Origin of the sequence: Leclercia sp. GLN_9 (assembly GCF_043105735.1) — a bacterium.
In the GTDB taxonomy this organism is placed as follows: domain Bacteria; phylum Pseudomonadota; class Gammaproteobacteria; order Enterobacterales; family Enterobacteriaceae; genus Enterobacter; species Enterobacter adecarboxylatus.
The window spans coordinates 114,306-171,698 of record NZ_JBICLV010000005.1 but is presented as its reverse complement, the minus strand read 5'-3'; the positions used below and the strand labels follow the sequence as shown (position 1 = coordinate 171,698).

The following is a 57,393-nucleotide window of genomic DNA, read 5'->3' as shown; positions in this document are numbered from 1 at the left end:
CTGCTGATCCAGCCGTTGGTGGAAAATGCCATTGTCCACGGCATTCAGCCGCGTAAAGGCAAGGGCGTGGTGACGATAAGCGTGGCGGAGTGCGGCAACCGGGTGCGGGTGGCGGTACGGGATACCGGCCACGGTATTGATCCAAAAGTGATTGAGCGGGTGGAGTCGAACGAGATGCCTGGCAATAAAATTGGCCTGCTGAATGTTCACCACCGCGTTAAGCTGCTCTATGGTGAAGGGCTGCATATTCGCCGCCTTGAGCCGGGCACCGAAATCGCCTTTTATGTGCCCAATGAACGGTCCGCCGTTCATGCGCAGACGTTGTTATCGCCCTGGAGAGAGTAACCCATGAAAGTCATCATTGTGGAAGATGAAATACTCGCGCAACAGGAGCTGAGCTGGCTTATCAAAGAACATAGCCAGATGGAGATCGTCGGCACTTTTGAGGACGGTCTGGACGTGCTGAAATATCTTCAGCACAACAGGGTTGACGCCATTTTTCTGGATATCAATATTCCGTCGCTGGACGGCGTGCTGCTGGCGCAAAACATCAGCCAGTTTGCCACTAAACCTTTTATCGTTTTTGTCACCGCGTGGAAAGAGCATGCGGTGGAGGCTTTTGAACTGGAGGCCTTCGATTATATTCTGAAGCCCTATCAGGAGTCGCGGATCGTCAGCATGCTGCAAAAGCTTGAGCAAGCCTGGCAGCAGCAGTCCAGCGCAGGCCAGATCGCAGCTTCACCAGCCACGCGCGAAAATGACACCATCAATTTGATCAAGGATGAGCGCATCATCGTGACGCCGATGGACGATATCTATTATGCCGAAGCCCATGAAAAGATGACGTTTGTTTATACCCGCCGCGAGTCGTTCGTCATGCCGATGAACATCACGGAATTTTGCAGCAAGCTATCAACCAGCCATTTTTTCCGCTGCCACCGTTCGTTCTGCGTCAACCTGCATAAGATCCGCGAGATCGAGCCATGGTTTAACAACACCTATATTTTGCGGCTGAAGGATCTGGATTTTCAGGTGCCGGTGAGTCGCAGCAAGGTGAAAGAGTTTCGCCAGCTGATGCACCTGTAAAAGGAAGCCCCGGTGAACGGCATTTCACCGGGGTGGAAGGGTTACAGCACCTGGCCCAGAGTCTGACGCAGATGCGCTCCGGCGCCGAGCAGACCCGGGTTGTCATGCACAATCAGGTACACCGGGATATCCTGAACGTAGTCGCGGAAGCGGCCCTTATCTTCAAACCCACCGCGGAAACCGGAGGATTTAAAGAACTCGAGGAAACGCGGCACAATCCCGCCCGCAATATAAACTCCACCAAAGGTGTTCAGATTCAGCGCCAGGTTGCCGCCAAAACGGCCCATGATGACGCAGAAAAGCGACAGCGCACGACGGCAGTCGGTGCAACTGTCTTCCAGCGCGCGTTCGGTCACGTCTTTCGGCTGCAGGTTTTCTGGCAGACGCCCGTCAGACTTCACGATTGCCCGATAGAGATTGACCAGCCCAGGGCCGGAAAGCACGCGCTCTGCCGACACATGGCCCAGCTCCGCGCGCAGCTCTTCGAGGATAATGCCCTCTTCTTCGCTGTTAGGCGCGAAATCCACGTGCCCGCCTTCGCCTGGCAGGCTGATCCAGCGCTTGTCGACGTGTACCAGATGCGACACGCCAAGCCCGGTACCGGCGCCATAGACCGCGATAGGCTTACCTTCAACCGGCTGGGTGCCGCCAAACTGGATCAGATGCTCCGGCTTTAACATGGGGATCGCCATCGACACTGCGGTAAAGTCGTTAATAATTTCCAGATGCGCAAACCCGAGGTTCGCTTTCATCTCCGCCGTGGAAAACGCCCAGGTGTGGTTGGTCATCGCCACCCAGTCACCGGTAATCGGGCAGGCAATGGCAATGCTGCCATCTTCCACGCTGACATCATGCTCGGTCAGATAGACACGAACCACCGCTTCGAGGCTAGGATAATCCAGCCCGGAATAGGTTTTGGCGCGGGAGATTTCCCCCGAGTTGACGTCACATAACGCCAGACGCGCGTTAGTGCCTCCTACATCACCTACCAAAGCATACTTTGTCATTCTTCTACTGCTCCGCTAAAGTCAAAATAACTCTTTGGCACACTCTAAATTCAAGGCCCGATAACAACAACGACCTGAATAAAAGCACCCCAGGATTATAGATCTTCATCACAGAATAACTTTACCGTTTCAGCACCATTTGCACTATTAGCATCAGTCTGAGCGTGCAAAGTAAAGATCGCCATTTTTTACAAGGAAATCATCATGCTCCATCCGCGAGCCAGAACGATGCTGCTGTTGGCCCCTCCCGCGCTGATTATTGGCGTCGCCTCCAGCCTGATTCTGATTGTGATCATGAAAGTTGCCGCCGTATTACAGTCGGTACTGTGGACGTCATTACCTTCCACAGTTGGCCTCAACGCGAGTTCTCCGACCTGGGTGATTTTAATCCTGACCTTAACCGGCATTGCCGTGGGGCTGGTGATCCGCTACAGCCCTGGCCATGCCGGGCCGGATCCGGCGACAGAGCCGCTGATTGGCGCGCCGGTGGATACGGCCGCCCTGCCCGGGCTGATCATCGCCCTGATTATCGGCCTGGCGGGGGGCGTCAGCCTCGGGCCAGAGCATCCGGTGATGGCGGTGAATATCGCCCTCGCCGTTGCCGTGGGGTCGCGTATCTTGCCCCGGGTTAACACTTTGGACTGGACCATTCTCGCCTCGGCGGGCACCATCGGCGCGCTGTTCGGCACACCCGTTGCGGCGGCGCTGATATTTTCCCAGACCCTGAGCGGCAATGCCGACATCCCCCTCTGGGATCGCCTGTTCGCCCCGCTGTTGTCTGCCGCCGCGGGTGCCCTGACCACCAGCCTGTTTTTCCATCCCCACTTTTCATTGCACATCGCCCATTACAGCCAGATGCAGCTGGCCGATATCTTTAGCGGGGCGATTGTTGCCGCCATCGCCATCGCGCTGGGGATGGTGGCGGTCTGGTGTCTGCCGCGCCTGCACCGGCTGATGCATCGCCTGAAGCATCCGGTGCTGATCCTGGGGATGGGTGGACTGATTATGGGGATCCTCGGCGCTGTCGGGGGGAACATTACGCTGTTTAAAGGGCTGGATGAGATGCAGCAGATGGCCTTCAGCCAGGTGTTCACCGTCTCCGATTACCTGCTTTTTGCGCTGATCAAACTGGCGGCGCTGGTGGTGGCAGCGGCCTGCGGTTTTCGCGGAGGACGCATTTTCCCGGCGGTGTTTGTCGGCGTTGCCTTGGGGCTGATGCTGCATGAGCACGTTGAGGCGGTTCCGGCGGCGATCACCATCTCCTGTTCGATTCTGGGACTGGTGCTGGTTGTTACCCGGGATGCGTGGCTGAGCCTGTTTATGGCGGCAGTGGTGGTGCCAGACACCACCCTGCTGCCGCTCCTTTGTATTGTGATGCTGCCCGCCTGGCTGTTGCTGGCGGGCAGACCGATGCTGGCTGCCTCTGGCGAGGACAAATAATCAGGCGCTTTTACGCGCCTCCAGCGCCTGGATGATGCCACTCAGCAGCGGCGGAACATCGGCTTTCGGCAGCATGACCTCAATCAGCGAAAGCCGTTCCGGGTGCGCCACTTTTTCCAGCACCTCTTCCAGCTGCACCGCCTCACTCACCCGCCAGCACTCAGCCTGACAATCCAGGCTGAGTGCCTGCGGGATCTGCGTCCAGTTCCACAGGGCAATGTCGTTGTAACGCTGATTGGGACCATGAATCGCGCGCTCAACCGTGTAGCCTTCGTTGTTCAGCACCATGATCACCGGGCGCTGTTTATCCCGCAGCATGGAACCCAGCTCCTGAATGGTGAGCTGCGCTGCGCCGTCGCCGGTAATCGCAATCACGCGCCTATCCGGGCAGGCCGTCTGCGCGCCATAGGCGGCAGCAAGCGTATACCCAATCGACCCCCAGATCGGCTGAACAATAAAATTCACGTCTTCGGGTAGGCGCAGTGCGCCCGCACCAAAAGCGGAGGTTCCCTGATCGGCCAGAATGATATCCCCCGGACGAATAAAGGTTTGTAGCGTTTGCCAGAAACTGTCCTGGCTTAACGTACCGGGGTGGACTGCATGCAGCTGACGCGCCGGACGGGTCGCCGTAGTGGCGCTGGCATACTGATGACAGAGGCTGGACAGCACCTCAATCGCCTGGGTCATCGGGATCCCGGTATACCAGACATCCCCGATCCGCGAGGCGTGCGGCTGAACGTCGATAGTCTGCTGCTGCGTGAGTTTGTGGGTGAACCCGGCGGTGAGGGTATCGGTAAAGCGTGTCCCCACGCAGATCACCGTATCGGCTCCTTCAATGGCTTCGTTGACTCCGGCGGCACTGGCAGAGCCGCTGTAGGTGCCTGCGAAGCCCGGTTTGCGCTCGTCAAAAATGCCTTTCCCCATCAGCAAGGTGGCATGCGCCATGGGCGTTTGCTCCACCCAGCGCTGGAGCTGGCTCTGCAGGCCGTAACGCAGGACGAGGAAATCCGCCAGCAGCGCGGTGCGCTCGCTCGCTGCCAGCCTTTTCTCTGCCGCCTGGCGGAAGGCATCGAGGCGGAAACTGTCACTTTCATAAAGACGATCAATGAGAGCGCTTACAGGCGGCGTGGCAGGTTTTTTTGCCACATCGGCAGGCAGCATGATGTAGCCCGGGCGGCGCTCCCGGAGCATCTCCGTCAATACGCGGTCGATTTCATAGCAGGCATTTTGCTCAGTGAGATGGGCCTGCGCGACGGTAACGGGCTCACTCATTTTATAAAAGTGACGAAATTCGCCGTCACCGAGCGTGTGGTGCAGCAGCTCCCCTTTTTTCTGCGAAGCGCTGCCCGGCGCGCCCACGATATGCAGAACCGGAACATGCTCGGCGAAACTGCCCGCGATACCGTTCATGGCGCTAAGCTCGCCCACCCCAAAGGTGGTCAAGAGCGCGGCAAAACCTTTGCAGCGCGCGTAGCCATCGGCCGCGTAGGCGGCGTTCAATTCATTGGCACAACCAACCCAGCCAATATCCGGGCTGGCGATAACGTGATCGAGAAACTGCAAATTGTAGTCGCCTGGCACACCAAACAGATGATCGGCACCACAATCTGTAAGGCGGTCCAGCAGGTAATCGGCGACGGTGTAGGGGGTTTGCATGACTATTATCCTTATAATGTTGACTTCACTTTGAGTATTGAAGAAGCGTGATAGCTGTCCAGAATTGGGAATAATCAGGTCGTGGAAACCATGCTTTACGTATTTTTGCGCGCTAATCTGTTTGCTTTCGTCTTTGTGTAAACGTATACACTGGATGACTTTCTGATGCAGAGGGACAAAACTCATGGTTTACCAGGCAGATCAAAATCGTTATCAATCAATGCAATATCAACGATGTGGGCAAAGCGGCCTTAAGCTGCCCGCCATCTCCCTCGGGCTGTGGCACAACTTCGGCGACGCCACGCTGATCGAAAACAGCCGTCAACTTTTACATCGTGCTTTTGATCTGGGCATTACCCACTTTGACCTTGCCAACAACTATGGTCCACCGCCGGGATCGGCAGAGCGTAACTTCGGGCGGATTTTGCAGGAGGATTTCAGCAGCTTGCGTGATGAACTGATCATCTCCAGCAAAGCGGGTTATACCATGTGGGAGGGGCCGTACGGCGACTGGGGCTCGCGTAAATACCTGATCGCCAGCCTCGATCAAAGCCTGAAACGCATGGGGCTGGAGTATGTGGATATCTTCTATCACCACCGCCCGGATCCCGAAACGCCGTTGCAGGAGACCATGAAAGCGCTCGACCATATCGTGCGTCAGGGCAAAGCGCTGTACGTTGGGCTGTCCAACTACCCGGCCGAGTTGGCGCGACAGGCCATCGAAATCCTCGACGATCTGGGCACCCCCTGCCTTATCCACCAGCCAAAATTCTCGATGCTGGAACGCGCGCCTGAAGAGGGATTGCTGGATGTGCTTAAGCAGAAAGGGGTGGGATGCATTGCGTTTTCGCCGCTTGCGGGCGGCCAGCTGACCGATCGTTATCTGAACGGGATCCCGGCAGATTCCCGCGCCGCCAGCGGTAGCCGCTTCCTGAACCCGGATCAGATTACTGAAGAAAAACTGGTGAAGGTACGCAAACTCAATGCGCTGGCCGAACGCCGTAACCAGAAATTGTCGCAGATGGCGCTGGCCTGGGTATTACATCATGAAGCCATTACCTCGGTGCTGATAGGTGCCAGTAAAACGGCGCAAATCGACGATGCGGTGGGTATGCTGGCGAATCGTCACTTCACGCCTGAAGAGCTGAAGGAAATTGAAACAATTTTAAGCAGTGAAGAATAAGGGCACTTTTAGCAAAAAGTGCTATGCCCTTCCGAATTAGGAGTTAAAGCGATTATCCGGGGCTTTACCGCCCCTTAATATTGCGTTAACAAGCCGATTACGGCTCCGATCGTGAAGGAGAATAACAATGTTCAGGTCCCTGATTCTGGCAGCAGTATTAATGGCTTCAGCCCCGCTGGTCGCTAATGCTGGCGAAATCACCCTGTTGCCATCCGTAAAATTACAAATTGGCGATCGCGATAATTACGGTAACTACTGGGACGGTGGCGGCTGGCGTGACCGCGGCTACTGGCATCGTAACTATGAATGGCGTAACAAACGCTGGCACAAACATGACAACGGCTACCATCGTGGCTGGGATAAACGTAACGCCTATGAACGCGGTTATCGCGAAGGCTGGAGAGATCGTGATGACCATCGCGGCCGCAAAGGCCATGGTCGTGGTCACGGTCATCATCACTGATACGAAAAAGGCGCCTCGCGGCGCCTTTTTTATAATCCCATTGCTGTGCCAATCAGTAGCCACAGATTCAGCGCCACCACCAGCACCACTATCGCCCACCCTGCCCGTTTGACCATCACGCTGTTGACCAGATCGCCCATCAACTTTTTGTCACTGGTGAACACCAGCAGCGGCACCAGCGCCAGCGCAATACCAAAGCTCAGCAGCACCTGGCTCATCACCAGGATGCGGGTCGGATCCAGCCCCATCAGGATCACAATAAAGGAGGGCAGCATGGTGATGGACCGACGCACCCACAAAGGAATATGGAAGCGCACAAATCCCTGCATAACGACCTGCCCCGCAAGGGTACCGACCACTGTCGATGAGAGTCCTGCCGCGACCAGGCTAAGGCCGAAAATAGTGGCCGCCGCGTGGCTGAGTAACGGCTCCAGGGTCAGATAGGCCTGATCCAGATCGGCAACACCAGTATGGCCGTTGAAGTGGAATGCCGCCGCGGCGGTGGCCATCATCGCCAGATTCACAAACCCGGCAATGGTCATGGCAATCGCCACATCCCATTTGGTCGCAGAATAACGCTCGTGGCGCGATCCTCCGTGCAGGTTCTGCGTTAGCGAAGAGTGCAGATAGATCACGTGCGGCATAATGGTGGCGCCCAGTACCCCGGCCGCAAGGAACACCGCTTCAGTCGTCGGCAGGCTCGGGATTGCCATCCCCTTGCCGAGTTGGATAACGTCCGGCTGGGAGAAGATCAGCTCCACAATATAGGCCGCCGCCACAAACAGCAGCAGGCCACCAATCACTTTTTCGAGCGGTTTTTGCCCGCGCCGTTGCAGCATCAGGATCAAGAAGGTGGCGATACCGGTCAATACCGCCCCTTGCAGCAGCGATACCCCCAAGATCAGCTTGAAGCCGATCGCGGCGCCGATAAATTCCGCAAGGTCGGTCGCCATGGCAATGATCTCTGCCTGCACCCAGTAAAACCAGACCAGCGGACGCGGATAGTGGTCGCGGATCTGTTCCGCAAGGTTTTTGCCGGTGGCGATGCCAAGTTTTGCCGACAGCACCTGAATCATCATCGCCATCAGGTTGGCCCAAACCACCACCCACAGCAGCTTATAGCCGAAGCTGGCCCCGGCCTGAATATTGGTCGCAAAATTACCGGGGTCGATATAGCCAATGGCGGCAATAAACGCAGGTCCCATTAATGCGAACCGCATTTTGCGTGCTGCTTTGCCACTGCTACTCTCATCAACGCGACTATTGCTCATTTTTGCCTCAGGAATATAGCCTTTGCTATGTTTAATGCTATCAAAATGCGAATGATTATCAAGTTCATTTAAGTTGGTTATAGTGATTACAGTGATAGCGAAGAACGATACACAGACTGGATTAGTCGATAAACGGACGGGTAAAAAGCATGCAACCTTTGTGAAGCCTAGCACAGAAACTTAACTTTTAAGTCATTTACATAACATAACAAAAATGTATCGTATGTCACTATTTTTGAGTCTCGTCACAGGACGTGACTATAGTGTGGCTTTGATCTCGTTTTCTTTACGCTTGTTTCATAGAATGTGCAGCGAAATTAAACCTGCCTCATATTTGGAGCAAATATGGACCGCGTCCTACATTTTGTCCTCGCACTTGTTGTCGTTGCCGTGCTTGCGTTGCTGGTCAGCAGCGATCGTAAAAAAATCCGTATTCGTTATGTTATTCAGTTGCTCGTCATTGAAGTGCTGCTTGCCTGGTTCTTCCTGAACTCAGATGTAGGTCTGGGCTTTGTGAAGGGCTTCTCTGAGATGTTCGAAAAACTGCTCGGATTTGCTAATGAAGGGACTAACTTCGTGTTCGGTAAAATGAACGACGAAGGTCTGGCGTTCTTCTTCCTGAAAGTTCTGTGCCCTATCGTCTTCATCTCTGCCCTGATCGGTATTCTGCAGCACATTCGCATTCTGCCAATTGTGATCCGCGCCATTGGTACTGTGCTGTCTAAAGTTAACGGCATGGGCAAACTGGAATCTTTCAACGCCGTAAGCTCCCTGATCCTTGGTCAGTCTGAGAACTTTATCGCGTATAAAGATATTCTTGGCAAAATGTCCCGCAACCGCATGTACACCATGGCGGCCACGGCTATGTCTACCGTTTCCATGTCTATCGTGGGCGCGTATATGACCATGCTGGAGCCAAAATATGTTGTGGCTGCGCTGGTTCTGAACATGTTCAGCACCTTTATCGTGCTGTCCCTGATCAACCCGTACCGCGTGGATGAGAGTGAAGAGAACCTGCAGATGGCTAATCTGCACGAAGGTCAGAGCTTCTTCGAAATGCTGGGCGAGTATATTCTGGCAGGTTTCAAAGTGGCGGTTATCGTTGCGGCAATGCTGATCGGCTTTATCGCCCTGATCTCCGCGCTGAACGCCCTGTTTGCTGCCGTACTGGGTATCTCCTTCCAGGGCATTCTGGGTTACATCTTCTACCCGGTAGCCTGGGTGATGGGTGTGCCGGCAAGCGAAGCACTGCAGGTGGGCAGTATTATGGCAACCAAACTGGTTTCTAACGAATTCGTCGCAATGATGGATCTGCAGAAAATCGCCGGTTCCCTCTCCCCGCGCGCCGAAGGCATTCTCTCCGTGTTCCTGGTCTCCTTCGCCAACTTCTCTTCCATCGGTATCATCGCGGGTGCGATTAAAGGCCTGAACGAAGAGCAAGGTAACGTGGTTTCCCGCTTCGGTCTGAAGCTGGTATACGGTTCCACGCTGGTCAGCGTCCTGTCTGCGTCTATCGCTGCACTGGTCCTGTAATCAGCATAAAAAAACCGGGGACTTATCCTCCCCGGTTTTTTTACGCCTGTAGTTCACTAAGCGGGCGCGGTTTACCCACTAAATATCCCTGTAGATAATCCACCCCCGAGGCGAGCAGCATCTCGCGCTGCTCCTCCGTTTCGACAAACTCCGCCACTACACAGAGCGACCGTGTTTTCGCCAGATTGCAGATCGACTTCACAATCATCGCATCCATACTGTCGCTACAAATATCCTTCACAAAGCAGCCATCAATTTTGATGACATCGGCCTGCAGGCGCTTGAGACGTTCGTAATTGGCATAGCCGGTTCCAAAGTCGTCAATGGCCAGCTTGAAGCCGTAATGACGCAGCTGCTGAATATTGGCGATACTGACTTCGGAATTAGAGAATGCCTGCTCTTCGGTCACTTCAATGATCACCGCCTGCGGCCTTACCTTGTAGCGTTCAAACAGGGCAATAATCTCCGCTGCGACCTCTTTTTGCATCAGCGTTAAGGGCATCAGGTTTACGGAGAAACGCGCGCAGCAACCATCCGAGGGGTGCTCCTGCAACCATGCCAGCAGCGCCTCCACGACGCTCATATCGAAGCGTCGGCTCAGGTTAAACTGCGCCACCAGCGGCAGAAACTTATCAGGCGTCAGCAACTCTCCTTCGCTCTCCAGACGCGACAGGATTTCGTGATAGCCCACGCCATCCCACCTCTGGATGGGCTGCGCATACAGGCGTAAGCCGCCCTCATCCAGCGCCCGCTTAACCCGACCGAGCATCAGGACGCGATCCGTCGTCTGCCCGGAGACTGTCTCAAGGCTGTTATTCAGCGACAGCACCTGATGCGCCGAACAGGACTTTTCTGCCAGCCAGCTGAGCTGCCCGAGCGTGTGATAGAGACTTTCACCGCATTTGAATTCCACCCCACCCCAGGCAGCGCCAAACTCAATATCCAGCCCGGTGTTATTCCAGTAGATTTTGCGGCTGTTCAGGTGATCCACGATGTGCTGCAACCGGGCGCCAGTTTCCGGGCCGCTAAGCACGACTACCAGTTCGTTACCGGGGATCTGGAAAACTTGTTCATTGGGCATCAGCAGCGGCTGCAGCTGGCGGATAATGGCGCGTTTACACTGCACGCGCATCATCAGGCCGTAATGACGGCTCAGGAACTCCAGATTATCCATCCGCAAACAGCACAGGGTGGTGTCCTTGTTGTCTGTCAAAAAGGATTCCAGAGCGCGCAGGTTACGTAAGCCGGTCAGCGGGTCGATCAACGCCCTCTCCTGCCAGCCGCGCTTAAGCCATTCGCTGCGCTGATAAATGCGCGACATATATGACAGACAGATGGCGAAAGAGATAAGTACCGACAGCACAAACGCCAGCGAGTAGCCGTTCTGCACGCCCTGCAAAAAGTTACTGTTGTAGGTCAGCAACATCAGCGCACTTAACGCCCAACCAAGGGCAATCATGGGATAGCGAAAACGACTGATGCCAATTGTAAATAAAATGAAAATAACTGGAACCAGATAGCCAGCAATAATATCGGAGGTAAAAGGCAAGCAGAGCAGAAGCAGCCCGGCAATTAAGCAAACAAGTAATACAGATGTAAATAATCGGTTTCGAGATGAGAAAGAATCACGCATATTTCTTTGCCAGAAGGCGCGCGCATAATTCGGATTAATTATCATCCTTAACGGATAATAGAACAGCATGGTAAAGATGATAACGGCGCAAACCAGGCTCTGAATATCGACAATATGATAAATTATCGAGCCTCTGTCCGTGAAATTGGCGAGGGTAACGGGAAAATCACACAAATAGCTGGCCAGGAACATCGACATTTTTATTCCCAGCGGTAAGGCAAATCCTAGCCACGTAATGCGCGCCGCCATGAACCGGCTGGGCACATGGTAGCGCCAGCGCGATCCCACCTGCCAACGAAGGATGGCGCATACTGCTAAAGTACTAAATACCTGGCAAAAAAGGAGGACAACATCCTGCCTGGCAGACAGCTGTAAATTCCATTCGTTAAGTATGGCAAAGCTGATAATAATTGGCAGGATGGCCTGACGGCCAAATAATAATATGATCGCTAGCATGACGCTCAGCGGCATCCATGCAAGATAAACCTCAAAGCCATCGACAACAGATTTCGGTGAAATAAGCCGGGAAAAAGGCACGACAATCATGCATAACGCCAGAGCAAGCAGAAAGCTCTTTCCGTTAATATTAACTATGCTTTTCATTAATTTTATTTAACTGTTTACCTGGCGATATTAAATTCGTATTAATGATAGACACTTCAATACCGTCATACAACGTTCCAGGTCAGGAAAAGTCATTACATAAAGTAAAGTTTTTACCAGGCAAAGCTATTTATTTGTCAATGCGGTGATAGTAAAGGGTTTCTTGCAGGCATAAAAAAACCCCCGCCATTCGGCGAGGGTTCAAATTTTGGTGGAGCTAAGCGGGATCGAACCGCTGACCTCTTGCATGCCATGCAAGCGCTCTCCCAGCTGAGCTATAGCCCCACAGTTTTGTTTACGCACCAGACTCTATTGGGATAAGAGTTTGGTGGAGCTAAGCGGGATCGAACCGCTGACCTCTTGCATGCCATGCAAGCGCTCTCCCAGCTGAGCTATAGCCCCATCGCGTAAAGCGTGTCGTGTTGACGGGCGGCATAATATGAATTCCACTGCGGAGTGTCAACGGCAAATTTTCACTCCGGCGTTCAACCGCTGAAAATTCATGCAAATGAATCACATTGCGAGAATGCTCGCAGCCAGGAGTTAATCTTGTCACGTTTTCCAGTAAAACGGTGTTATAAAATGAACCCCTAATTAACCACACTCTTACTCAGGAAATTGTATGATCAAGGAACGAATGACGCCGGAAGAGTTGGCCCGGCTCACTGGCTATAGCCGACAGACCATCAATAAATGGGTACGTAAAGAGGGATGGTCCACATCGCCAAAACCTGGCGTTCAGGGCGGTAAGGCGCGCCTGGTCCATGTTAATGAGCAAGTTCGGGAATTTATTCGCAATGCGCGTCGCGCACCGAAGATGACGACCTTAGCGGAAGCGGCTGCAGATAAATCACTGCAGGCCTTGCTGATGACGCTGGCTAATGAAATGACGCCGACAGAACAGAAACAGCTGACCACTTTATTACTCCGGGAAGGGATCACCGGATTGTTGCAACGTTTAGGGATTCGCGATCAAAACTGATATGAAAAAATTACGTAGCAAAATGACCACCGAGGAACTGGCGGAGACGCTGGGCGTCGCCAGGCAGACCGTCAATCGCTGGGTGCGAAAAAATGGCTGGAAGACAGAAGGCATTAATGGCGTTAAAGGTGGGCGGGCGCGACTCATCTCTATTGATGCACAGGTCCGTGCGCACATCTCGAATATTCCGGCTATTCGTAAACGGCAGGTGCTCTACCAACTGGCAGAGAGCGCAGCCAGCTACGGTGAGACTAAGCCCGCTGCCGTACTAGCCGGGATCACCAACGCGCTGGAGAGTATGACGTTAGCGGAACAGGAGCGGCTCGACGCGCTGCTTAAACGAGAAGGTGTACAGGGTTTTCTCATGCGGCTGAGCATTCATCAGCCAGAAGAATAAAAAAACGGCAGGGTAACCTGCCGTTTTGTTTTTTTGCTTCCTGATTACTGCTGGCTTTCGCGCTCAGCAATAAAGTCCAGGGCTCTGTTGATACGCGCCACGCTGCGGGTTTTACCAATTGCGTGTACGGTAACATCCAGCGCCGGAGACTGACCTGCGCCGGTAACGGCTACGCGCAGCGGCATGCCGACTTTACCCATCCCGACTTCCAGCTCATCCGCTGTCGCCTGAATGGCATGATGGACATTCTCAGCGCTCCAGTCGGTAATGGCGGCCAGTTTATCACGAACTACTTCAAGCGGCTGACGCGCTACCGGACGCAGATGCTTTTTAGCAGCGTCAGCGTCAAACTCATCATACTCTTCATAGAAGTAGCGGCAGTTTTCCGCGATCTCTTTCAGCGTTTTACAACGCTCGCCCAGAAGCTTAATCAGATCGGCCAGTTGAGGACCGTTGCGGGTATCGATGTTCGCCTGCTCGATATGCCATTGCAGCTGGGTCGCAACATACTCTGGCGGCAGGGTATTGATATAGTGATGGTTCAGCCACAGCAGTTTATCGGTATTAAACGCACTGGCAGACTTACCTACCGCACTCAGAGTAAAGAGCTGAATCATCTCTTCACGGCTGAAGATCTCCTGATCGCCGTGGGACCAGCCCAGACGCACCAGATAGTTGAGCAGGGCTTCCGGCAGATAGCCGTCGTCACGGTACTGCATCACGCTGACTGCGCCATGACGTTTGGAAAGTTTTTTACCGTCGTCGCCGTTGATCATCGACACGTGCGCATAAACCGGGACCGGTGCATTCAGCGCTTTAAGAATGTTGATCTGGCGTGGCGTGTTATTGATATGGTCTTCGCCACGCACGACGTGGGTGATCGCCATATCCCAGTCATCTACCACAACACAGAAGTTATAGGTAGGGGAACCATCGGTACGGCGGATGATCAGATCGTCCAGCTCCTGGTTGCTGAATTCGATCGGGCCGCGGATCTGATCGTCAAAGATGACTGAGCCTTCCTGCGGGTTCGCGAAACGCACCACGCATGGCTCGTCTGCCTCATGGTGTTGATGATCGTGGCGGCAGCGACCGTCATAACGAGGCTTTTCATTATTTGCCATCTGCTCTTCGCGCAGGGCTTCCAGACGTTCTTTAGAGCAGTAGCACTTATAAGCTGTACCCGCTTCAAGCATGTCATCAATAACCGCGTTATAGCGATCAAAACGTTTGGTCTGGAAATACGGGCCTTCATCCCACTCCAGATTAAGCCAGTTCATACCATCCATAATGGCTTCGATTGCTTCCGGCGTGGAACGTTCGAGATCGGTATCTTCGATACGCAGCACAAACTCACCGCCCTGGTTACGAGCAAACAGCCAGGAATAGAGAGCAGTACGCGCGCCGCCGACGTGCAGATAGCCAGTAGGGCTTGGCGCGAAGCGAGTTTTGATTTTCATGAAGTGGCCTTACAGTGATAAAGATGCCGACAACCGGCATATCCTGGAAACGAAAGTGGGCAATATTCTATCACTCCAGCCTGATTCCTCAATCTTGTTGCTGTCAGATCCTTGTTCATAGTCGTTTTTGTTTAGAAATCATGCATCACTGGTGGTTTCGCGATCGTTTTGTTTAATTTTACGACGAACGAACAAAATCTTTAGAAAAGCCGTTGACTCATTTTCAACTCTCCCTATAATGCGACTCCACACAGCGGGGGTGATTAGCTCAGTTGGTAGAGCATCTCCTTTACACGGAGGGGGTCGGCGGTTCGAGCCCGTCATCACCCACCATCTACTTCGATAGATGCCGCAGTGTAGATAAGAATTGAGAATGGGCGATTAGCTCAGTTGGTAGAGCATCTCCTTTACACGGAGGGGGTCGGCGGTTCGAGCCCGTCATCGCCCACCATTCTCACCTTATCAAAGCAGTTCCGAAATGGGCGATTAGCTCAGTTGGTAGAGCATCTCCTTTACACGGAGGGGGTCGGCGGTTCGAGCCCGTCATCGCCCACCATTTCGGGTCGTTAGCTCAGTTGGTAGAGCAGTTGACTTTTAATCAATTGGTCGCAGGTTCGAATCCTGCACGACCCACCAATGTAAAAAAGCGCCCTAAAGGCGCTTTTTTGCTATCTGCAATCTGGACGATTCGAACCTGCAGCAGGTTCGGGCCGAACGCAGTGAGGCACCGGAGCCTTAAGGCGACGGCCCGAAGGGCGAGCGAAGCGAGTCATCCTGCACGACCCACCAATGTAAAAAGGCACCCTAAAGGCGCTTTTTTGCTATCTGCGATTTAACCACTGCCTGCACTCGCCGCCGCACACGGTGACTCCTCTTCCTCTTTCGTCTTTAACAATCGCTCAACCGCAGGTACTGCATACCAATAACGTTTCGCCTTGTTACCTGTCATTTCTGGCAGGTCTCCTCAAGTAGAGGCGGGCTTATGCCGATAAAAGGGATTTCCGGCAAGAGATCTTAATATGACTACGATTCAGGCATCTACCCAGCCAATCCAGGCCAGCGGTAACGGTAAAAGCGGCTCAAGCGATAACAGCATTGCCGCGCAAATCAGCAGTATCACGGCCAAAATTTCCAAATTGAGCCAGAAATTTAAAGATATCGCTCTGGGAAGCGGCACGCCCGAAGAAAAAAAGGAGCAACAAGAGATACTCAAAGCGCAGATTGATGGCCTGCAGGCGCAACTGCAGATGCTACTACGACGCCAGGCTGAAGAATCAAAACAAAAACAGGAGCAGGCGCAGGCTAAAGTGGAAGGCGTGAACAAACCTTCCGCTGAGCATGAGATTGATATTTACGTTTAACGCGCCTCAGCGTTAAACAGTGGATCGCGTATACGGGCCTGCGTGAGTTGTTCTGCCTGCATACGCACCACCTCCCAGATCGCCTGTGCGGCACCCGACAGCGAGCGATTCTTACGGCGAACCAGCATCAGCTTACGTTCAATAGTCGGCGTGAACCGTTTGACGGTTAACCTGCTTCCCTGGGGTAACGGCAGCGCCAGCGCCGGGAGCACGCTGATACCAATCCCGGCTTCTACCATCGGAAAGAGCGTGGCGGGATGGCCAATCTCCTGCACAATCGTCGCCCTCACCTGCTGCTCACGAAGTGCGGCATCGATAAGTGGTCGGCTGCCGGAGGCATAATCCTGTAACACCAGCCTGGCCCCTTGTAGCGCCTGCCATGCCACTTCATCCAGTGCCGCAAGCGGGTCGTCATCGCGGCAGAGAAGTAAAAAGGGTTCTGAAAGCACCTCTTCGCACTCCAGATCGCTCACCGGCCCGGGATCGATAACAATCCCAAAGTCCACCTCGCCCTGGCGGATACTCTCCAGCACCCACTGCTGCGGTCGGTCATGCAGCACAAAATCAATATCCGGGTACTGCTGATTACTGAATGCAATGCAGCGCGGAATGAGGTGCGCCGAAATGGTCTGACTTGCGGCGACGCGTACCGTCCCGGAGAGTTGCTGCCCTACCCGACCCACGTCCCGTAACGTACTGGACAGCTCATCGAGGATCCTCTCCAGCCGGGCCGCTAATTGCTGGCCTGCCTCGGTCAGTATCACTTCCCGGGTGGTTCTGTCGAGCAGCCGCACGCCAGTTTGCTGCTCCAGCTCCTTCACGCTGTGACTGACCGCCGACTGGCTCAGGCCGATAATCTCACCTGCACGGCTAAAGCTTTTCGCCTGCGCGACGTTAACAAAAACACGCAACTGCCGTAACGAGTAATTCATCTGTTTTACTCATGAATTGATGCAATAAATCAATTTTATTTCTCAAAAGGAAGAAAGCACAATAGCGCTATCTGTTTTCAGGAGTGTTTATGAAACTTTTTCGCATACTCGACACGTTCACCATCACCCTTATCGTGGTTGTCCTGCTGTCCTCCTTCTTCCCGGCCCGTGGCGGTTTTGTTCCTTTTTTTGAAGGTCTCACCACCGCCGCCATCGCGCTGCTGTTCTTTATGCACGGGGCAAAACTTTCCCGGGAAGCCATTATCTCTGGCGGTAGCCACTGGCGACTGCACCTGTGGGTAATGTGCAGCACCTTTGTCGTCTTCCCGGTGTTGGGCGTGCTGTTTGCCTGGTGGGCACCGATCAATGTCGATCCGTCGCTGTATACCGGCTTCCTCTACCTCTGTATTTTGCCAGCCACGGTGCAGTCGGCGATCGCCTTTACCTCAATGGCAGGCGGCAACGTGGCGGCAGCCGTCTGCTCGGCGTCTGCCTCCAGCCTGCTGGGGATTTTCCTTTCGCCACTGCTGGTGGGGCTGGTAATGGACATGCACGGAGCGGAAGGCAGTCTGGAGCAGGTAGGCAAAATTATGCTGCAACTGCTGCTACCGTTTGTGCTGGGGCATCTTTCCCGTCCGTGGACCGGTGCCTTTGTGGCGAAGCATAAGAAGTGGATTGCCAAAACCGATCAGTCATCGATTCTGCTGGTCGTTTACTCAGCATTCAGCGAAGCCGTGGTCAATGGCATCTGGCATAAAGTCGGGGTCGGGTCGCTGCTGTTTATCGTGGTGGTTAGCCTGGTACTGCTGGCGATTGTCATTGCCATCAACGTATTTGCTGCGCGCCGCTTTGGCTTTAACAAAGCAGATGAGATTACGATTGTGTTCTGTGGTTCGAAAAAGAGCCTGGCAAACGGGATCCCGATGGCCAACATTCTGTTTCCGACCTCGGTGGTTGGGATGATGGTGCTGCCGCTGATGATCTTCCACCAGCTGCAGCTCATGATTTGCGCGGTCATGGCGCGTCGCTACAAACGCCAGACCGATGAGTTACAGGCCCGGGAGCAGGCCAGCACGGCGAAAGTTTAGGGACGACGCAGGGGCTGAACCAGCTGGGTCAGCCCTTCGGTTTTAATCAGTAACGTGAGCGCCATTAGCTCACCCAGATGCCCGGCAGGAAACTCATCCTTGCGGGCAAACCACAGTAAATACTCTTCGGGCACATCAATCAGCCGACGGCCTTTATACTTCCCGAACGGCATCTCGGTATTGGCTATTTCGATAAGCTGCGCTTTATCCACGTTACTCTCCCAACAGACGCAGCATCTCTGCCTCATCAATTACGTCAATTCCCAGCTCCTGCGCCTTCGCCAGCTTGGAGCCTGCCGCTTCCCCGGCAATCACCAGGTCGGTTTTCTTCGACACGCTGCCAGCCACTTTGGCCCCCAGTGCCGTAAGACGCGCTTTGGCATCATCGCGTGAAAGCTGGCTCAGGCTACCGGTCAGTACCACCGTTTTGCCGGCGAACGGACTGTCGATCTCTTCGGCGTTGATCACCTGCGGCGCAGGCCAGCGAATGCCTTCGTTAAGCAACTGGCCGATCACCTCGCGGTTGCTCTCTTCTGAGAAGAAGTTAAAGACGTGGGTGGCGACCACAATGCCGACGTCCGGCACCTTTTGCAGCTCGTCGATTGTCGCCTTCTCGAGCGCCTCCAGCGTACCAAAATAGGCTGCCAGACCCGCCGCGGTCGCTTCCCCTACTTCGCGGATACCCAGCGCATAAAGGAAGCGGGCAAAAGTGGTGTCTTTGGATTTTTCCAGTGCGTCGGCCACGTTCTGCGCGGATTTCGGCCCCATACGATCCAGCCCGGTCAGCTTACCCGGCGTCAGGCGGAACAGATCAGCGGGCGTATGGACATACTCTTTCTCGACCAGCTGATCGATGATTTTGTCGCCCATGCCATCGACGTCCATCGCCCGGCGGGAGACGAAGTGTTTCAGCGACTCTTTACGCTGGGCGCCGCAAACTAAACCGCCAGTACAGCGGGCCACGGCCTCACCTTCGACGCGTTCAACGTCTGAGCCGCATACCGGGCAGTGGGTGGGGAATTCTACCGCTCGCGTGTCCTCAGGATGTTCTGATTCCACAACATTCACTACCTGGGGGATCACATCCCCGGCACGGCGGATAACCACTTTATCGCCAATACGCAGCCCCAGACGGTCGATCTCATCGGCGTTATGCAGGGTCGCGTTGCTGACCAGGACCCCGGCCACCTGAACCGGCTCCAGACGCGCAACCGGCGTTATCGCGCCGGTACGCCCCACCTGAAACTCCACATCGCGCACGAAGGTCATCTGCTCCTGGGCCGGGAACTTAAAGGCTACCGCCCAGCGCGGCGCTCGGGCGACGAAGCCCAGCTGTTCCTGAAGCGCGAGGGAGTTTACTTTGATCACCACCCCGTCGATATCAAAGCCGAGCGTCGGACGGTCTGCTTCAACCTGACGATAAAACGCCAGCACAGCTTCCGGTGAGTCGCACAGCTGCACACGGTTACTCACCGGCAGTCCCCAGGCCTTAAATTGCATCAGGCGGCCCAGATGGGTATCGGGCAGCTCGCCTCCCTCCAGAATGCCAACGCCGTAACAGAAGAAAGTTAACGGGCGTTTTGCGGTAATGCGTGGATCCAGCTGGCGTAGTGAACCCGCTGCGGCATTGCGCGGGTTAGCGAAGATTTTGCCGCCAGTGCGGCGCGCTTCTTCATTAATTTTTTCAAATCCGGCCTGCGGGAGGAACACTTCACCGCGCACTTCCAGACGTGCCGGAATGTTATCGCCATGCAGCTTAAGCGGGATGGCGCGGATGGTACGCACATTGGTGGTAATGTCTTCGCCAGTCGTACCGTCGCCGCGGGTGGCGGCGCGGGTCATCACCCCGTTTTCGTACAGAATGCTGACGGCCAGGCCATCCAGTTTCAGCTCGCAACACCAGCTCAGGGCATCGGTCTGCTTCAGACGGTCCTGGACGCGTTTGTTGAAGGCGAGGAAGCTCCCCTCATCAAAGACGTTATCCAGCGACAGCATGGGCACTTCATGGCGCACCTGGCTGAAAAAGGCCAGTGGCGCGGCGCCGACACGCTGGGTCGGTGAGTCGGGGGTAATTAAATCGGGACGCTGCGCTTCAAGCTCACGCAGTTCACGCATCAAACGGTCGTATTCTGCGTCCGGCACTTCGGGCGCATCCATCACATGATAAAGATATTCATGGTGGCGAAGCGTGGTTCGCAGTTCGGTAAGTTGTTGTTCGATTGTGTCCATGTCGCACCATTAATGAGAAAAACCCCCGACATGCGGGGGTTGAGGAGATGTGAAACAAACGCGGAGACTTACGCGTTAGCTTCTTTTACTTCGCGGATACGGTCCTGATACTCGCGCAGTTTCTGCGGCGTCATCATTCGACGCTGATCGTCGAGCACCATGCCGCCGACTTCGTCCGCGATATGCTGGGCAGACTGCAGCATCAGCTTAAAGTTTTGCAGTTCATCGCCATAAGACGGCACCTGCATAAAGATGGTCACGCCCGGCGTGGTGAAATCACCGGTCATTTCCGGGTCAAAGGTGCCCGGGTTAACCATGTTCGCCAGGCTGAACAGCGAAGGACCACTTCCGTCCGGGCTAAGGTGACGATGGAAGATATTCATATCGCCAAACTTGAAGCCGGCCTGCTGAATGCTGTTGAGCAGCACTTCGCCGTTGATAGTGGTGCCATGATGGGCCGCCACGCTCATGACAATGACCGTCTCTTTGCGCTGCGGTTTTTCCGCCACTGGTGGTGCCGCTTCGACTACCGGCTCTGGCTCCACAACAGGCGCAGGGGCCGGTTGCGGCGCTGGCGCGACAGGCTGAGGTGCCTGCTGGACGACCGGCTGTGGTGCAGGCTGAGTGACGTGCTGAGGTTGTGGCACTGGTTGCTGGCGCACAGGCTCATGCTGCTGCGGTTGCGGTTGGGGCTGCGGCTGGTGTACCGGCTCGACCACAGGCTGCGGCGGCGCAGCAGGGCGCGGCTGAGCAGATGCATAAGGCGGCTGGTACTGATGCTGCGGAGGCTGACGAGGCGCTTCATGCTCCCCATGGCCTGCGCCGGGCGCAGTATTGGCCCGATGAACGCGTACTTCACCCACACCCTCGTCTTCCATTTCTTCGATATCGTCATCGCTATCGTCGTCACGGGTAGACTTCATGCGCTTCAGTGGGCGATCGCGAAACATAGAAGAGCGCTCTTTACGGCTGGTCCAGAAACCATGTACCAGTAAAGTGATTATGGCGATCGCGCCAACAATGATTAATATCAGACGCAAATCCTGCATCATTATATTCTCTGTTGTTCTAACACCTTGCCACCACGGCAAACATTTACTCACTAAGAGTATTTGCCGATTACGTCAAGTGCAAGTGTATGCAGAGCATTCGCAGCATAAAGATGAACTAAATCGTGCTTTTTGCTGTTTTTTCGAACATTTCCGAACTGGTCAACGTGCCGCAACTGGCTAATATAGGCAGGCAACTTCACTGGTTGTGATAAAAGGAGCTCAACCTGGTTATGGTTTCATCAACGTCTTCCCCTCCCCGTAGCGGCGTGTGGTACTTCTCACAGGGCTGGAAACTGGTTTCGCTGCCAGGCATCCGCCGTTTTGTGATCCTTCCGCTGCTGATTAATATTCTGCTGATGGGGGGTGCCTTCTGGTGGCTGTTTACCCGCCTGGATACCTGGATCCCGGCACTCATGAGCCACGTCCCCGACTGGCTGCAGTGGCTGAGCTATCTGCTATGGCCCGTGGCTATCGTCTCGGTGCTGTTGGTGTTTGGCTACTTTTTCTCAACCCTGGCCAACTGGATAGCGGCCCCCTTTAATGGGCTGCTGGCCGAACAGCTGGAAGCGCGACTGACGGGCGCTACGCCGCCGGACACCGGTGTGCTGGGCATCATGAAAGATCTGCCGCGCATTATGAAACGTGAATGGCAGAAGTTCGCCTGGTACTTGCCGCGTGCCATTGTGTTACTGATCCTCTACTTTATTCCGGGTATCGGGCAGACGGTTGCGCCGGTGTTATGGTTCCTGTTCAGCGCGTGGATGCTGGCGATCCAGTATTGCGACTACCCGTTCGATAATCACAAAGTCCCGTTTAAAGAGATGCGGACTGCCCTGCGCGCGCGCAAGATGACCAATATGCAGTTTGGCGCGCTCACCAGCCTGTTCACGATGATCCCGTTCCTGAATCTGTTCATCATGCCGGTTGCGGTTTGCGGCGCGACGGCGATGTGGGTCGATTGTTACCGTGATAAACACGCATTGTGGAAATAAGGTAAATAAAGGGATGGCTTATGCCATCCCTTATTCCATACTGGATAGCATTATTTCTCATCAGCATATAGATATGCGAATTCCTTACTTCCCCATACTTATTCAACAGGTATGCTGGGTCGGTATCCCAATTTCAAACAGTTAAGGACAGGCCATGAGTAAGATTTATGAAGACAACTCGCTGACTATCGGTCACACGCCCCTGGTTCGACTGAACCGTATCGGTAATGGACGCATTCTGGCGAAGGTAGAATCTCGTAACCCAAGCTTCAGCGTGAAATGCCGTATCGGTGCCAATATGATTTGGGATGCGGAAAAGCGTGGCGTGTTGAAGCCTGGCGTTGAACTGGTGGAGCCAACCAGCGGTAACACCGGTATTGCCCTGGCTTACGTGGCTGCCGCTCGGGGTTACAAGCTGACGCTGACCATGCCGGAAACCATGAGCATTGAACGTCGCAAGCTGCTGAAGGCGCTGGGTGCGAACCTGGTCTTAACGGAAGGCGCAAAAGGGATGAAGGGCGCCATCCAGAAAGCCGAAGAGATTGTGGCCAGCGATCCGGCCAAATATCTGCTGCTGCAGCAGTTCAGCAACCCGGCTAACCCGGAAATTCACGAGAAGACCACCGGCCCGGAAATCTGGGAAGATACCGACGGTCAGGTTGATGTGTTTATCTCAGGTGTCGGTACCGGCGGGACGCTTACGGGTGTTAGCCGCTATATTAAAGGTACAAAAGGTAAAAAAGATCTGATTACCGTTGCCGTGGAGCCAACCGATTCTCCGGTTATTGCTCAGGCGCTGGCAGGTGAAGAGCTGAAACCTGGCCCGCATAAGATTCAGGGTATCGGTGCAGGCTTCATTCCAGGCAACCTGGATCTGAAACTGATCGACAAAGTTGTCGCTATCACCAACGAGGAAGCCATCTCTACCGCCCGTCGTCTGATGGAAGAAGAAGGTATTCTGGCGGGGATCTCTTCGGGTGCTGCGGTTGCCGCAGCGCTGCAATTACTTGAAGATGAAACCTTTACCAATAAGAATATCGTGGTTATTCTTCCATCCTCGGGTGAGCGTTATTTGAGTACTGCACTGTTTGCCGATCTCTTTACAGAGAAAGAACTGCAACAGTAGTGCCAAAATGTAAATATCGCGTAAAAAAGCACCCATTCGGGTGCTTTTTTGTGGCCTGCTTCAAAGTTTTATCTCTTCTGGCATTGCTTCACCCTGTTGGCTCTGGTATTTAAGCTGACAATTATTTTGAAGCACGAAATTAATCGATACACGAATTACCGCTGCTGAATCGATTTTATGATTTGGTTCAAGTCTTGCTTTCGCGGCATAATGTTTAATGTCGAACGAAACGTCAGCAGCCTGACATGCCAGTAGCGGAAAACGTTTGACACATCTGTGCCTCGTGCCGTTAAGCCGGTGCTAACTATACAGGCTAAAGTCATGCCGCCAGGCTAGACTTTAGTTCCACAACACTAAACCAATAAGTTGGGGAAATACAATGTTCCAGCAAGAAGTTACCATTACCGCTCCGAACGGTCTGCACACCCGCCCTGCTGCTCAGTTTGTTAAAGAAGCGAAAGGCTTCACTTCTGAGATCACTGTGACTTCCAACGGCAAAAGCGCCAGCGCAAAAAGCCTGTTCAAACTGCAGACTCTGGGTCTGACTCAGGGCACCGTTGTGACCATCTCCGCGGAAGGCGAAGACGAGCAGAAAGCAGTTGAGCATCTGGTAAAACTGATGGCTGAGCTCGAGTAAGTTTCCGGGTTCTTTGTAAAAATCAGTCACAAGTAAGGTAGGGTTATGATTTCAGGCATTTTAGCATCCCCGGGTATCGCTTTCGGCAAAGCATTGCTGCTGAAAGAAGACGAGATCGTCATCGACCGGAAAAAAATTTCTGCTGATAAGGTAAATCAGGAAGTTGAGCGTTTTCTGAGTGGCCGTGCAAAAGCATCTGCGCAGCTGGAAACGATCAAAACTAAAGCTGGCGAAACTTTCGGTGAAGAAAAAGAAGCCATCTTCGAAGGGCACATCATGTTGCTCGAAGATGAGGAGCTGGAGCAGGAAATCATAGCCCTGATTAAAGATAAAGGCATGACGGCCGACGCGGCTGCGCATGAAGTTATCGAAGGTCAGGCGACTGCCCTGGAAGAGCTGGACGATGAATACCTGAAAGAGCGCGCGGCTGACGTGCGTGACATTGGTAAGCGTCTGCTGCGTAACATCCTCGGCCTGGCCATTATCGATCTGAGCGCAATTCAGGACGAAGTAATCCTGGTTGCTGCTGACCTGACCCCGTCAGAAACCGCACAGCTGAACCTGAACAAGGTGCTGGGTTTCATTACTGACGCCGGTGGCCGCACCTCCCACACCTCTATCATGGCGCGTTCTCTGGAACTGCCTGCCATCGTGGGTACCGGTAGCGTGACCGCGCAGGTGAAAAACGACGACTATCTGATTCTGGATGCCGTAAACAATCTGGTTTACGTCAACCCAACCAACGAACAAATCGAACAGCTGCGTGCCGTTCAGGAACAGGTTGCCACTGAGAAAGCCGAACTGGCAAAACTGAAAGATCTGCCTGCGATTACGCTGGACGGACATCAGGTTGAAGTGTGTGCCAACATCGGTACCGTACGTGACGTTGATGGCGCTGAGCGCAACGGCGCAGAAGGTGTAGGCCTGTACCGTACCGAATTCCTGTTCATGGACCGTGACGCCCTGCCAACCGAAGAAGAGCAGTTTGCTGCTTACAAAGCGGTAGCGGAAGCTTGTGGCTCTCAGGCTGTTATCGTCCGTACCATGGACATCGGCGGCGACAAAGAACTGCCGTACATGAACTTCCCGAAAGAAGAGAACCCGTTCCTGGGTTGGCGTGCAGTACGTATCGCGATGGATCGTAAAGAGATCCTGCGCGACCAGGTTCGCGCCATCCTGCGTGCTTCCGCTTTCGGTAAGCTGCGCATCATGTTCCCGATGATCATCTCTGTTGAAGAAGTGCGTGCGCTGAAGAAAGAGATTGAGATCTACAAACAAGAACTGCGCGACGAAGGTAAAGCCTTTGACGAATCAATTGAAATCGGCGTGATGGTAGAAACTCCAGCCGCGGCGACGATTGCCCGTCATTTAGCCAAAGAAGTCGATTTCTTTAGTATTGGTACCAACGATTTAACCCAGTACACCCTGGCAGTTGACCGTGGTAATGATATGATTTCACATCTTTACCAGCCAATGTCACCGTCCGTGCTGACGCTTATTAAGCAAGTTATTGATGCTTCTCATGCCGAAGGCAAATGGACTGGTATGTGTGGTGAGCTTGCAGGCGACGAACGTGCTACACTTCTGTTGCTGGGTATGGGTCTGGACGAGTTCTCTATGAGCGCCATTTCCATCCCGCGCATCAAGAAGATCATCCGTAACACGAACTTCGAAGATGCGAAGGTATTAGCAGAGCAGGCTCTTGCTCAACCGACAACGGACGAGTTAATGACGCTGGTTAACAAGTTCATTGAAGAAAAAACAATCTGCTAATCCACGAGATGCGGCCCAATTTACTGCTTAGGAGAGATGGCTAATGGGGTTATTTAGTAAACTGTTCGGTGACAAAGGCAACAGCGACACCGGAACTATTGAGATTGTTGCTCCGCTGTCTGGTGAAATCGTCAACATCGAAGACGTGCCGGATGTCGTGTTTGCAGAGAAAATTGTTGGTGATGGCATTGCTATCAAACCGACCGGTAACAAAATGGTTGCGCCGGTTGATGGTACCATCGGTAAGATTTTTGAAACCAACCACGCATTTTCTATCGAATCTGATAGCGGTATTGAGCTGTTCGTTCACTTCGGTATCGACACCGTCGAACTGAAAGGCGAAGGCTTCAAGCGTATCGCTGAAGAAGGCCAGCGCGTTAAAGTTGGCGACCCGGTCATTGAATTCGATCTGCCACTGCTGGAAGAGAAAGCCAAGTCTACCCTGACTCCGGTTGTTATCTCCAACATGGACGAAATCAAAGAGCTGATCAAACTGTCTGGCAGCGTGACCGTGGGTGAAACCCCGGTTATCCGCATCAAGAAGTAATTTCTTGCCACACAGAAAAATGGCGCCTTCGGGCGCCATTTTTGTTTGTCAGGCCGGCAGAACCAGCTCGTCGTAACACTTCTCCTGGGTGTACTGCATCACTTGCGTCACCCTGTCCCCTGCCCGGCTTATCGCCGCGGCCACGCTCTCGCGTTGCACCAGGGCACTGACCAGCTCAGAACAAAAAAGATCCCCTGTACCTTTCAGGTCGGCTTTGATGCGTGGGTGGGCGCTGACCGTCACATCATCATGGGAAACAAGCACCACGTGGATGTTGTCAGCATCCCCGGCCACCGGCGCGCTGGTGATTGCCACCCACTGCAGGGTATCGGAAAGTAGCCCTCTGGCAGCGGCAATGGCGCTGGCGTTATCCCGGCAAGACTTGCCGCTGAGCACTTCCAGTTCGTAGACGTTCGGCGTAATACCCTGCGCCAACGGCAGCAGATGCTGGCGGTAGGCTTCCGGGATCTCGGGTTTGACGTAGGTTCCGCTGTCAGTGTCACCAATTACCGGGTCAACCAAAATCAGCACATCGGGATGCTGCGCCTTTACCGCACGTAGCCAGTCGGCCAACAGGGCAATCTGGCTGGCGCTCCCCATATACCCAGTGGTGACTGCTTTCAGCTCGCGCAATATGTCGCGCTCGTCCAGCGCCTTCAGGTAGCCACTGAACCACTCGTCGGGGATTATCCCGCCGTAAAAGGTGTCGTAGTGCGGGGTATTACTGAACAATACCGTCGGTATCGCCGTCACGTTGAGGTGATGCTGGCGAATATTGGGCACCGCAATGCTGTTACCCACGCTGCCGTACACCACCTGCGACTGCACAGCCACAATATCGGTCTGCTGTGCCCGGGTTTTGTCCCGGAATAGAATCATTTCCATCGCGTTTAGATCCCTGCGCCCTGCGCATAACTCTCCTCACCAAACACGCCGGTAGAGAGGTAGCGATCGCCGCGATCGCAGATGATCGCCACCACCACTGCCCCCGGCGTTGCCGCGGCCACCCGCAGAGCGCCGGCTACCGCGCCACCCGAACTGACGCCGCAGAAGACCCCTTCACGCACGGCCAGTTCACGCATGGTATTTTCCGCCTCGCGCTGATGAATATCCAGCACCTGGTCCACAAGCGAGGCATTAAAAATGCCCGGCATATACTCTGCGGGCCAGCGGCGAATACCCGGAATGCTGCTGCCCTCTTCAGGCTGCAGGCCGACAATGGTCACCGCCTTGTCCTGCTCGCGCAGAAAGCGGGAGACGCCGGTGATGGTGCCGGTGGTGCCCATGCTGGAGACGAAATGGGTGATGCGGCCTGACGTCTGCCGCCAGATTTCCGGGCCGGTAGTGGTGTAGTGTGCGTACGGGTTATCAGGGTTGTTGAACTGATCCAGCAGCTTGCCTTCACCCCGGTTCGCCATCTCTAGAGCCAGATCGCGTGCCCCCTCCATCCCCTGCTCTTTGCTGACGAGGATTAACTCAGCACCATAGGCCAGCATCGCGGCACGGCGCTCCTGGCTCATGTTGTCCGGCATCAGCAGCTTCATGCGATAGCCTTTCAGGGCGGCAATCATCGCCAGCGCGATGCCGGTGTTGCCGCTGGTCGCCTCGATCAGCACATCGCCGGGTTTGATTTCACCGCGCTTTTCCGCCTCGACAATCATCGACAGCGCGGCGCGGTCTTTGACCGAACCCGCCGGGTTATTGCCTTCCAGTTTGATCCAGATTTCGCTGCCGTTGTCCGGCCCCATGCGCTGCAGTTTGATCAGAGGGGTATTACCGATGGTGTCTTCGAGTGTATTCACGATTTTTACTCAATAAAAAGCCGGGTGGCGCTTCGCTTACCCGGCCTACGTCCGTGCTCGTGTAGGCCCGGTAAGCGTAGCGCCACCGGGCGATAAACATGGTCAATAACCTATCAGGCAGATTCCGCCAGAGCAAGATCTCCCCGCGTCTCGATGCGCTCCTTATCGTGATAAATGCGCGCATGCTGCAGGCCAACAAACAGACGTTCGCCGCGGTGTGGCGGCTCTTCGTCACGCATCACTACCGTCAGCGGTTCGCTGTACCAGCCCAGCGGCTGCACCACCAGTTGGGTATAGTGACCTTTCGGGCTGGCTTCCAGCACCTGTACCGGCAGCGGGCAGTCGAGGCTGGTGCGACGGCTGACGTCCACTTCCCATGGGCGCAGGAACAGATCTACCGGCCCCTGATAGCCAGGGGTGTAACCCAGTGGCCAGCGATGGGCACCAACGTGAAACTGACCGCCGCGAATATTGCCTTGCAGGCGGTTCACTTCGCCCATAAATTCGAGCACAAAACGGGTCGCCGGTTCGCGCCAGAGCTGTTCTGGCTCATCGACCTGCTCAATATTCCCCTGGCTCATCACCACGACCCGATCGGCCACTTCCATCGCCTCTTCCTGATCGTGGGTAACGAAGACGCTGGTGAATTTCAGCTCTTCGTGCAGCTGACGCAACCAGCGTCGCAGCTCTTTACGTACCTGAGCATCCAGTGCGCCGAAGGGTTCATCCAGCAGCAGGATTTGCGGCTCCACCGCCAGCGCGCGAGCCAGCGCCACGCGCTGTTTCTGTCCGCCGGAAAGCTGGGCCGGATAACGGTCTGCCAGATGTGCCAGCTGCACCATCTCCAGCAGTTTGGTCACTTTCGCCTTGATAGTCGCCGCATCGGGACGCTCGCGGCGCGGCAGCACCGTCAGGCCAAAGGCGATGTTGTCGAACACCGTCATATGGCGGAACAGGGCGTAATGCTGGAATACAAAGCCCACCTTACGGTCGCGCGCATGCAGGCGGCTGACGTCGGTGCCGTGGAAGCGGATATGCCCGCTGGTTTGATGTTCCAGACCGGCGATAATACGCAGCAAAGTGGTTTTCCCGGAGCCAGACGGCCCCAGCAACGCCACCATTTGCCCGGAAGGGATATCCAGCGAGATATCGTTCAGCACCTGGGTGCGACCAAAGGACTTCTTAATATTGGCAATCTCAATGCTCATGATTTCCCTCCTGATGCTGGCGTTTTGCCTGATTCTCTAAACGCCACTGCACCATACTCTTTAAAAACAGGGTCAAAATAGCCATCAGCGTCAGCAGGGCTGCGGCGGTAAAGGAACCGACGGTGTTATAGTCCTGCTCCAGCAATTCAATCTGTAACGGCAGCGACAGGGTTTCGCCGCGGATAGACCCGGAGACCACTGACACCGCGCCAAATTCACCAATCGCGCGGGCGTTCGTCAGCACCACGCCATACAGTAGCGCCCAGCGGATGTTCGGTAAGGTCACGCGGCGGAACATCTGCCAGCCGGATGCGCCCAGCAGTACCGCCGCTTCGTCTTCGTGACTGCCCTGGCTGAGCATCACCGGCACCAGCTCGCGCACCACAAACGGACAGGTCACAAAGATCGTCACCAGCACCATGCCCGGCCAGGCGAACATGATCTGTAAGTTATGCTCATCCAGCCAGCCGCCCAGCGGGCCGTTGGAGCCATAGAACAGCAGATACACCAGACCGGCCACCACTGGCGACACGGCAAAAGGAATATCCAGCAGGGTCAGCAAGAGCTGGCGGCCCGGGAAGTTAAAGCGCGTCACCAGCCAGGCCAACAGGATGCCAAACACCAGGTTCACCGGCACGGTAATCAGGGCAATCATCACCGTCAGCCAGATGGCATGCAGCATGTCCGGGTCGGCGAGGTTTTGCAGCGCGGGCATCAGCCCTTTACTGAACGCCTGAACAAAGATGTAGACCATCGGCACGACGAGAATAAACACCGACACCAGCATGCCTGTGCCAATCAGAAACCATTTTCCCCAGTTGATGCGGGGTGCGTCATAGCGCTTCAATTGAGTAACTTCCGCCATCAGTGACCTACCACACGTCGACCAAAGCGACTTTGCAGAGTGTTAATCGAGAACAGCAGCAGCAGCGACGCGGCGAGGATCACCGAGGCGATCGCACTTGCCGCCGGGTAATCAAACTCCTGCAAACGCACAAAAATCATCAGCGAGGTCACTTCCGTTTTCCACGCGATATTCCCGGCGATGAAGATCACCGCGCCGAACTCGCCGAGGCTGCGGGTAAACGACAATGCCACGCCCGCCAGTAGCGCCGGAGACAGTTCAGGCAGCACCACCTTACGGAAGCTCTGCCAGCGCGTGGCACCCAGGGTTTCCGCCGCTTCTTCATATTCCGGGCCTAACTCCTCCAGCACCGGCTGGACGGTACGCACCACAAACGGGATGCTGGTAAAGGCCATCGCTACCGCAATGCCAAGCCAGGTATAAGTCACCTTGATATCAAACTTCGCCAGCCACTCACCGTAAAAGCCATTCACGGAGAACAGCGAGGCCAGGGTTAAACCGGCCACGGCGGTGGGCAGCGCGAAGGGTAAATCCATCAGTGCATCCAGCAGCGTGCGGCCCGGGAAGCGGTAGCGGGTTAAGATCCACGCCATCAGCAGGCCGAAAACGCCGTTGAAAATCGAGGCCACAAATGCCGACAGCAGCGTCACCTTATAGGCCGCCACCACCTGCGGGTTGCTGATCACCTCCCAGTACTGGGACCAGCTCATCTCCGAGAGCTGGACCACCAGCGCGCTGAGCGGTAACAACAAAATCAGACAGACGAACAGCAGGCTGGTCCCGAGGCTTAAGGTAAAGCCTGGCAGCACACGTCTGGAGGAAACTGCAAACATTACTTACGCCCCGCCGCCAACAATTTGTCTAACTCACCCCCGCTGGTGAAGTGCGTTTTCATCACTTCAGGCCAGGAGCCAAAATGCTCTTCCACGCGGAACAGCTCGGTCTGCGGGAACTTGTCTTTCAGCTTGTTCATCACGTCCGGGTTGTTGACGCGATAGTAGTAATCGGTGATCACCGTCTGCGCCTGCGGGCTGTACAGATAGTTGAGATACGCTTTCGCCGCTTTCTCAGTGCCGTTGGCCTTGACGTTTTTATCTACCCACGCCACCGGGAACTCCGCCAGCACGTTGGTTTTCGGAATAACCACTTCGAAGCCCTGCGCTTCGTACTGTTTACGGATGTTGTTAACTTCCGATTCAAAGCTGATCAGCACATCGCCCAGACCGCGTTCCGCGAAGGTGGTGGTCGCGCCGCGGCCGCCGGTATCAAACACTTCTACGTTTTTCAGGAACTGGGTCATGAACTGCTCGGTTTTGGCTTTATCGCCGCCGTCAGCTTTGTCTGCAGCGCCCCAGGCAGCCAGATAGGTATAACGGGCGTTGCCGGAGGTTTTCGGGTTCGGGAAAATGAGATTTACGTCAGAACGCACGAGGTCGTTCCAGTCGTGAATGTTTTTCGGGTTGCCCTTACGCACCAGGAAGCCCATGGTGGAGTAGAACGGCGAGCTGTTGTTCGGCAGACGGCTCTGCCAGTTAGCCGGGAGCAGCTTGCCTTTGTCATGCAGGATCTGCACGTCGGTAATCTGGTTGTACGTCACCACATCCGCTTTTAGCCCCTGCAGGATCGCCAGCGCCTGTTTGGAAGAACCGGCGTGAGACTGTTTGATGGTCAGCTTGTCGCCGTTGTTCTCTTTGGCCCACTGTTGTTCAAACGGCGGGTTCAGGGCGGCAAACAGCTCGCGGGAGACGTCGTAAGAGCTGTTCAGCAGTTCGGTTGCCTGCGCCTGAGCGACCAGCAACACTGAAGCTGCCAGCACCAGAGATCCTTTTTTCAGTACAGTAACGGCCATTGCGCACCCTAAGCGTTGTGATGATTTTCTTAGGGTCATCATATTTATAACGAGTACTAAAGGAGTAACGGTTTTATATACCGTTTGGTGATTTAGAAGCAGAAAAGGGAATAAGGCATTTATCCCCTCTCCCCTTTAGGGAGAGGGTCAGGGCGAGGGCGTTCTTACAGCGCCAGCAGACGCTCGATGGACGGGGCAAAATAGTAACCGCCAGTCACTGGCTTCGTGAAGCGCAGCATGGCGTCGCGCTTGCCGTCGGTATCGCCGAACATGCTCAGCAGCTGCTGTTCGATGTTATACAGACGGGCACAGTAGGCGCAGAAGTACAGGCCATGCGTACCGCTGGCGGTGCCGTATGGCAGGCTCTGGCGCACAATCTTCAGCCCTTTGCCGTCTTCTTTCAGATCAACACGGCTCAGGTGCGAGGTTGCCGGGCGCGCGTCGCCGTCGATCTCTTCGTTAGCCTCTTTGGTGCGGCCAATCATCATCTCCTGATCGGATACGCTCATGCGGTTAAGCTGCTTGAGGTTGTGCTCCCAGCGCTGGACGAACACGTAGCTGCCGCCTGCGTCCACGCCGTCTTTGATGACCGCTACTTCACGGCGCGTCTCTTCCCCTGCCGGGTTTTCGGTACCGTCAACGAAGCCGCTCAGGTCGCGCTCTTCCACCCAGCGGAAACCATGGATCTCTTCTGTTACTTCAATGCAGTCGCCAAAGGCGGCCATTGCGGCCTGGGCAATGGAGAAGTTCAGGTCGTGACGCAGGGAGAGAATATGGATCAGCACGTCGTACTGCGTGGCCGGCGCCAGGCCTTTGCCGTAAGGGACAAAGTCTTTCAGCTCTTCGGCCCCTTCCCCACTGCTCAGCTGACGCCAGACGTTATGACCGAACGCGACCACCGCGCCGCAGTGGGCATCCGGGAATTTGACCTGGAAGGTGGCCAGTTTATCGATAAAAATTTTGCTGGCCGCACGCAGGGCATCGATATCCCCTTTAACATTGGCTTCGATCCAAATCGCCGCGCGGCAATGTTCTGGCAAAATGCCACTCTGAACCTGAGACATCGCTCCTCCTGAAAAAAAATGCCACGTCGTCGTGGCATGGTTGGCGGCGATTATACCCGCTTTTTTAACGAGGCGGCTTGTCCAGACGCAATTTACTGCTGCCAGATAATTTTGCTGATTTTCCAGCTTTTCAGGGTGTCGTCAGAAGGCATTAACCCTTCCGGGCCGTTCCAGGTTCCGCTGAACTGGTAGCTGATATGCTGGCTGCCCTCAGCTTTACACTCTACCGTCACGTTGTCGTCGGCAGGCACGCTGATGCAGTTACCATAGGCTTTCTGATACAGGTCGCTGAACGGCGTACCAATCTTCACCCCTTTGTCGGTTTCGATTTCAGTGTCCAGCACCTCAATGCGCCCGACAGTGGATTTATCACCGTTAATCACCAGCGCCAGTTGGTCATCTTTCAATGCTTCAAAGTAGTGAATGATGGTGCCATTTTGCGTTCTCATGCCGCTGCGCAGACGGTAATCACCGCCTAACGCCGATTCGATGGCGCTCTGTTCCAGCGCCGTGTCGGCGGTGAGATTGCCTACGCCCTGCTCGGTTACCTCGGTGGAAGAGCCGAACCAGTTCCAGGGATAAGCCGCAGACCAGTTCACGGCGGAGAGCGTTGAACAGCCCGTCAGGACAACGGGGAGCGCGCATAATAGTAAACGCAGCGATTTCATCGGGAGATCCTTTCTGGTTAATTTGACGCTTGTTGGAGTGCAGCATCGCTAAAAAGTGCCGTTTAATCTTGCTCAGGCGTAAAACAGGCGCGCAGACGGGGATGGGTCAACAGCCACAGCAGCGCCACGATATCGGCCACCAGCAGGGCAATACCGATGCCACTCAGCGCTTCACCCTGTAGCCACAGCAAAGGTTGCCAGCCCAGCAGTACAACCTGGGCGAGGATCAGCAGCCAGCGCAGCGCCCGCCACAGGCGCGGCACCCGATGGCGCCGCCCGCTCAGTAAAAAGGCCAGCACCGCCGGGATCCCCGGCAGCAGCCCGAGCCAGAAGTTATCATGATCGGGATAAAACAGGTTCAGCAGGGTATTGCCCTGATCGCGGGAGGCCCCCGCCAGCACGAACAACACCCAGGTGCGCGCCTGAAGCAGCAGCACGCACCAGAACAGGAACGGCAGGCGAACCCGGCCGTGGCTGTCATAGTCGCCAGGGTGAAAATCAATACTCTTCATCTTCGATCAGACGTTTGCCCAGCGTTAGCACGTCGGCATGTTCATAGTTGAGGCGCTCGTACATTCCCAGCACCATGTCGTTATCTTCACGCACCATGATCTGAATTTTTGGGCAGCCGCGGGCGATCAGTTTCTTTTCCAGACGATTGAGCAGCGCGTTGGCTATGCCACGCCCACGAAACTCCGGGTGGACGCCCAGGTAGTACGCCGAGCCGCGATGCCCGTCGTAGCCGCCCATCACCGTACCCACCACTTCGCCATTGACCTCCGCAACCAGAAATAGACTGACGTCGTGATTGAGCTTACGCTCAATGTCCATCTCAGGATCGTTCCACGGTCGCAGTAGCTCGCAGCGCTCCCAAAGGGTGATCACCTCTTCGAAGTCTGCCTGGCGAAAAACGCGTATCTCCATGGTATTAACCGCCTTTTTGGGTTCAAAAACAGTGATTATGACGCGAACGCCCTCTTTCGCCAATATGCAGCGAAAAAGGTCAGGAAATTTGGCATAATGGCACTTTGTCACGTATTGAAATGAAAAGTAAAACAATTCACCACACGGACTGTCGTAACGGGAAAGACGATACGATATAACACCAGGACACTCATTTTTTACATTTCAGGCCGCATGAGCACATTCAAACCCTTAAAAACACTCACATCGCGTCGTCAGGTTCTTAAAGCGGGGCTGGCGGCATTGACGTTAACGGGCATTGCAAAGCAGGCTCAGGCAAAAGACGAGAGCACGCTAAAAACCAGTAACGGACACAGCAAGCCAAAGACCAAAAAACCCGGTTCAAAGCGTCTGGTGATGCTCGATCCGGGCCACGGCGGTATTGATACCGGTGCCATTGGCCGCAACGGCTCTAAAGAGAAACATGTTGTACTGGCGATTGCAAAAAACGTCCGGTCGATTTTACGCAGCAATGGCATTGACGCCCGCCTGACCCGTTCCGGCGATACCTTTATTCCGCTGTATGACCGCGTAGAGATTGCCCACAAGCACGGCGCGGATCTGTTTATGTCGATTCACGCAGACGGCTTCACTAACCCCTCGGCGGCAGGTGCATCGGTATTTGCCCTTTCCAATCGGGGTGCCAGTAGCGCCATGGCAAAATACCTTTCCGACCGTGAAAACCGGGCGGATGAAGTGGCCGGAAAGAAAACCACCGACAAAGATCATCTGCTCCAGCAGGTGCTGTTCGATCTCGTTCAGACCGACACCATAAAAAACAGCCTGACCCTCGGCTCGCATATTCTGAAGAAGATTAAGCCGGTGCACCGTCTGCACAGCAAAGGCACCGAGCAGGCGGCGTTCGTGGTACTGAAATCTCCGTCGATTCCCTCCGTACTGGTAGAAACCTCCTTCATCACGAATCCCGAAGAAGAGCGACTGCTGGGCACGAAGGCGTTTCGCCAGAAGATCGCCAACGCGATTGCCTCCGGGATCATCAGTTACTTCAACTGGTTCGATAACCAGAAAGCGCACTCCAGGAAACGTTAATGAAACCCAACGCACAGCTGGTTAAAACCTTCCTGCTCCAGTTGCAGGATGCCATTTGCCAGAAACTGAGCGCCGTCGATGGCGGTGATTTTCAACAGGATGAGTGGCAGCGCGAAGCCGGTGGCGGCGGGCGCAGCCGCGTGCTGCGCAATGGCGGCGTGTTCGAGCAGGCCGGCGTGAATTTTTCTCACGTACACGGCGACGCCATGCCCGCCTCGGCCACTGCACACCGCCCGGAGCTGGCGGGCCGCAGCTTTGAAGCGATGGGGGTTTCACTGGTGGTGCATCCGCACAACCCGTTCGTGCCCACCAGCCATGCCAACGTGCGCTTCTTTATCGCCGAAAAACCGGGTGCCGATCCGGTATGGTGGTTTGGCGGCGGCTTCGACTTAACGCCTTTCTACGGGTTTGAAGAGGACGCTATCCACTGGCACCAGACCGCGCACGACCTGTGCCAGCCCTTTGGTGAGGACGTCTACCCGAAATACAAGAACTGGTGCGATGAGTATTTCTACCTGAAGCACCGGGACGAGCAGCGTGGCATTGGCGGGCTGTTCTTTGACGATCTGAATACGCCGGATTTTGATACTGCCTTCAGTTTTATGCAGGCGGTGGGCAATGGCTTTACCGACGCTTATCTGCCGATTGTCGAGCGGCGTAAAGACCACGATTACGGCGTGCGCGAGCGCGAGTTCCAGCTCTATCGCCGTGGACGTTACGTGGAATTTAATCTGGTGTGGGACCGTGGCACGCTGTTCGGCCTGCAAACCGGTGGGCGCACGGAGTCGATTCTGATGTCGATGCCGCCACTGGTGCGCTGGGAGTATAACTTTGATCCGAAAGAAGGCAGCCGCGAGGCTGCCCTGAAAGAGTTTATTCGGGTTCGGGACTGGGTTTAAAAATCCCCTCACCCCGGCCCTCTCCCCAAAGGGGCGAGGGAGAAAAGATAGCTCCGTGCAGTCCCCTCTTTCCAAAGGGGCGAGGGAGAAAAGACGGCTCCGTGCAGTCCCCTGTCCCCAAACGGGCAAGGGCGAAAAAACGGCTCCGTGCAGTCCCCTCACCCCAAAAGAGGCGAAGGTGAAAAGACGACTCCGTACAGTCCCCTCTCCCCTATGGGGAGAGGGTTAGGGTGAGGGGTTACAGCGGCTGCGTCTGCGCCTCAACCACCGCCAGCGCCACCATGTTCACAATACGGCGCACGGAGGCAATCGGGGTCAATACGTGCACCGGTTTCGCCACGCCCATCAGCACCGGCCCGACGGTCACCCCTTCCGAACTGGAGACGCGCAGCAGGTTATAACTGATACGCGCCGCCTCGACATTCGGCATGATCAGCACGTTGGCAGAGCCTTTCAACGGGCTGTCCGGCATCCGCTCGTTACGGATGCTCTCCACCAGAGCGGCATCGCCGTGCATCTCACCGTCGATCATCAGCTCAGGCGCGCGCTCGCGGACCAACGCTAAAGTCTCACGCATTTTGCAGGCAGCTGCCGATTTGGACGAGCCAAAGTTGGAGTGCGACAGCAGCGCTACTTTCGGTTCAATACCAAAGCGACGCACCGTTTCTGCCGCCATCACCGTGATTTCAGCCAGCTCTTCCGGGGTCGGATCGTCATTGACGTAGGTATCAGCAATGAAGGTGTTACCACTCGGCAGTAACAGGGCGTTCATCGCCCCGGCGGTATGTACGCCTTCGCGATAGCCGAAGATCTCCTGCACCACGCTGAAATGCTCATGATAGTCACCAATGGTGCCGCAGATCAGCGCGTCGGCTTCGCCACGGTGAACCATGATCGCGCCGATCACCGTAGTATTGCTGATCACTGCCCGCTGGGCCTGCTCCTGGGTGATCCCCCGACGTTTCATGATGGCGTAATACTCATTCCAGTACTCCTTGAAGCGCGGATCGGATTCATTGTTGACGATCTCAAAGTCCACGCCCGCTTTAATTTGCAGGCCCAGCTTCTGGATACGCATCTCGATCACGCTCGGACGACCAATCAGGATCGGTTTGGCCAGCCCCAGGCTCACCAGCTCCTGAGTGGCGTGCAGGACACGCGCCTCCTCCCCTTCCGCCAGCACCACGCGTTTCGCATCTGCACGCGCCTGGGAGAAAATCGGCTTCATGAACAGGTTGGTTTTGTAGACGAACTCGGTCAGCTTATCGACATAGGCGTCGAAGTCGGTGATCGGGCGCGTTGCCACGCCGGAGTCCATCGCCGCCTTCGCCACCGCTGGCGCGATTTTGACAATCAGGCGTGGATCAAAGGGTTTAGGAATGATGTAGTCCGGGCCGAAGCTCAGATCCTGATCGCCATAGGCGGAGGCCACCACTTCGCTCTGCTCCGCATGGGCCAGCTCAGCAATGGCATGAACCGCCGCCAGCTTCATCTCTTCGTTGATGGCGGTGGCACCGACATCCAGCGCGCCACGGAAGATGAACGGGAAGCAGAGAACGTTATTCACCTGGTTCGGGTAATCAGAACGGCCGGTGCAGATGATGGCATCCGGGCGCACGGCTTTCGCCAGTGGCGGCAGGATCTCCGGTTCCGGGTTTGCCAGAGCGAGGATCAGCGGCGCACGCGCCATCTTCATCACCATCTCTTCATTCAGCACTTTCGGGCCTGAGCAGCCGAGGAAGATATCCGCGCCGTCCATGACATCTGCCAGGCTGCGCTTGCCGTCGTCGTCAACGGCGTAGGCGGCTTTGGTTTCGGCCATATTGGCCTCGCGGCCTTTGTAAATAACCCCTTTGGAGTCGCAGACCACGATGTTGTGCTTCTGCATCCCCAGCGCCACCAGCAGGTTCATACAGGCGATGGCTGCCGCGCCCGCGCCAGAAACCACCATGCGCACGTCAGAAAGATTCTTCTCCACCACCCGCAGGCCGTTCAGAATGGCGGCGGTACTGATGATCGCCGTCCCGTGCTGATCGTCGTGGAAGACTGGAATGTTCATGCGTTCACGCAGTTTCTGCTCGATATAGAAACATTCCGGCGCTTTGATGTCCTCGAGGTTGATGCCGCCAAACGTCGGCTCCAGCGCGGCCACCACGTTAATGAATTTGTCCGGGTCAAGCTCATCCACTTCAATATCAAACACGTCGATACCGGCAAATTTCTTGAACAGCACGCCCTTGCCTTCCATCACCGGTTTACCGGCCAGCGCCCCGATATTGCCCAGTCCCAGCACTGCGGTGCCGTTGGAGATCACCGCCACCAGGTTGCCACGGGCCGTGTATTTGTAGGCCGCCAGCGGATCTTTTTCGATCTCAAGGCACGGTGCGGCAACGCCCGGCGAGTAGGCTAACGCCAGGTCACGCTGGGTTGCGAGGGGCTTGGTAGGAGAGACCTGAATTTTGCCGGGTACGGGAAATTCATGAAAATCGAGGGCGCTCTGTCTTAACTGCTCGTCCATTGTAAGGTTCCTTTAGCGTGTCGTTCAAAATGGGTGATGTTGTTATGGTCTGAGTTCACCCTGGGTGGCGGATAGTATCGCTGCTGCCTGCGGTTCAAACTTTGAAGGCTGCCAAAGTCTCACCATCAAAAAAACAAAAATTGTTAGCAATTTATAACAATCATGTTACCTGCCCAGCGAAGCAAGACCATGTCCGTCTGCTATGCTTTTTTGTTAAGTACATCGCGAATTTCGCAGAAGTGTGATCTAACACACTCAATCAACTCTTTTATTTCCAAGGAGTAATCATTTATGAACCAACTAGACGGCATCAAACAATTCACCACGGTCGTTGCTGACAGTGGTGATATCGAATCCATCCGCCATTACCAACCACAGGATGCGACCACCAACCCGTCGCTGCTGCTGAAAGCCGCCGGGCTGTCGCACTTCTCGCATCTGATTGACGACGCGATTGCCTACGGCAAAGGGCGGGGAAAAACCAAAGAGCAACAGGTCGCTGAGGCCAGCGATAAGCTCGCGGTCAATATTGGTAGCGAAATTCTGAAAAGCATTCCGGGACGCGTCTCGACCGAAGTGGATGCCCGACTCTCCTTTGACCAGGAGAAAAGCATCGCCAAAGCGCGACATATTGTGCAGCTCTACGAGGAGCAGGATGTTGATAAATCGCGCATTCTGATCAAGCTGGCCTCCACCTGGGAGGGGATCCGCGCCGCCGAGGTGCTGGAGAAAGAGGGAATTAACTGCAACCTGACGCTGCTGTTCTCCTTTGCTCAGGCACGCGCCTGCGCCGAAGCCGGAGTGTTCCTGGTGTCTCCGTTTGTCGGGCGTATTTACGACTGGTATCAGGCCCGCCAGCCAATGGACCCGTACGTCGTCGAGGAAGATCCCGGCGTGAAATCGGTACGCAATATCTACGATTACTATAAGCAGCACCGCTACGAAACCATCGTGATGGGCGCCAGCTTCCGCCGGACCGAGCAGATCCTGGCTCTCACCGGCTGCGATCGACTGACCATCTCCCCTAACCTGTTGCAGGAGCTGCAGGATAAAGAGGAGGAGGTCATCCGCCGCCTGGTACCATCATCAACCGTGTTGCCTAAACCCAAACCTATGACCGAAGCCGAATTCCGCTGGGAGCATAATCAGGACGCCATGGCGGTCGATAAGCTGTCAGAAGGGATCCGTCTCTTCGCGGTCGACCAACGCAAACTCGAAGATCTGCTCGCCGCCAAACTGTAACCTTGCCATGGAGTGAACTATGTCCCGTAAAGAGTTAGCCAATGCCATTCGCGCCCTCAGCATGGATGCCGTGCAAAAAGCCAATTCCGGTCATCCAGGCGCACCAATGGGCATGGCCGATATCGCTGAAGTCTTGTGGAATGATTTCCTGAAGCATAACCCTAACGATCCAACGTGGTACGACCGCGACCGTTTTATTCTCTCTAACGGCCACGCGTCAATGCTGCTCTACAGCCTGCTGCACCTCTCCGGCTATAACCTGCCGCTTGAGGAGCTGAAAAACTTCCGCCAGCTGCACTCGAAAACCCCGGGTCACCCGGAGATTGGCTATACGCCCGGGGTGGAGACCACCACCGGCCCGCTGGGTCAGGGGCTGGCGAATGCGGTCGGGCTGGCGATTGCCGAGCGCACGCTGGCGGCGCAGTTTAACCAGCCGGATCATGAGATTGTCGATCACTTCACGTATGTCTTTATGGGCGATGGCTGTCTGATGGAGGGGATCTCTCACGAGGTCTGTTCTCTGGCGGGCACGCTGGGGCTGGGCAAACTGATCGGCTTCTACGATCACAACGGCATCTCCATCGACGGCGAGACCGAGGGCTGGTTCACTGACGACACGGCAAAACGCTTTGAAGCCTATCACTGGCACGTGGTGCATGAGATTGACGGCCACGATCCAGAGGCGCTGAAAGCGGCCATTCTTGAAGCGCAAAGCGTGACCGATAAACCGTCGCTGATTATCTGTCGTACGGTCATCGGATTTGGTTCGCCGAACAAAGCCGGCAAAGAAGAATCCCACGGCGCGGCGCTGGGCGAAGAGGAAGTGGCGCTCACCCGTCAGAAGCTGGGCTGGAAATACCCTGCCTTTGAGATCCCGAAAGAGATCTACAAAGCCTGGGATGCCCGTGAGGAGGGCGAAAAAGCGCAGGCGGCCTGGAACGACAAATTTGCCGCCTACCAGAAAGCGCACCCGGAGCTGGCGGCCGAGTTCAGCCGTCGCATGAGTGGTGGCCTGCCGGAGAACTGGGAAGAGACAACGCAGGCGCTGATTGAGAACTTACAGGCCAACCCGGCGAAAATCGCGACCCGTAAGGCGTCGCAGAATACCCTGAACGCCATTGGCCCCATCCTGCCCGAGCTGCTGGGCGGCTCAGCGGATCTGGCCCCGAGTAATCTGACCATCTGGTCTGGCTCCACCTCGCTGAAAGAAGATATCGCCGGGAACTATATCCACTACGGGGTGCGTGAGTTCGGCATGACCGCCATTGCCAACGGTATCGCCCATCACGGCGGGTTTGTGCCTTATACCGCCACCTTCCTGATGTTCGTGGAATATGCGCGTAATGCCGCGCGTATGGCGGCACTGATGAAGGCCCGGCAGATCATGGTCTATACCCACGACTCCATCGGGCTGGGTGAAGATGGCCCGACCCACCAGGCGGTGGAACAGCTGGCCAGCCTGCGCCTGACGCCAAACTTCAGTACCTGGCGTCCATGCGATCAGGTTGAGGCGGCGGTGGGCTGGAAGCTGGCGGTAGAACGCCATAACGGCCCGACGGCGCTGATCCTGTCGCGCCAGAATCTGGCGCAGATCGAGCGCACGCCGGAGCAGGTAAAAAATATTGCCCGCGGGGGGTACATCCTGAAAGACAGCGGCGGCAAACCGGATCTGATTCTGATTGCTACCGGGTCGGAGATGGAGATCACCGTCAAGGCGGCGGAGAAGCTGACCGCGGAAGGTCATGCGGTGCGGGTGGTGTCGCTGCCTTCAACGGATATCTTTGATGCCCAGGATGAAGCGTACCGCGAGTCGGTACTGCCGTCGGATGTCACGGCACGTGTAGCGGTCGAAGCGGGTATCGCGGATTACTGGTACAAATATGTCGGTCTGAAGGGGGCGATCGTCGGCATGACCGGTTATGGCGAATCGGCGCCTGCCGAGAAGCTGTTCCCGTTCTTCGGCTTTACCGTCGAGAACGTGGTAGAGAAGGCGCAGGCGTTGCTGTAAGTGCCTGTGCTACCCTCTCTTCCGGGAGAGGGAACCAACAAAAAACGGTAACCTTGTGGTTACCGTTTTGCTTTCATCGTGTGATCCACAACGTCGGCCACGCGTCTGGCCCATGCCAGTTATCACAAGTCGGCTCTTCCGCATACCGCACCAGACGGAAACGCTGCCCGGTGAAACGCCAGCGCGTCTGGATCCCGCAGTCGCCAATCCCGCGCCCCAGAGCCAGGGTCGTCAACTCGCGGTTTTTTTCATCGAAGCTGGCATTCATTAACTCCATCTCGCTGCTGTCGCTCGACGGCATAAAAGGCAGGCGCAGACGCACGAGATGGGAGGCAAAGGGCTTTTTACGCGACACCAGCCAGGCCAAATCGACGGTGTTATAGGCCCCTGCCTCACAGCTGATCATCAGCAGCGCTTTGTCATCGGTTAAGGCGGTGACCCGCACTTCACGTCGTGCCGGATCGAGCGAACACTGGCTGCTGTTAATGCGCCAGGAGCCATAGTCGGTAAGATCGCTGCGTTCCTCGCGGGTTAAAGGTGTGGGGGTTGGGTTAACCACGGCCACCTCTTTCAGAGCAGGGGCAGGCGGTACGCTGAGCGGCGGTTGAGCGCCTTTATTGATCCACGCGGTTTCACTCCCGCCACGCTTTTGCTGGGCGTCGATAAACTGCAGCGCCTCTTTCAGTCCATCAAGGGAAATAACCTGCTTGCCATTCGCGAGGGTGATCGCTTTTTTTTGCTGAAGCGTGGTCAGCAAGGCAGTAATGGTGGCGGCATGATCGGTGGTCAGACGCCAGGGGGTCACCTGCCAGTGCGGAGGCGCAAGTTGCAGTGGCTCGCCGTCGAGCAGTAAGCGAGACGCAATGGCGGGTGCTTTGGGATCAATGGTCGCCAGCCCGCCGAGATCGATACGCAGCACCGCATCGGTTTTCGCCCCGGCGCTGCGGCTCAGGGTCATCACCAGCCCGTTATGCTCACCGGTATTGCGCGCAATGCAAAAGTTCTGGTTGTTGCAGGTCACCTGCCAGTCAGTAAACAACTGCTGTGCAGGTGCCGCCTGAACCAGAGTTGCGGGCAGCACGCTGAGCATAAAGATAAGAAAAAGGCTGTGACGCATGAATAGCAGGATCCCGGAAGCAAAACTGACAAACAAACCGTATCTTCCTGCTCAGGCCGGGCTTACTCAATCGGATTTATCGGATAGATTTATATAAAATACATCTTATGAAAAATAATAAGATCAACCCATTAACCCGGAACTGCGCAAATACTGTAAGAGTATCACCGTTTTGCCGTCCCGGATTTCACCCGATTGTACCATCGATAGCGCCTCGCTAAAGGGCAGCTCCAGCACCTCGATCTCTTCATCTTCTATGCCGCCGCCTTTACCCGCGCGCTGTGCGTCGCTGTATTCTGCCACGAAGAAATGGACGATTTCCGTCACCCCACCGGGAGACATGTACAGCTCAAACACCTTACGCGCTTCACCGACAATAAAACCGGTCTCTTCGATCGCCTCTTTACGAATGCAGACTTCCGGCTCGTCGTTATCCAGCAGTCCGGCACAGGTTTCAATCAATCGCCCGTCGGGATTGCCATTCACCCAGGTGGCGATACGGAACTGGCGAATCAGCACCACGCTCTGCTTCTGCGGGTTATAGAGCAGGACAGTTGCGCCGTTGCCCCGATCGTAGACTTCACGTTTGTGGCGCACCACTTCGCCGTTACGCCGCGTCAAATCGTAAGTCAGGTTGCGCAGAATGAAATAGTTATCCGAGAGGCACTTGTCTTTAATCAGTTCAATTTTCAAGGTTACACAGGCTCCATAGCGCAAAACATGCTGGTCATACTACGCTGTGAAGCCCGCGTTGTCGTCCGTCAGGTTAATGCGCGGCGGGCGCATCGACGCCAAGCCAGTCGGCGATCCCCTGGGCGGCGTGTCGCCCTTCCGCCATCGCCGTCACCACCAGATCGGCCCCCCGCACCGCATCGCCACCGGCAAAGATCTGCGGATTGGTGGTTTGATAGCGGTAGCGCGTCTCAACGCTTGCCGCGATCCGCCCCCACGCATCCACCTCCACGCCCTGCGCCTGTAGCCAGGGCATCCCATGCGGGTTGAAGCCAAAGGCCATAATTACCGCATCGGCAGGCATCACAAACTCGCTACCGTCGACAGGCACCGGGCGGCGGCGTCCCTGGGCATCCGGCTCACCCAGCCGGGTGCGCAGCAGGCGAATGCCGTTAACCCGTCCGGTATCCTCCAGGGTCAGCGCCACCGGTTGCACGTTAAATTCAAAGACAGCCCCCTCTTCCCGGGCATTTTTGACCTCTTTTTTCGACCCCGGCATGTTGGCCTCATCCCGACGGTAGGCGCAGGTGACGCTGGCAGCCCCATGGCGCAGCGCGGTGCGCACGCAGTCCATCGCCGTATCGCCGCCGCCCAGCACCACCACGTTCAGCCCGGCGGTATCAATAAAGGGTTCCTCCCCCGACGGCGGCAGCCCCATGAGCTGTCGGGTGTTGCCCACCAGGAACGGCAGCGCATCGTAGACGCCGGGTGCCTCTTCATGGGGTATGCCCGCCTTCATCGAACGGTAGGTGCCCACGCCCACAAACAGGGCATCGTACTCGCTGAGCAGCTGCGCCAGCGGGATATCCTTACCCACCTCGCAGTTAAGCTCGAAGCGAATGCCCATCGCAGTGAAGATCTCCCGACGACGGGCCAGCAGCGATTTATCCAGCTTAAAGGCGGGAATGCCGAAGGTAAGCAGGCCGCCAATCTCCGGGTGGCGATCAAAGACCGTGACGCGAATGCCGCGGCGGATTAACGCATCGGCGCATGCCAGCCCGGCAGGACCGGCACCGACGATGGCGACCTGCTTATTGACGGGCGTGACGTGGCTCAGATCGGGCCGCCAGCCCTTCGCCAGCGCCTGGTCGGAGATATAGCGTTCAATGTTGCCTATGGTCACCGACCCGGCCACGTCCCGCACCGTGCAGGCTCCTTCGCACAATTTGTCCTGAGGGCAGACCCGCCCGGTAATCTCCGGTAGGCAGTTGGTCTGATGGGATAACTCCACCGCGGCGTCGATATCTCCGGCTTTCACTCGCTCGATCCACTGGGGAATATGGTTATGCAGCGGGCAGGTCCATTCGCACACCGAATGCTCCCCGCAGGTCAGGCAGCGGTCAGCCTCTCGCTGCGCCTGCACCGCACTGAAGGGCAGATAGATTTCGTCGAAATTATCCCTACGCGCTTCGGGAGAGCGTTTATCCGGCTCGCCGCGCGCGGCCAGGGCAAACATACGCTCGCGTTTGCTCATCTTCCGGGACGTGGCCGCCTCCCCGGTCTGCCACGGCTGGGCCTCGTGACGCGCCGCGCGCACCCGTCGCGTGCGGGCCAACTGGTTCAGGGTATCGGGCGTGACCCGCGACAGGGCATCCGCCGGGCAGTTCGCCACACAAGCCGGTCCCTGGGGGCGATCCAGACAGAGATCGCACTTTTGCGCGGTGGCCGCCTGCGCCGTGGTGACCACCTCCATGGTGCCGAACGGGCAGGCCACGACACAGGCTTTACAGCCGATACACTTCTGTTCATCCACCTGCACACTGTCGCGCATCCGGCCGATAGCACCGTTCGGGCAGCTTTGTATACAGGGGGCGTTCTCACAGTGGTGACAGGTAACGGCGCTGTGTTTGTTGCCCTCTTTCACCACGGTGATGCGAGGGGTAAAATGGCGCGCGCTAAGAGCATGTTGTTCATTATGATGCGCCATGACGCACGCCACTTCGCAGGCACGACATCCAATGCAGAGCTGGCTGTTTGCCATAATAAAATGATTCATCACGGTTCCCCCGCTGGGCTGAATAACCTTATTCTTTATATGAATAAATTATTTACCGACCGCAACGGGTTGAGGCAATGTTCAATTGCCCAGGAACACGAACTATTTTGCCTGAACCTGTGTCAGATCAATTAATTTCATTCCTGATGAAATTACGTTTCATTCCCCTGCGGAAACGCTTATCAGGCCTACTTCGTATTAGCTCAGGACGCGATTTGTGATAGTCAAACAACCGGTTTCACGCACTCTTGCCCGGGCCTTTTTCGCCATTATTGCCCTGTCACTTCTGACGAGCGCGATTGCGCTGTTTACCCTCGCCAGCAGCCAGCGTGACGCCGAAGCGATCAACCTGGCGGGGTCATTGCGGATGCAGAGCTATCGCCTGGGTTACGATATGCAGCGGGGTAATGCCGATCTGCTGGCCCATCGGCAGGCCTGGCAGCACACGCTGAACGCCCCCGCGCTACTCACCCTAAAAAGCTGGTACGTGCCCGATGAGGTTCAACAGCGCTATCACCTGTTGCAGCTGGCGTGGCAAGGCGTGGACGAAAAGCTCGCGCAGGGCGATTACACCTGGTATCAGAACCATATGGATGAGTATGTAGCACGTATCGACGCCTTTGTGCTCTCCCTGCAGCATTACGCCGAACATAAAATCCAGCTGGTGTTCGCCATCTCCTTTGCCGGTGGGATCGGCATTATCCTGCTGGCGTTCAGCACGCTGCGCCGGATCCGCCAGCAGGTGGTTGCCCCACTCAATCACCTGGTCGCCTCCAGCCAGCACATTGAGCAAGGCCGGTTTGATACCCCGGTGCCGGATACCGATCTGCCAAACGAGCTTGGCCTGCTCTCCCGCACCTTTAACCATATGGCGACCGAGCTGCACAGCCTGTATCGCTCGCTGGAAATTTCGGTCGAAGAGAAGACTCACCACCTGCACGAAGCCCATCAGCAGCTGGAGATGCTGTTTACCTGCTCGCAGGCGATGAACACCAGCAAAATCGACAGCCACTGTTTCCGTCATATCCTGCAAACCGTGCGCGAATATACCGGGATCAGCTGGCTGGCGCTGCATACCAGCGACGGCTGGAAAATGCAGGAGGGCGAGACAAGGGAGCACCTTGAGACGCAGGTGCTGCCGGTGATTATGCTGGATACCCGGTTCGGTGAGCTGCGCTGGCAAAGCGAGCAGCGCGCCGTCCCGATACCGCTGATGAAAAGCGTCGCCACCATGCTCGGGCGCGGCCTTTTCTCCAACCAGGCGCAAAAACATTACCACCAGCTGCTGCTGATGGAGGAGCGCGCCACCATCGCCCGCGAACTGCACGACTCGCTGGCACAGGTGCTGTCGTATCTGCGCATCCAACTGACGCTGCTTAAACATGCGGTGCCGGACGAGAACGACGCCGCGCAGGCGATCATCACCGATTTCTCCCGGGCGTTAAATGCCGCTTACCGTCAGCTGCGCGAGCTACTCACCACCTTCCGGCTGACGCTGAACCAGGCCAACCTGCCCGCCGCGTTACAGGAGACGCTGGACGATCTGCAAAAGCAGACCCGTGCAAAACTGAGTCTCGACTGTCAGCTCTCCTCCCTGGCGCTGGACGCCCAGATGCAGGTACACCTGCTACAGATTGTGCGCGAGGCGGTGCTGAACGCCATCAAGCACGCCCAGGCCAGCGATATTCAGGTCAACTGTGTCACTGCGCCGGACGGCAGCCACAGGGTGAACATCCGCGACGACGGGATCGGCATTGGCGACGCCAGCGAGCCGCCGGGTCACTACGGTCTGAACATTATGCGGGAGCGTGCCGACAGGCTGGGGGGCACCCTGCACTTCTCGCAGCCGCCGGGGGGAGGGACGGAGGTCAGCGTCTGTTTCCGCTCGTCAGCCGGTACGGAGGGTAAATAACGGTAAAATCAGGCGGAAAGTCACCAGTCAGCCATGAGGATGGATAATACTCACCGCTTCACAGGGGGAATCGCGCGGATAAAGCGCATGATAATTTACATTATCTCCTTTATTTCTCCACGTTTGACATCCGCCTTGCCGCTAGAGTTATGCGGGCAATTTACAATGACGACGCGCAGCAAAACGAGGTCTTATTTTAATGGCGAATTTTTTCATCGATCGCCCCATTTTTGCCTGGGTGCTGGCAATTCTGTTGTGCCTGACCGGCACGCTGGCCATTTTTTCCCTTCCTGTTGAGCAGTACCCGGATCTGGCTCCGCCTAATGTGCGGATCACGGCTAACTATCCGGGGGCATCCGCACAAACGCTTGAGAACACCGTCACCCAGGTGATCGAGCAGAACATGACCGGTCTCGATAACCTGATGTATATGTCCTCCCAGAGCAGCGCCACCGGGCAGGCGACGGTCACGCTGAGCTTTACCGCTGGCGCGGACCCGGATGAAGCGGTGCAACAGGTGCAAAACCAGCTACAGTCTGCGCTGCGCAAGCTGCCGCAGGCGGTGCAGAATCAGGGCGTGACGGTGCGTAAAACCGGCGATACCAACATTCTGACCATCGCCTTTGTCTCCACCGACGGCTCGATGGATAAGCAGGATATCGCTGACTATGTTGCCAGTAATATTCAGGATCCGCTCAGCCGCATCAACGGCGTGGGGGATATCGACGCCTACGGCTCACAATACTCAATGCGCATCTGGCTCGATCCGGCGAAGTTGAACAGTTTCCAGATGACGGTAAAAGACGTCACCGACGCCATCGAATCACAAAATGCGCAGATTGCGGTCGGCCAGTTGGGCGGTACGCCGTCCGTTGATAAGCAGGCGCTGAACGCCACCATCAACTCCCAGTCGCTATTGCAAACCCCGCAACAGTTCCGCGATATCACCCTGCGCGTTAACCAGGATGGTTCGGAAGTGCGGCTGGGCGATGTCGCCACCGTGGAAATGGGTGCCGAGAAGTACGACTACCTGAGCCGCTTTAACGGTAAACCAGCCTCCGGGCTGGGGGTCAAGCTGGCCTCCGGGGCTAACGAGATGGCCACGGCTGAACTGGTCATCAACCGCCTCGATGAGCTGTCGCACTTTTTCCCGCACGGCCTTGAATACAAAGTTGCCTACGAAACCACCTCTTTCGTGAAAGCCTCGATTGAGGATGTGGTGAAAACCCTGCTGGAAGCTATTGCCCTGGTGTTCCTGGTGATGTACCTGTTCCTGCAAAACTTCCGCGCGACGCTGATCCCGACCATCGCCGTACCGGTGGTGCTGATGGGCACCTTCACGGTGCTTTACGCCTTTGGCTATAGCATCAACACCCTCACCATGTTTGCGATGGTGCTGGCGATAGGCCTGCTGGTGGATGACGCCATCGTGGTGGTGGAAAACGTTGAACGCATCATGAGCGAAGAGGGGCTAACCCCGCGCGAAGCGACGCGAAAATCGATGAAGCAGATCCAGGGGGCGCTGGTCGGTATTGCCATGGTGCTGTCGGCGGTGTTCGTGCCGATGGCCTTCTTTGGCGGCACCACGGGTGCCATCTACCGCCAGTTCTCGATCACCATCGTTGCGGCAATGGTCCTGTCGGTGCTGGTGGCGATGATCCTTACCCCGGCGCTGTGCGCTACCCTGCTCAAACCGTTGCATAAGGGCGAACAGCACGGCCAGAAAGGGTTCTTCGGCTGGTTCAACCGCATGTTTGACCGCAACGCCGCGCGCTACGAGGCGGGTGTCGGACGCATCCTGCACCGCAGCCTGCGCTGGGTGCTGATCTACGTCCTTCTGCTGGGCGGCATGGTATTCCTGTTCCTGCGTCTGCCTACCTCATTCCTGCCCCTGGAGGACCGGGGCATGTTTATTACCTCGGTGCAGTTACCCAGCGGCTCGACCCAACAGCAAACCCTGAAGGTGGTCCAGCAGGTCGAGTCTTATTTCTTCACCAAAGAGAAAGATAACGTACTGTCGGTCTTTGCCACCGTAGGCTCTGGCCCTGGCGGGAACGGGCAGAACGTGGCGCGTATGTTCGTGCGCCTGAAGGACTGGGATGCGCGCGATGCCGAAACGGGCAGTTCGTTTGCCATTATCGAGCGCGCGACTAAAGCCTTCAGCCGCATTAAAGAGGCGCGAGTCTTCGCCAGCAGCCCACCGGCAATCAGCGGACTGGGCAGTTCGGCAGGCTTTGACATGGAGCTGCAGGATCACGCCGGGGCCGGGCATACGGCACTGATGGCCGCACGCGACCGCCTGCTGGAGCTGGCCGGGGAAGATCCTTCCCTCACCCGCGTGCGCCACAACGGTCTGGATGACAGCCCACAGCTGCAGATTGATATCGACCAGCGCAAGGCGCAGGCGCTGGGCGTCTCTATCGACGATATTAACGACACCCTGCAAACCGCATGGGGTTCGAGCTACGTTAATGACTTTATGGATAGGGGCCGCGTGAAAAAGGTCTACGTGCAGGCGGCGGCTAAATACCGCATGCTGCCGGACGATATCAACATGTGGTACGTGCGGAACAAAGACGGCGGGATGGTGCCCTTCTCGGCATTCGCCACCTCACGCTGGGAAACCGGGTCGCCGCGTATGGAACGCTACAACGGCTATTCGGCGGTAGAAATTGTCGGTGAGGCCGCGCCGGGGGTCAGTACCGGTACCGCTATGGATGTGATGGAAAACCTGGTGCAGCAGCTACCTGCCGGATTTGGCCTTGAGTGGACCGCGATGTCCTATCAGGAGCGTCTGTCCGGTGCCCAGGCGCCGGCGCTGTATGCCCTGTCGCTGCTGGTGGTGTTCCTCTGTCTGGCGGCCCTGTATGAGAGCTGGTCGGTGCCGTTCTCGGTGATGCTGGTGGTGCCGCTGGGGGTGATTGGTGCTCTGCTCGCCACCTGGATGCGCGGGCTGGAAAACGACGTCTACTTCCAGGTCGGGCTGTTAACGGTCATTGGCCTGTCGGCGAAGAACGCCATTCTGATTGTCGAGTTTGCCAACGAGATGAACGAGAAGGGTCAGGATTTACTGGCTGCGACCCTTGACGCCTGTCGCCAGCGCCTGCGTCCGATTCTGATGACCTCGCTGGCGTTTGTCTTCGGTGTGTTGCCGATGGCGACCAGCTCGGGTGCGGGTTCGAGCAGCCAGCACGCGGTGGGAACCGGGGTAATGGGTGGGATGATCTCTGCGACCGTCCTCGCCATTTACTTTGTTCCGCTGTTCTTTGTGCTGGTGCGGCGACGTTTCCCATTAAAGGAACGACGGAAATAAGATATTGAAAAAGAAAAAGGCGTCCTTACCGGCCGCCTTTTTTGTGTGTTTATTTTCACACTATTGTTATTCAGCTAATTAAGTGCTCTTGCATTACTTCCTGAATGTCATTTACGAAGCATACCTTCGATAAAATCTTTCCAGTTCCCCAGTTCACGTTCAATCATAACTACCTCTCTTATTATTATGGCCATTCTACGAGAATATATCATCGTTGTGAAGATTTTTTGATCAGTGATACTGCTCTACCCCCGTTGGTACGACTGGCTTGTAGATAATATGGGGCCAGTCCGATAAATTTTATGTGACCAACTGCAATATTTTGAAATAACCTTAATAAAGGGTGAAAAAGTTATTTAGTGGCTGTTCTTTCACCAGTTTTTAGCACATGGACTTCTATGCGTAAAAGATGAAATAATATTCATAACCTGTACATTATCTATGTCAGGTCAGAATATAAAATAAAGTCATAAAACAAACGTGTTATATTTTCGCATTCGCTACACCATCGAAAATACTGAGCAATTGCTCGCTATTAAGACAAAAGGATTCACCATGATCACCCTGTACGGCATCAAAAATTGCGACACCATAAAAAAAGCCCGCCGCTGGCTGGAGACCAACAACGTTGATTACCGTTTTCATGACTATCGCGCCGACGGTCTTGATGCTGAATTGATGCAGAAATTCATTGCTGAGCTGGGCTGGGAAGCCCTGCTGAACACCCGCGGCACTACCTGGCGCAAACTGGATGAGACACTGCGAGCAAGCATTAACAATGCCGATAGCGCGGCCGCCTTAATGCTTGAAATGCCAGCAATCATCAAACGCCCATTGCTCTGGGCGCCCGGTAAGCCTATGCTGCTGGGTTTTAACGAAAACCAATACCAAACCTATTTTATTGAGGTGTAGTCTATGTCATGCCCGGTCATTGAGCTGACTCAGCAGCTTATTCGCCGCCCCTCCCTTAGCCCGGACGATGCAGGTTGTCAGGCGCTGATGATCGAACGCCTGCGGGCGATTGGTTTTACCGTCGAACCTATGGATTTTGGCGATACGCAAAATTTCTGGGCCTGGCGCGGTCAGGGCGAAACGCTGGCTTTTGCCGGACATACTGATGTGGTGCCAGCCGGTGACGCTGACCGCTGGATCAATCCCCCCTTCGAACCAACCATCCGTGACGGCATGCTGTTTGGGCGCGGCGCGGCAGACATGAAAGGTTCGCTGGCAGCGATGGTGGTTGCCGCCGAACGCTTCGTGGCGCAATACCCGAATCATAAAGGCCGTCTGGCGTTTTTAATCACCTCTGATGAAGAGGCCAGCGCTAAAAACGGCACCGTGAAGGTGGTGGAAACGCTGATGGCGCGCAACGAACGCCTGGATTATTGCCTGGTGGGCGAGCCATCCAGCACCGAAGTGGTGGGTGACGTGGTTAAAAATGGCCGTCGCGGCTCTATGACCTGTAACCTGACCATTCACGGCGTGCAGGGTCACGTAGCCTATCCGCATCTGGCTGATAACCCGGTACACCGCGCCGCACCTATGCTCAACGAGCTGGTGGGGATCGAGTGGGACAAGGGCAACGACTACTTCCCGCCGACCAGCATGCAGATTGCCAATATCCAGGCCGGTACCGGCAGCAACAACGTCATCCCCGGCGACCTGTTTGTGCAGTTTAACTTCCGCTTCAGCACCGAGCTGACGGACGAAATGATCAAAGCCCGCGTCGTAGCCCTGCTGGAGAAACACCAGCTGCGCTACAGCATTGACTGGTGGATTTCTGGCCAGCCGTTCCTGACCGGGCGCGGTAAGCTGGTTGATGCGGTGGTTAATGCTATCGCGCACTATAATGAAATTAAACCGCAACTGCTGACCACGGGCGGCACATCCGACGGACGCTTTATTGCCCGTATGGGTGCGCAGGTGGTCGAACTTGGGCCGGTGAATGCCACCATTCATAAAATCAATGAATGCGTGAATGCAGCTGATTTGCAACTGCTGGCCCGTATGTATCAACGTATTATGGAGCAGCTCGTCGCCTGACGGCTGCCCCAAAGAAGGATAAGCGAATGGACTGGCTGGCTAAATACTGGTGGCTTCTGGTACTGGTTTTTCTGGTAGGCGTACTGCTGAACGTGATCAAGGATCTCAAGCGCGTTGATCACAAGAAATTCCTCGCCAACAAACCTGAACTCCCTCCACATCGTGATTTTAACGACAAGTGGGACGATGAAGACGACTGGCCGAAGAAAGACCAGAAGAAGTAATGGCTTAACCCTCTCCCCGGCGGGGAGAGGGTTATCTCTCAGAAAAACTCAACTATATCGTCGTCATTCGGCTTGCCGCCGCTGAGCGCTTCATCGAAGTAGTGTTTCGGCACGGTAAAACGCAGGTGGTCCAGCGCGAACTGGATGCTGCGATCGTCAATGGCGTGTCCCAAATCGTCGACAATATCCAGGGTCACATCGCCGCCCGCGCGGATCAACGCTTCCTGGCCCGCAACCGCGTGGGACAGCTCAATCACGCGATCTTCCCCACCGTGGATCAGGTGAATGGTGGTTTCTGTGCTCGCCCGTTCAGGCAGGGTCGCATAGCGGCCGTTGAACGCAATGATCCGTGAGGCTAAGCCCGGCTCGGCCTTGATGCTCTCCAGCGCCATGATCGCCCCCTGAGAAAACCCGATCAGGGCGGTGGCGTTCGCCTTAACACCGCTCTGCTGCTGCCAGTAACGCACCGTGTCGACAAATGTCGGCATGATTGCGTTCACCCGCTCCTGACGGCTATCTTCCGTCACGTCCTGCACTGAAAACCACTGACGACCATTCGGGCCGCATGGCTCGGCGCCGCCGACGCTGACGACCAGGGCATCGGGAAACAGCGGCGCAAACCAGCTGCCAATCTGCGCCATATTGACCGGATTATCACCGACGCCATGAAACAGGAGCAGCAGCTGCTTTGCCGGTTTATCGGGGCTTTGGACAACAAAATGGTCATGTTTCATAGCAGTCTCCTTAATTGATAAGCGGGATTCTACGCCTGACAGGCAGAATGAACATGCCAGTTCACTGATGAAGTCATTGAAAAAATTGCCATTGCAAAACGGTGTGCCTTAACGTCTGACAGCGTTCGCTGTCGAGCTGAACCAGCGCCTGACCCGCTTCAGTACGCAGATGGCTCAACACGGCTTTACGTCCGCTGAGGGCCAGCGCGCGGCTCAGGGCGCTATCGTCCAGCCCCTGTTCGATTTTGCCCCGCAGCCCTGACAGCGGCAGATCCGTCGCCTGTAGCAGTCGTGTCAGGCTGGGCATCGCCGCCGAAAGGGGACGATGCGCAAAGGCGAACCCGGCCAAATCCAGCCAGTCATCATCATTAAGGGTAGCCTCACCTGTGGGCACTACCGGGATCTTTTCACCGTTCCAGCGTTCAATAACTGATGCATCGCGACAGAGCCGCTGATGTTCGCGCTGGCACAAATCCTGCCCCGCCGCGCTGAGCGGCAGCATCGCCATTGCCGTGTAGCAACCGCTGCTGGCCTCGCGGTGACTGCCGATGCGCACCAGAATAAATCCGCAGCGCTGCCAGAAGCGCCAAAGCTCCCCGGTATAGCCAAAGCTGACGGAAAGGTAGTCGATGTTCATCTGCTGGCGGGCTGTGGCAATCAGCGCCTGACCAATCCCCTCACGCTGGCGCGCGGGATGGACGGCAATGCGCGTGACCCGCCGGGCGGTGAGCGTGGCCGCCTGCGGCGATCCGCCATGGGCAGCCAGCGATTGCGCCACCAGGTTACCGCGTGGACGCCGGTAGCCCGCCCACACCGCCTGGCTGAGTGCCGGACTCAGGCCGCCCTCCTCCACCAGCCACAGCGCGCCGCAGACGTCCTCACCCGTACGGGCGACGGCAAAATGCTGCCCGGAGGCATCCATCATGCGCCGCAGATCCAGCGGAGAGGTCCGGTAGTGAGCGGCGCAGAGCAGTTTATAGACCGCCGCCGGGAGTTCAGGGTCGCGGCTCCAGGCCTCCTGCTCCAGCGGTGTACAGACGATCTCGCCCTGCGAAAGGCTCTCTTCGGGCGCATCATCAAACAGCAGTACCTCGGCGATAATGCGCTCCAGCGGGCAACCCGCCGCCCAGCGCACCGGTTCGCTCAGGGTGAAGTAACGCAGCCCGGCAAACCGGGCGCAGAATTTCAGCAAAAATCCCCTGCCGGTGCCTTCATACCCCTGCACCGTGGTGGTGAGCAGTACCCGAGGGAAGCGTGTCACCAGCTGTGCCAGCAGCGGGCCGGGGATTGCCGCCGCCTCATCGACGATCAGCCAGTCAGCACGCACGTCCGATGCCAGCAGCGCGTCCGGGGCCATAAAGTGATAGCGGTCGCCACCGAAGCGGGCGATAACCTCTGTCGCCGCTCTGGCGGGTGCCGTCACAATGGCGTGGCCTGCCATACGCTGTAGCAACATGCCTGCCAGCGCTGACTTTCCGCGCCCGCGCGCTGCGGTCACGGCGGCAACTCCTTCGGGCAGGGTCGTCAGGTAGGCGAGTATCGCGGCCTGCTCGCGCTGTGGCTCACCGCTGGCCGGGTGCCAGTCCGGGGCAGAGTGGGTTGGCAGAGGAGGACAAGGTGCCCCCTGCTGCCACAGTAAAACCTGCGGATCGCGGGAGATATGACGGCAGAAATGTTCAATAAAACGTGGCGTGGGGATCGGCTCTGGCCTGTCGCTCCAGCGCAGCGAGTCCTGGTCAGATTTTTCCGGCCATAGCGCCAGGGCGGGGGTGAGTAACACCAGCAGGCTTCCGGCGCGCAAGGTGCCGCCCACAGCCGCAAACGCCGAGACGTCAAATCCCTGGCGGGCATCGAAGATGGCGTGCAGAAATTCACGCCCCAGCAGCTGATTAAGCGCCTGGGGCGAACATGACGGGAGCTGAGGTGCATTGTCGCCCACCCACAACCAGTCGCCGGGATAGCTTTCTTTCAGCAGCAGCGCCTGTTGCTGCGTCCATGTGTCGTCCCCGCTCAGCACCAGCAGTCGCCGGTGCCCCTCCCGCGCCAGTTGTTCAGGCAACCCTGATAAATTCATCCCTGACATTGTGAATTAGATGGCCTTACCGAAGGTGTTGCACTGTGCCGGATCGCCGCCGTCAAAACCTTTTTTGAACCAGCTGTAACGCTGTTCCGAGGTGCCGTGCGTAAAGCTGTCTGGCACCACATGACCCTGACTTTGCTGTTGCAGACGATCGTCGCCAATGGCCTGGGCGGCGTTAAGCGCCTCTTCCAGATCGCCAGCCTCCAGCACGCCCTCCTGCTGCATATTGTGCCCCCAGACGCCGGCAAAGCAGTCGGCCTGCAGCTCCATACGCACCGACAGCGCATTCACTTCGCTTTCGCTGGCATTCTGCTGTAGCTGACGGACCTTCGGCTCAATACCGAGCAGTTTCTGCACGTGATGACCCACTTCATGAGCGATGACATAGCCCTGGGCAAAATCGCCGTCGGCGCCCAGCTTGCGTTTCATGTCATCGTAAAAGGAGAGATCGATATAGACGGTGGAGTCGGCAGGGCAATAGAACGGCCCCATCACCGATTGCCCGGTGCCGCAGCCGGTGCGTGTGGCACCACGATACATCACCAGCTTCGGCTGCTGGTACGTCCGGCCCATTTTGTCGAACAGCTGACCCCAGGTATCTTCCGTGGTCGCCAGGATCACCGAGGTGAATTTCGCTGCTTCATCTTCATTCGGA

At 56.0% G+C, this 57,393-nt stretch carries 51 protein-coding genes, 6 tRNA genes and 1 other RNA gene (2 of these 58 running past the window's edge); 29 read left to right on the top strand and 29 right to left on the bottom strand.

The genetic code is table 11. From position 1 onward, the window contains the following. Positions 1–345: the 3' end of a sensor histidine kinase gene (locus tag ACF8PE_RS03230; protein WP_032612934.1), read on the top strand. The gene continues 1,362 nt to the left of window position 1, outside the view; only the last 345 of its 1,707 coding nucleotides appear in the window; its start codon lies beyond the left edge, outside the window; it ends in the stop codon at positions 343–345. Positions 346–348: 3 nt separating this feature from the next. Next, on the top strand, positions 349–1,086 hold the full coding sequence (locus ACF8PE_RS03225; protein ID WP_032612936.1) for a LytTR family DNA-binding domain-containing protein: 738 nt from the start codon (positions 349–351) through the stop codon (positions 1,084–1,086). 41 nt (positions 1,087–1,127) lie between these two features. On the opposite strand, the gene glk is transcribed toward ACF8PE_RS03225, so the two are convergent. Further along, positions 1,128–2,093 carry a glucokinase gene (glk, locus tag ACF8PE_RS03220; RefSeq protein WP_032612938.1) on the bottom strand — a complete coding sequence of 322 codons (966 nt, stop codon included), beginning with the start codon at positions 2,091–2,093 and terminating at the stop codon, positions 1,128–1,130. 204 nt (positions 2,094–2,297) lie between these two features. Here glk and ACF8PE_RS03215 point away from each other — a divergent pair, with 204 nt between their 5' ends. Then, a complete protein-coding gene (locus ACF8PE_RS03215; protein ID WP_392494586.1) occupies positions 2,298–3,533 on the top strand; it encodes an ion channel protein in 1,236 nt (411 codons plus the stop codon). Here the strand turns inward: ACF8PE_RS03215 and ipdC are convergent, their stop codons facing one another. After that, positions 3,534–5,189 (bottom strand): indolepyruvate decarboxylase, encoded by a 1,656-nt coding sequence (gene ipdC / locus ACF8PE_RS03210; RefSeq protein ID WP_077227746.1) that lies wholly within the window; start codon positions 5,187–5,189, stop codon positions 3,534–3,536. A gap of 184 nt (positions 5,190–5,373) precedes the next feature. Here ipdC and mgrA point away from each other — a divergent pair, with 184 nt between their 5' ends. Continuing rightward, positions 5,374–6,372, top strand: a complete 999-nt coding sequence (mgrA, locus tag ACF8PE_RS03205; protein ID WP_223610501.1) for an L-glyceraldehyde 3-phosphate reductase — start codon at positions 5,374–5,376, stop codon at positions 6,370–6,372. Positions 6,373–6,499: 127 nt separating this feature from the next. Further along, positions 6,500–6,835, top strand: a complete 336-nt coding sequence (ypeC, locus tag ACF8PE_RS03200; RefSeq protein WP_032612944.1) for a DUF2502 domain-containing protein YpeC — start codon at positions 6,500–6,502, stop codon at positions 6,833–6,835. Between the two features lie 29 nt (positions 6,836–6,864). Here ypeC and ACF8PE_RS03195 read toward each other — a convergent pair whose 3' ends face one another. Continuing rightward, positions 6,865–8,106, bottom strand: coding sequence for an Nramp family divalent metal transporter (locus ACF8PE_RS03195; RefSeq protein WP_059307444.1), 1,242 nt, complete (start codon positions 8,104–8,106; stop codon positions 6,865–6,867). A gap of 345 nt (positions 8,107–8,451) precedes the next feature. On the opposite strand from ACF8PE_RS03195, the gene ACF8PE_RS03190 reads away from it, so the two are divergent. Then, complete coding sequence (locus ACF8PE_RS03190) at positions 8,452–9,639, top strand: NupC/NupG family nucleoside CNT transporter (protein ID WP_032612948.1); 1,188 nt, start codon at positions 8,452–8,454, stop codon at positions 9,637–9,639. 40 nt (positions 9,640–9,679) lie between these two features. Here the strand turns inward: ACF8PE_RS03190 and ACF8PE_RS03185 are convergent, their stop codons facing one another. The 3 genes from ACF8PE_RS03185 to ACF8PE_RS03175 form a co-directional block, all read right to left on the bottom strand. Further along, a complete protein-coding gene (locus ACF8PE_RS03185; protein ID WP_077227744.1) occupies positions 9,680–11,875 on the bottom strand; it encodes an EAL domain-containing protein in 2,196 nt (731 codons plus the stop codon). Between the two features lie 209 nt (positions 11,876–12,084). Next, positions 12,085–12,160: transfer RNA gene (locus ACF8PE_RS03180), tRNA-Ala, on the bottom strand. A gap of 41 nt (positions 12,161–12,201) precedes the next feature. Next, positions 12,202–12,277, bottom strand: a tRNA-Ala gene (locus ACF8PE_RS03175). Positions 12,278–12,497: 220 nt separating this feature from the next. On the opposite strand from ACF8PE_RS03175, the gene ACF8PE_RS03170 reads away from it, so the two are divergent. Both ACF8PE_RS03170 and ACF8PE_RS03165 read left to right on the top strand, forming a co-directional pair. After that, complete coding sequence (locus tag ACF8PE_RS03170) at positions 12,498–12,857, top strand: YfeC-like transcriptional regulator (protein WP_392494582.1); 360 nt, start codon at positions 12,498–12,500, stop codon at positions 12,855–12,857. A 1-nt stretch (position 12,858) separates the two neighbouring features. Next, positions 12,859–13,254 (top strand): YfeC-like transcriptional regulator, encoded by a 396-nt coding sequence (locus tag ACF8PE_RS03165; RefSeq protein WP_144836770.1) that lies wholly within the window; start codon positions 12,859–12,861, stop codon positions 13,252–13,254. Between the two features lie 44 nt (positions 13,255–13,298). On the opposite strand, the gene gltX is transcribed toward ACF8PE_RS03165, so the two are convergent. Then, positions 13,299–14,714 carry a glutamate--tRNA ligase gene (gene gltX, locus ACF8PE_RS03160; RefSeq protein WP_032612956.1) on the bottom strand — a complete coding sequence of 472 codons (1,416 nt, stop codon included), beginning with the start codon at positions 14,712–14,714 and terminating at the stop codon, positions 13,299–13,301. A 257-nt stretch (positions 14,715–14,971) separates the two neighbouring features. Here gltX and ACF8PE_RS03155 point away from each other — a divergent pair. The 6 genes from ACF8PE_RS03155 (at position 14,972) to ACF8PE_RS03130 (ending at position 16,075) form a co-directional block, all read left to right on the top strand. After that, positions 14,972–15,047 (top strand) — tRNA-Val (locus ACF8PE_RS03155). Positions 15,048–15,089: 42 nt separating this feature from the next. Then, a tRNA-Val gene (locus ACF8PE_RS03150) sits at positions 15,090–15,165 on the top strand. A 29-nt stretch (positions 15,166–15,194) separates the two neighbouring features. Further along, positions 15,195–15,270 (top strand) — tRNA-Val (locus tag ACF8PE_RS03145). 4 nt (positions 15,271–15,274) lie between these two features. Further along, a tRNA-Lys gene (locus tag ACF8PE_RS03140) sits at positions 15,275–15,350 on the top strand. Between the two features lie 29 nt (positions 15,351–15,379). Then, positions 15,380–15,503: non-coding RNA, RtT sRNA (locus tag ACF8PE_RS03135), on the top strand. 230 nt (positions 15,504–15,733) lie between these two features. Then, complete coding sequence (locus ACF8PE_RS03130; protein ID WP_103793024.1) at positions 15,734–16,075, top strand: FlxA-like family protein; 342 nt, start codon at positions 15,734–15,736, stop codon at positions 16,073–16,075. Here the strand turns inward: ACF8PE_RS03130 and ACF8PE_RS03125 are convergent. Next, the gene (locus ACF8PE_RS03125; RefSeq protein WP_392494579.1) at positions 16,072–17,007 is read right to left on the bottom strand and encodes a LysR substrate-binding domain-containing protein; all 936 of its coding nucleotides are present in this window, start codon (positions 17,005–17,007) and stop codon (positions 16,072–16,074) included. The genes ACF8PE_RS03130 and ACF8PE_RS03125 overlap by 4 nt on opposite strands. Before the next feature lie 89 nt (positions 17,008–17,096). Here ACF8PE_RS03125 and ACF8PE_RS03120 point away from each other — a divergent pair, with 89 nt between their 5' ends. Next, the gene (locus ACF8PE_RS03120; RefSeq protein ID WP_392494577.1) at positions 17,097–18,095 is read left to right on the top strand and encodes a bile acid:sodium symporter family protein; all 999 of its coding nucleotides are present in this window, start codon (positions 17,097–17,099) and stop codon (positions 18,093–18,095) included. Here ACF8PE_RS03120 and ACF8PE_RS03115 read toward each other — a convergent pair. The 3 genes from ACF8PE_RS03115 to zipA all read right to left on the bottom strand — a co-directional run bounded on the left by ACF8PE_RS03115 (position 18,092) and on the right by zipA (position 21,376). Then, entirely contained in the window at positions 18,092–18,307 is a 216-nt protein-coding gene (locus ACF8PE_RS03115) for a DUF3820 family protein (RefSeq protein ID WP_032612964.1), read from the bottom strand. The two genes, ACF8PE_RS03120 and ACF8PE_RS03115, sit on opposite strands and share 4 nt — an antisense overlap. Before the next feature lies 1 nt (position 18,308). Then, positions 18,309–20,324 (bottom strand): NAD-dependent DNA ligase LigA, encoded by a 2,016-nt coding sequence (gene ligA / locus ACF8PE_RS03110; RefSeq protein WP_392494575.1) that lies wholly within the window; start codon positions 20,322–20,324, stop codon positions 18,309–18,311. A 68-nt stretch (positions 20,325–20,392) separates the two neighbouring features. Further along, positions 20,393–21,376: a cell division protein ZipA gene (gene zipA, locus ACF8PE_RS03105; protein WP_392494573.1), complete on the bottom strand. Its 984-nt coding sequence runs from the start codon at positions 21,374–21,376 to the stop codon at positions 20,393–20,395. A 230-nt stretch (positions 21,377–21,606) separates the two neighbouring features. On the opposite strand from zipA, the gene cysZ reads away from it, so the two are divergent. The 5 genes from cysZ to crr all read left to right on the top strand — a co-directional run bounded on the left by cysZ (position 21,607) and on the right by crr (position 26,451). Further along, a complete protein-coding gene (gene cysZ / locus ACF8PE_RS03100; RefSeq protein WP_032612971.1) occupies positions 21,607–22,368 on the top strand; it encodes a sulfate transporter CysZ in 762 nt (253 codons plus the stop codon). Between the two features lie 154 nt (positions 22,369–22,522). Then, the gene (gene cysK / locus ACF8PE_RS03095) at positions 22,523–23,494 is read left to right on the top strand and encodes a cysteine synthase A (protein ID WP_130588425.1); all 972 of its coding nucleotides are present in this window, start codon (positions 22,523–22,525) and stop codon (positions 23,492–23,494) included. A gap of 379 nt (positions 23,495–23,873) precedes the next feature. Next, positions 23,874–24,131, top strand: a complete 258-nt coding sequence (ptsH, locus tag ACF8PE_RS03090; protein WP_000487600.1) for a phosphocarrier protein Hpr — start codon at positions 23,874–23,876, stop codon at positions 24,129–24,131. Positions 24,132–24,176: 45 nt separating this feature from the next. Beyond that, positions 24,177–25,904: a phosphoenolpyruvate-protein phosphotransferase PtsI gene (gene ptsI / locus ACF8PE_RS03085; RefSeq protein ID WP_032612975.1), complete on the top strand. Its 1,728-nt coding sequence runs from the start codon at positions 24,177–24,179 to the stop codon at positions 25,902–25,904. Between the two features lie 43 nt (positions 25,905–25,947). Beyond that, positions 25,948–26,451: a PTS glucose transporter subunit IIA gene (gene crr, locus ACF8PE_RS03080; protein ID WP_032612978.1), complete on the top strand. Its 504-nt coding sequence runs from the start codon at positions 25,948–25,950 to the stop codon at positions 26,449–26,451. 48 nt (positions 26,452–26,499) lie between these two features. Here crr and pdxK read toward each other — a convergent pair whose 3' ends face one another. The 10 genes from pdxK to ACF8PE_RS03030 all read right to left on the bottom strand — a co-directional run bounded on the left by pdxK (position 26,500) and on the right by ACF8PE_RS03030 (position 34,831). Then, the gene (gene pdxK / locus ACF8PE_RS03075; RefSeq protein WP_392494562.1) at positions 26,500–27,336 is read right to left on the bottom strand and encodes a pyridoxine/pyridoxal/pyridoxamine kinase; all 837 of its coding nucleotides are present in this window, start codon (positions 27,334–27,336) and stop codon (positions 26,500–26,502) included. 5 nt (positions 27,337–27,341) lie between these two features. Beyond that, positions 27,342–28,253 carry a cysteine synthase CysM gene (gene cysM, locus ACF8PE_RS03070; protein ID WP_059307434.1) on the bottom strand — a complete coding sequence of 304 codons (912 nt, stop codon included), beginning with the start codon at positions 28,251–28,253 and terminating at the stop codon, positions 27,342–27,344. Between the two features lie 113 nt (positions 28,254–28,366). Then, entirely contained in the window at positions 28,367–29,461 is a 1,095-nt protein-coding gene (gene cysA / locus ACF8PE_RS03065) for a sulfate/thiosulfate ABC transporter ATP-binding protein CysA (protein WP_059307433.1), read from the bottom strand. Continuing rightward, positions 29,451–30,326, bottom strand: coding sequence for a sulfate/thiosulfate ABC transporter permease CysW (gene cysW, locus ACF8PE_RS03060; RefSeq protein WP_032612987.1), 876 nt, complete (start codon positions 30,324–30,326; stop codon positions 29,451–29,453). Before cysW ends, cysA begins: the two co-directional genes overlap by 11 nt. After that, positions 30,326–31,159 (bottom strand): sulfate/thiosulfate ABC transporter permease CysT, encoded by an 834-nt coding sequence (gene cysT / locus ACF8PE_RS03055; RefSeq protein WP_032612989.1) that lies wholly within the window; start codon positions 31,157–31,159, stop codon positions 30,326–30,328. Before cysT ends, cysW begins: the two co-directional genes overlap by 1 nt. Beyond that, positions 31,159–32,175 carry a sulfate ABC transporter substrate-binding protein gene (locus ACF8PE_RS03050; RefSeq protein WP_392494559.1) on the bottom strand — a complete coding sequence of 339 codons (1,017 nt, stop codon included), beginning with the start codon at positions 32,173–32,175 and terminating at the stop codon, positions 31,159–31,161. The genes cysT and ACF8PE_RS03050 overlap by 1 nt, the downstream gene beginning before the upstream one ends. Before the next feature lie 164 nt (positions 32,176–32,339). Beyond that, on the bottom strand, positions 32,340–33,239 hold the full coding sequence (locus tag ACF8PE_RS03045; protein WP_130588423.1) for a Dyp-type peroxidase: 900 nt from the start codon (positions 33,237–33,239) through the stop codon (positions 32,340–32,342). Positions 33,240–33,331: 92 nt separating this feature from the next. Further along, on the bottom strand, positions 33,332–33,907 hold the full coding sequence (locus tag ACF8PE_RS03040; RefSeq protein WP_032612996.1) for an RpoE-regulated lipoprotein: 576 nt from the start codon (positions 33,905–33,907) through the stop codon (positions 33,332–33,334). Positions 33,908–33,969: 62 nt separating this feature from the next. Then, positions 33,970–34,419, bottom strand: coding sequence for a DUF2919 domain-containing protein (locus ACF8PE_RS03035; protein WP_032612998.1), 450 nt, complete (start codon positions 34,417–34,419; stop codon positions 33,970–33,972). Next, positions 34,406–34,831: a GNAT family acetyltransferase gene (locus ACF8PE_RS03030; RefSeq protein WP_032613000.1), complete on the bottom strand. Its 426-nt coding sequence runs from the start codon at positions 34,829–34,831 to the stop codon at positions 34,406–34,408. Before ACF8PE_RS03030 ends, ACF8PE_RS03035 begins: the two co-directional genes overlap by 14 nt. 213 nt (positions 34,832–35,044) lie before the next feature. On the opposite strand from ACF8PE_RS03030, the gene amiA reads away from it, so the two are divergent. Beyond that, on the top strand, positions 35,045–35,920 hold the full coding sequence (amiA, locus tag ACF8PE_RS03025; RefSeq protein WP_032613002.1) for an N-acetylmuramoyl-L-alanine amidase AmiA: 876 nt from the start codon (positions 35,045–35,047) through the stop codon (positions 35,918–35,920). Then, entirely contained in the window at positions 35,920–36,819 is a 900-nt protein-coding gene (gene hemF, locus ACF8PE_RS03020; protein ID WP_392494557.1) for an oxygen-dependent coproporphyrinogen oxidase, read from the top strand. The genes amiA and hemF overlap by 1 nt, the downstream gene beginning before the upstream one ends. A 238-nt stretch (positions 36,820–37,057) precedes the next feature. Here hemF and maeB read toward each other — a convergent pair whose 3' ends face one another. Continuing rightward, on the bottom strand, positions 37,058–39,337 hold the full coding sequence (gene maeB, locus ACF8PE_RS03015; RefSeq protein WP_032613018.1) for an NADP-dependent oxaloacetate-decarboxylating malate dehydrogenase: 2,280 nt from the start codon (positions 39,335–39,337) through the stop codon (positions 37,058–37,060). A 291-nt stretch (positions 39,338–39,628) separates the two neighbouring features. On the opposite strand from maeB, the gene tal reads away from it, so the two are divergent. Together tal and tkt are read left to right on the top strand one after the other, a co-directional pair. Continuing rightward, entirely contained in the window at positions 39,629–40,579 is a 951-nt protein-coding gene (gene tal, locus ACF8PE_RS03010; protein WP_032613020.1) for a transaldolase, read from the top strand. Positions 40,580–40,598: 19 nt separating this feature from the next. After that, on the top strand, positions 40,599–42,587 hold the full coding sequence (gene tkt, locus ACF8PE_RS03005) for a transketolase (RefSeq protein WP_032613022.1): 1,989 nt from the start codon (positions 40,599–40,601) through the stop codon (positions 42,585–42,587). Positions 42,588–42,660: 73 nt separating this feature from the next. Here tkt and ACF8PE_RS03000 read toward each other — a convergent pair whose 3' ends face one another. The 3 genes from ACF8PE_RS03000 to aegA form a co-directional block, all read right to left on the bottom strand. Continuing rightward, the gene (locus ACF8PE_RS03000; RefSeq protein ID WP_392494555.1) at positions 42,661–43,704 is read right to left on the bottom strand and encodes a DUF1176 domain-containing protein; all 1,044 of its coding nucleotides are present in this window, start codon (positions 43,702–43,704) and stop codon (positions 42,661–42,663) included. A 123-nt stretch (positions 43,705–43,827) separates the two neighbouring features. Beyond that, positions 43,828–44,397 (bottom strand): GDP-mannose pyrophosphatase NudK, encoded by a 570-nt coding sequence (nudK, locus tag ACF8PE_RS02995; protein ID WP_371320507.1) that lies wholly within the window; start codon positions 44,395–44,397, stop codon positions 43,828–43,830. A gap of 73 nt (positions 44,398–44,470) precedes the next feature. Continuing rightward, complete coding sequence (gene aegA, locus ACF8PE_RS02990; protein WP_392494554.1) at positions 44,471–46,432, bottom strand: formate-dependent uric acid utilization protein AegA; 1,962 nt, start codon at positions 46,430–46,432, stop codon at positions 44,471–44,473. A gap of 217 nt (positions 46,433–46,649) precedes the next feature. Between aegA and narQ the strand changes: the two genes are divergently transcribed. Together narQ and acrD are read left to right on the top strand one after the other, a co-directional pair. Then, on the top strand, positions 46,650–48,344 hold the full coding sequence (narQ, locus tag ACF8PE_RS02985; RefSeq protein WP_392494552.1) for a nitrate/nitrite two-component system sensor histidine kinase NarQ: 1,695 nt from the start codon (positions 46,650–46,652) through the stop codon (positions 48,342–48,344). Positions 48,345–48,543: 199 nt separating this feature from the next. Then, positions 48,544–51,657 carry a multidrug efflux RND transporter permease AcrD gene (acrD, locus tag ACF8PE_RS02980; RefSeq protein WP_059307424.1) on the top strand — a complete coding sequence of 1,038 codons (3,114 nt, stop codon included), beginning with the start codon at positions 48,544–48,546 and terminating at the stop codon, positions 51,655–51,657. Between the two features lie 107 nt (positions 51,658–51,764). On the opposite strand, the gene ypfM is transcribed toward acrD, so the two are convergent. After that, positions 51,765–51,824 (bottom strand): protein YpfM, encoded by a 60-nt coding sequence (gene ypfM, locus ACF8PE_RS02975; protein ID WP_015572204.1) that lies wholly within the window; start codon positions 51,822–51,824, stop codon positions 51,765–51,767. A gap of 388 nt (positions 51,825–52,212) precedes the next feature. Here ypfM and ACF8PE_RS02970 point away from each other — a divergent pair, with 388 nt between their 5' ends. Genes ACF8PE_RS02970 through ACF8PE_RS02960 form a run of 3 tightly spaced genes read left to right on the top strand, consistent with a single transcriptional unit; the run spans position 52,213 to position 53,924 of the window. Further along, positions 52,213–52,569, top strand: coding sequence for an ArsC family reductase (locus ACF8PE_RS02970; protein ID WP_032613032.1), 357 nt, complete (start codon positions 52,213–52,215; stop codon positions 52,567–52,569). A 3-nt stretch (positions 52,570–52,572) separates the two neighbouring features. Beyond that, on the top strand, positions 52,573–53,700 hold the full coding sequence (gene dapE, locus ACF8PE_RS02965) for a succinyl-diaminopimelate desuccinylase (protein WP_032613034.1): 1,128 nt from the start codon (positions 52,573–52,575) through the stop codon (positions 53,698–53,700). A 26-nt stretch (positions 53,701–53,726) separates the two neighbouring features. Beyond that, positions 53,727–53,924 carry a YpfN family protein gene (locus ACF8PE_RS02960; RefSeq protein ID WP_032613036.1) on the top strand — a complete coding sequence of 66 codons (198 nt, stop codon included), beginning with the start codon at positions 53,727–53,729 and terminating at the stop codon, positions 53,922–53,924. A 38-nt stretch (positions 53,925–53,962) separates the two neighbouring features. Here the strand turns inward: ACF8PE_RS02960 and ypfH are convergent, their stop codons facing one another. The 3 genes from ypfH to ACF8PE_RS02945 form a co-directional block, all read right to left on the bottom strand. After that, complete coding sequence (gene ypfH, locus ACF8PE_RS02955) at positions 53,963–54,658, bottom strand: esterase (RefSeq protein ID WP_150872007.1); 696 nt, start codon at positions 54,656–54,658, stop codon at positions 53,963–53,965. 73 nt (positions 54,659–54,731) lie between these two features. Continuing rightward, a complete protein-coding gene (locus tag ACF8PE_RS02950) occupies positions 54,732–56,732 on the bottom strand; it encodes a tRNA(Met) cytidine acetyltransferase TmcA (protein ID WP_392494548.1) in 2,001 nt (666 codons plus the stop codon). A gap of 15 nt (positions 56,733–56,747) precedes the next feature. After that, a protein-coding gene (locus ACF8PE_RS02945; protein ID WP_032613042.1) for a neutral zinc metallopeptidase crosses the window boundary here: on the bottom strand, positions 56,748–57,393 show its 3' portion. Its footprint extends 218 nt past the window's final position; the window shows 646 of its 864 coding nt (coding positions 219–864); the start codon falls outside the window, past its right edge — the gene reads right to left on this strand; its stop codon occupies positions 56,748–56,750.

Coding starts and splice junctions, on each gene's coding strand:
- ypeC (WP_032612944.1), top strand. CDS start 6,500: ATGTTCAGGTCCCTGATTCTGGCAGCAGTATTAATGGCTTCAGCCCCG.
- tkt (WP_032613022.1), top strand. CDS start 40,599: ATGTCCCGTAAAGAGTTAGCCAATGCCATTCGCGCCCTCAGCATGGAT.
- hemF (WP_392494557.1), top strand. CDS start 35,920: ATGAAACCCAACGCACAGCTGGTTAAAACCTTCCTGCTCCAGTTGCAG.
- ACF8PE_RS03040 (WP_032612996.1), bottom strand. CDS start 33,907: ATGAAATCGCTGCGTTTACTATTATGCGCGCTCCCCGTTGTCCTGACG.
- ACF8PE_RS03120 (WP_392494577.1), top strand. CDS start 17,097: ATGAAACTTTTTCGCATACTCGACACGTTCACCATCACCCTTATCGTG.
- cysZ (WP_032612971.1), top strand. CDS start 21,607: ATGGTTTCATCAACGTCTTCCCCTCCCCGTAGCGGCGTGTGGTACTTC.
- pdxK (WP_392494562.1), bottom strand. CDS start 27,336: ATGGAAATGATTCTATTCCGGGACAAAACCCGGGCACAGCAGACCGAT.
- ACF8PE_RS03225 (WP_032612936.1), top strand. CDS start 349: ATGAAAGTCATCATTGTGGAAGATGAAATACTCGCGCAACAGGAGCTG.
- ACF8PE_RS03185 (WP_077227744.1), bottom strand. CDS start 11,875: ATGAAAAGCATAGTTAATATTAACGGAAAGAGCTTTCTGCTTGCTCTG.
- ACF8PE_RS03170 (WP_392494582.1), top strand. CDS start 12,498: ATGATCAAGGAACGAATGACGCCGGAAGAGTTGGCCCGGCTCACTGGC.
- cysK (WP_130588425.1), top strand. CDS start 22,523: ATGAGTAAGATTTATGAAGACAACTCGCTGACTATCGGTCACACGCCC.
- ACF8PE_RS03215 (WP_392494586.1), top strand. CDS start 2,298: ATGCTCCATCCGCGAGCCAGAACGATGCTGCTGTTGGCCCCTCCCGCG.
- mgrA (WP_223610501.1), top strand. CDS start 5,374: ATGGTTTACCAGGCAGATCAAAATCGTTATCAATCAATGCAATATCAA.
- ACF8PE_RS03130 (WP_103793024.1), top strand. CDS start 15,734: ATGACTACGATTCAGGCATCTACCCAGCCAATCCAGGCCAGCGGTAAC.
- ACF8PE_RS03035 (WP_032612998.1), bottom strand. CDS start 34,419: ATGAAGAGTATTGATTTTCACCCTGGCGACTATGACAGCCACGGCCGG.
- ACF8PE_RS03190 (WP_032612948.1), top strand. CDS start 8,452: ATGGACCGCGTCCTACATTTTGTCCTCGCACTTGTTGTCGTTGCCGTG.
- ipdC (WP_077227746.1), bottom strand. CDS start 5,189: ATGCAAACCCCCTACACCGTCGCCGATTACCTGCTGGACCGCCTTACA.
- glk (WP_032612938.1), bottom strand. CDS start 2,093: ATGACAAAGTATGCTTTGGTAGGTGATGTAGGAGGCACTAACGCGCGT.
- ACF8PE_RS02960 (WP_032613036.1), top strand. CDS start 53,727: ATGGACTGGCTGGCTAAATACTGGTGGCTTCTGGTACTGGTTTTTCTG.
- cysW (WP_032612987.1), bottom strand. CDS start 30,326: ATGGCGGAAGTTACTCAATTGAAGCGCTATGACGCACCCCGCATCAAC.
- crr (WP_032612978.1), top strand. CDS start 25,948: ATGGGGTTATTTAGTAAACTGTTCGGTGACAAAGGCAACAGCGACACC.
- ypfH (WP_150872007.1), bottom strand. CDS start 54,658: ATGAAACATGACCATTTTGTTGTCCAAAGCCCCGATAAACCGGCAAAG.
- ACF8PE_RS03045 (WP_130588423.1), bottom strand. CDS start 33,239: ATGTCTCAGGTTCAGAGTGGCATTTTGCCAGAACATTGCCGCGCGGCG.
- maeB (WP_032613018.1), bottom strand. CDS start 39,337: ATGGACGAGCAGTTAAGACAGAGCGCCCTCGATTTTCATGAATTTCCC.
- ptsH (WP_000487600.1), top strand. CDS start 23,874: ATGTTCCAGCAAGAAGTTACCATTACCGCTCCGAACGGTCTGCACACC.
- ACF8PE_RS03125 (WP_392494579.1), bottom strand. CDS start 17,007: ATGAATTACTCGTTACGGCAGTTGCGTGTTTTTGTTAACGTCGCGCAG.
- ACF8PE_RS03195 (WP_059307444.1), bottom strand. CDS start 8,106: ATGAGCAATAGTCGCGTTGATGAGAGTAGCAGTGGCAAAGCAGCACGC.
- ACF8PE_RS02970 (WP_032613032.1), top strand. CDS start 52,213: ATGATCACCCTGTACGGCATCAAAAATTGCGACACCATAAAAAAAGCC.
- dapE (WP_032613034.1), top strand. CDS start 52,573: ATGTCATGCCCGGTCATTGAGCTGACTCAGCAGCTTATTCGCCGCCCC.
- ACF8PE_RS03000 (WP_392494555.1), bottom strand. CDS start 43,704: ATGCGTCACAGCCTTTTTCTTATCTTTATGCTCAGCGTGCTGCCCGCA.
- amiA (WP_032613002.1), top strand. CDS start 35,045: ATGAGCACATTCAAACCCTTAAAAACACTCACATCGCGTCGTCAGGTT.
- acrD (WP_059307424.1), top strand. CDS start 48,544: ATGGCGAATTTTTTCATCGATCGCCCCATTTTTGCCTGGGTGCTGGCA.
- ACF8PE_RS03165 (WP_144836770.1), top strand. CDS start 12,859: ATGAAAAAATTACGTAGCAAAATGACCACCGAGGAACTGGCGGAGACG.
- ptsI (WP_032612975.1), top strand. CDS start 24,177: ATGATTTCAGGCATTTTAGCATCCCCGGGTATCGCTTTCGGCAAAGCA.
- zipA (WP_392494573.1), bottom strand. CDS start 21,376: ATGATGCAGGATTTGCGTCTGATATTAATCATTGTTGGCGCGATCGCC.
- gltX (WP_032612956.1), bottom strand. CDS start 14,714: ATGAAAATCAAAACTCGCTTCGCGCCAAGCCCTACTGGCTATCTGCAC.
- tal (WP_032613020.1), top strand. CDS start 39,629: ATGAACCAACTAGACGGCATCAAACAATTCACCACGGTCGTTGCTGAC.
- ACF8PE_RS03030 (WP_032613000.1), bottom strand. CDS start 34,831: ATGGAGATACGCGTTTTTCGCCAGGCAGACTTCGAAGAGGTGATCACC.
- aegA (WP_392494554.1), bottom strand. CDS start 46,432: ATGAATCATTTTATTATGGCAAACAGCCAGCTCTGCATTGGATGTCGT.
- ACF8PE_RS03050 (WP_392494559.1), bottom strand. CDS start 32,175: ATGGCCGTTACTGTACTGAAAAAAGGATCTCTGGTGCTGGCAGCTTCA.
- ACF8PE_RS02950 (WP_392494548.1), bottom strand. CDS start 56,732: ATGAATTTATCAGGGTTGCCTGAACAACTGGCGCGGGAGGGGCACCGG.
- cysA (WP_059307433.1), bottom strand. CDS start 29,461: ATGAGCATTGAGATTGCCAATATTAAGAAGTCCTTTGGTCGCACCCAG.
- cysT (WP_032612989.1), bottom strand. CDS start 31,159: ATGTTTGCAGTTTCCTCCAGACGTGTGCTGCCAGGCTTTACCTTAAGC.
- ligA (WP_392494575.1), bottom strand. CDS start 20,324: ATGGACACAATCGAACAACAACTTACCGAACTGCGAACCACGCTTCGC.